This is a genomic window from Acidovorax cavernicola (assembly GCF_003581445.1).
In genome coordinates this window covers 57,672-107,225 of record NZ_QXMN01000023.1, presented here as the reverse complement: position 1 = coordinate 107,225, position 49,554 = coordinate 57,672, and the positions used below count along the sequence as shown (strand labels likewise).

The following is a 49,554-nucleotide window of genomic DNA, read 5'->3' as shown; positions in this document are numbered from 1 at the left end:
CCATGCCCATGAGGCCCACGTCGCCCAGCTTGTTGTGGCGCGCGGCGGCCGTCACGCCCACGAGCAGGGCGATGACGACGGTCAGGGCCATGGCCAGCACGGCCAGCGGCACCGTGAGGGCCAGGCGTTCCAGGATGAGGTCGATGACGGGAGAGCTGTAGGCGTAGGAGTCGCCCAGGTTGCCGGTGAGAAGGCCGGCGATCCAGTGCCAGTAGCGCGTCCAGGCGGGCTGGTCCAGGCCCAGCTTGGTGGCCAGGGCGGCCACGGCGTCGGGTGAGGCGTCCGGGCCCATGAGCATCTGCGCGGCGTTGCCGGGCAGGATCTCCAGGACCAGGAACACGATGACCGAGGCGCCGATCAGGGTGGCGATCAGCGTCGCGATGCGCTTGAATAGAAACAGACTCATGGGGCGGGCCGCAGCATAACTGACTGGTGCAACAACCGTGCCTCAACTGTGAACTTTGTCGCTCTTCACCGGACCGCCCTGACGCCGGCGGGGACTCCGGAGGGCCTGCGGCGGGGCGTTCGTCTGGTCCGCCGATAATCGGGGGATGGCCCTCATGATCACCGACGAATGCATCAACTGCGATGTCTGCGAGCCCGAGTGCCCGAACGATGCCATCTACATGGGCGCCGAGTTCTACGAGATCGATCCGCACAAGTGCACCGAATGCGTCGGCCACTTCGATGAGCCGCAGTGCGTGCAGATCTGCCCGGTGGCCTGCATCCCGGTGAATCCGGAGCATGTCGAAACCCGCGAGACGCTGCTGCAGAAGTACGTGCGTCTCACGGCGGACAAGGCGGCCCCGCCTTCGTCGGATGCCGCCTCGCCGTCGTCAGCCGGCGCTGTCTGAGCTGGTCTTCTACTTTTTCTTCTTGCCTGTTTCCTTGGGGGCCTCATCGTCTGTCGAGGGACTGCTGAAGCGCGTGCTCGTCGGGCGGGGCTCGGCCATCTGCTTGCGACGGCGGGCCTGGGCGGCCTGTTCGGCGGGCGTGAGCGGCTGCGCGTTGCTGGCGAAGCGCCCCGCATCCAGCGTCGTGGGGCCGGCTTGCCGGAGCGCCTCCCGCTCCAGCGACTGGCGGCTGCGTGCCAATCGGCTGGCGCTGCTTTCGTTGCGGCGCGTGGCGTCTTCCGATGCCTTGCGGTCCGCATTGCTGCGCGGATCGTCCACCTTCACGGTCCGGCCGCCCTCGCACGGCTGATCGGAATAGGTGTTGCCGCATCGCCAGGTCTGGGCTGAAGCGCCCATGGAGGCTGTGGTTAGTGCTATTGAAAATATAGCTATTGCCCGGACTCCCGCTGTCTTCTCTTTCTTCGTCGTTCTTCTTCTCATTTCTTGTTTTCTCTCCCTCCCTGCACTCCCGTGGCCGGCTAGGTGGCGGCAGGCGTCGTGCCTCCGTCGCCGGGCTCCCGCCTCGGCGGCTTGGGCCGCGGCGGTTTGCTCGTGTGAATCATCAGCGTGGCTTTTTCCATCTCGCCGGCCACCAGGGCGGGCGCGGCATGCAAGGTGCGCACGATGGCGTCTTCGATCGCTTCGCGCTGCTCCTTGAGCGGCTTCTTGAGCACCCAGTTGACGACCTCCGACTTCACGCCGGGATGGCCGATGCCCAGCCGCAGGCGCCAGTAGTCGCCGGTGCCGAGCTGGGCGTGGATGTCGCGCAGGCCGTTGTGGCCCGCATGGCTGCCGCCGAACTTGAGCTTGGCCTGGCCGGGTACCACGTCGAGCTCGTCATGCACCACGAGGATTTCCTCGGGCGCGATCTTGAAGAAGCGGGCCAGCGCGGCCACCGACTTGCCCGACAGGTTCATGAAGGTCTGCGGCTCCAGCAGCCAGATGCTCTGGCCGCCGATGTTCGCGCGCGCCGCGAGGCCGTGGTAGCCGCGCTCGGGGACGAGGTTGAGCTTCCAGTCGCGCGCCAGGGCGTCGATCCACCAGAAGCCCGCGTTGTGGCGCGTGGCTTCGTACTCAGGGCCCGGATTTCCGAGGCCGACAAACAGCTTGATCATGGCGGGAATTATCTCGCCGCCCTCCAAAGCAAAAGGCCCGCACGAGGCGGGCCTTGGGTCGACGGGGCGAGAAAGAAGGAATTACTTCTTCTTGGCCGTCTTGGCGGCGGGCTTGGCAGCGGCAGCGCCTTCGGCAGCAGCGCCTTCAGCGGCCGGTGCCGGCTCTTCCGAGACCAGCGGCGGAACGGCCGACACGATGACCGGGTTGGTCTTGCCGTGGCTCACGAACTTCACGCCCTTGGGCAGCTTGATGTCGTTGACGTGCAGCGTGGCGTTCTTCTTCAGGCCCGAGAGGTCGATCTCGATGAATTCAGGCAGATCGCTCGGCAGGCAGTTGATTTCCAGTTCGGTCATCACGTGGTTCACGAGGTTGTGATCCAGCTTGACGGCTTCGGACTCTTCTTCACCCTTGAAGTGCAGCGGCACCTTCATGTTCATGCGGGTCTTGGCATCGACGCGTTGGAAGTCGATGTGTTGCACCAGCTGGCGGAACGGGTGGTATTGCACGTCGCGCAGCAGCACCTTGGTGACGGCGCCGGCGATTTCCATTTCGAGGATCGACGAGTGGAAGGCTTCCTTCTTGAGGGCGTGCCACAGCGCGTTGTGATCGATTTCGATCAGTTGCGGCTGGGTGTCGCCACCGTAGACGATGCCCGGGGTCTTGCCCGTGATGCGGAGACGGCGGCTCGCACCCGTGCCCTGCTTTGCGCGCTCAAAAGCGACGAATTTCATAACTAGCTCCTGTAAGAGTCCACCGCGACCAGTGCGACTCCGATTCAAAAAGGCCTCCGAAGGAGGCCCGCTTTTTCGCTCTCAGCTCAGAACAGGTTGTCCTGGTCCGAGAACAAACTCATCACCGACTCGCCCTTGGCAATGCGCTGGATCGTTTCGGCGATCAGCGGTGCCACGGAGAGCTGGCGGATCTTTCCGCAGGCGACGGCCGCATCGGAAAGAGGGATGGTGTTGGTGACGACCACTTCGTCCAGGGCCGCGCCCTTGGACAGGCGCTCGATGGCCGGACCCGAGAAGATCGGGTGCGTGCAGTAGGCGTACACGCTCTTGGCGCCGCGCTCCTTGAGCACCTCGGCCGCTTTGACCAGCGTGCCGGCCGTGTCGATCATGTCGTCCATGATCACGCAGTTGCGGCCGTCGATCTCGCCGATCACGTTCATGACTTCGCTGACATTGGCCTTCGGGCGGCGCTTGTCGATGATGGCGAGGTCGCAGTTCAGTTGCTTGGCCAGCGCGCGGGCGCGCACCACGCCGCCCACGTCGGGCGAGACCACGATCAGGTCTTCGTAGTTCTTCTGGCGCAGGTCGCCCAGCAGCACGGGCGAGGCGTAGATGTTGTCGACCGGAATGTCGAAGAAGCCCTGGATCTGGTCGGCGTGCAGGTCCATGGTGAGCACGCGCTCGACACCCACGGTTTCCAGCAGGTTGGCGACCACCTTGGCCGAGATCGGCACGCGGCTCGAACGCGGGCGGCGGTCCTGGCGGGCGTAGCCGAAGTAGGGAATCACCGCGCTGATCCGCTCGGCCGAGGCGCGCTTGAGCGCGTCGACCATGATCAGCAGTTCCATCAGGTTTTCGTTGGTCGGCGCGCAGGTCGACTGCACCACGAACACGTCGCGGGCACGGACGTTCTGGTTGATCTCGACAGTGACTTCACCGTCGGAGAAGCGACCGACGCGTGCGGCGCCCAGCGAGGTGCCGAGGTTTTGCGCAATTTCTGCGGCAAGGCCGGGATTGGCGTTGCCGGTGAAAACCATGAAATCAGGGTGATTGGCCTGCATGAGCGCGTCCGGGCAGTGCAAATGGGCTTGGGGGAAGCCGCCAGAGTTTTCGAGTCGTGGCAGCCTGTGTGGGGCCGCCGATTATTGCAGTCAGGCGACTGCAAAAGAAAGACTGCGGCCATCAGGCCGCAATTTGAGAGATTTGGCAGGGGAGAAAGGATTCGAACCTTTGCATGCTGGAATCAAAATCCAGTGCCTTAACCAGCTTGGCGACTCCCCTACACAGGTTGATGGTTTGCACCACCCACCGATATATGTCGCATCGAACCGCAGAGCGTTCCGATTATCTCTTCAGGTTGCCCATCCCCAGAGTGGATGAACCGCCAGATTGTCGCATTGTCGAACCTGCCATCCCCGGGGGGCTTCGAGCAGCTTCGTTTCCTGCGGCGATTGCGGCATTTTTGCGAACACCGAACTTCCGGAGCCGGTCATCCGGGCCTTCAATCCTTGCAGTCCGAGCCATTCGATGGCGTCGGTGACTGCGGGGCAAAGCCGCTGGGCAACCGGCTGCAGGTCGTTATGACCGAAGTCACCGAAGTCGTAAACCCCGTTGCCGAGGTTTGTGGCTTCTAGCTGTTCGCTATCTGCAGCAAAGCCTGAGATTATAGCAACAGGAGTTGCCCGTTCCAGATCATCTGCAGAAAAAATTAATCGGGTGTCGAGTCCCTCGGGCGGTTTGGCCACGGCGAAGCGTGCCGGCGGCAGGTTCACGGGGGTGATTTTTTCGCCGATGCCCTCGACCCAGGCGTTGCGCCCCCCGAGGAAGAAAGGGACGTCCGCACCCAACTTGAGCCCGATCTGTGCCAGCCGCGACAGCGGCAGGTTCAGGTTCCAGAGGCGGTTGAGCGCGAGCAGGCAGGTGGCCGCGTCCGATGACCCGCCTCCCATGCCGGCCTGCGCGGGCACGTGCTTGGCAATGCCGATGTGGGCGCCCTGGCCCGGCGCGGCGTGCGCCTGCAGCGCGCGGGCGGCCCGCAGCACGAGGTCATCGGCTGGCAGCGGCGTGGTGAGGTCTTCGCGGCTCAGCTGACCGTCGTGCCGCAGCTCGACGTGGAGCGTGTCGCACCAGTCGATCAGCATGAAGACCGACTGCAACAGGTGGTAGCCGTCGTCGCGCCGCCCGGTGATGTGCAGGAACAGGTTCAGCTTGGCCGGCGCGGGAAGGTCGTAGATCGCCTTCATGAGCGTTCGAACACGATGCGCAGGTCTGCCCGTGGGGAAGGGGATTCGCGCGTGGCTTGCAGACGGCCGTTCGACAGCTGGCCCAGGTCGGCGCGCCAGCCGGGCACGGGGTCGGCGCGGCCGTCGAGCCAGCCGAACAGCGCACCGACCGGAATCGCGGCGCCCGTGGCGGCCTCGATCAGCGCATCGACCGAGTCGTAGCGGCGCGTGTCGCTGCCGTTCTTCAGCAGGGCCTCACCCGGCGCCCAGTGCAGTTGGGCGAGCGTGCTGCCGATGGGCGTAGTCAGCGTCAGGTCGCCGGTTTCGGCCGAGCCGCGCAATTCGAACAGCGCGGCAAAGGTCTGGACCGGTTCGCTGTCGATGCGCAGCGACATGCGGCCGCTCCAGCTGGCCGAACCACCGCGGACAGTGGAGCCGCCCGAGAGCTGGGCGCAGCCCGTGAGCCACAGCAGCAGCGCACCGCCGCCCACGCCGAGCACCGCGCGGCGAGTGGATTCATCGTCTCCCCGTGCGGGAGCTGTTGACGTGATCGATGCCATTCAGGGTTTGACGCGCAGGCGCTTGAGGGTTTCCTGCAGCGTCTCGTTCTCCGGCTCCGTCAGCAGCGCTTCTTTCCAGATCGCGATGGCGCGGTCCTTCTGGCCCACCGACCACAGGACTTCGCCGAAGTGCGCGCCGATTTCGGCGTCCGCGCGCGACTTGTAGGCCGCTTCGAAGATGCGGATCGCCTCGGCCGTGTTGCCGAGCCGGAACTCGACCCAGCCCAGGCTGTCGGCGATGAACGGGTCTTCGGGCGCGAGCTGCACCGCCTTCTGGATGAGCGTGCGGGCTTCGTCGAGCCGGATCTTGCGATCGGCAAACGAGTAGCCCAGCGCGTTGTAGGCGTTCTGGCTCTCGGGCTTGAGCACCATCAGGCGACGCAGCAGCCGCTCCATGTCGTCGAGGCGGTTGAGCTTCTCGGCCATCATGGCCTGGTCGTAGATGAGGTCGCCGTCTTCCGGCGCGGCTGCCGAGGCCTGGGCCAGAAGGTCGTAGGCGGCCTGATATTGCTTGGCTTCGCGCAGCAGTTGGGCCTCGGCGAGCAGCTTCTGCTTGCGCTCGTCCGCCGTGCGATCGGGCAGTGCGCGCAGGAGTTCGCGGGCCTGGGGCAACTTGCCTTGCCGCGCGAGCAGGCTGGCGCGGCGGCCCTGGATGGCGCTCTGGTTGTCGGCGCTGTCGATGCGCGAGATCCAGCGATCGGCCGCCTGGAAGTCCTTGCGCCGCTCCGCCAGTTGCGACAGCACGAGGTAGGCCTGCGTCAGCCCGCGCTTGCGGTCGGCGACATCGCCCGCGTCCTGGCTCAGGCCCGGCGCGGTCATCAGGTCGACATAGCGCTTGAGCGAGGTCTCGGCCGCCGCTTCCTGGCGGGCCTGCATCTGCAGGCTGCCGAGCAGCAGCCAGGGCTCCGCCAGTTCGGGGCGTGTCGTGGTCAGCGTTTGCAGCTGTGTGGCGGCGTCGCTGTAGCGGCGGTCCTCGACCAGCGCGCGCGCATAGGCGATGCGCAGGTCGGGCGAGGCCTTGGGGTTGTTCGCGAGGTAGCGTGTGACGATCGGCTCGGCCAGCGGCTGGCCCGGATCGATGAGTTCGAGCGCCAGCGCCGAGGGTGCTTCGGACGCCGGGTCGATGGCCTGCCCCTTGCGCGCGGCGTCCAGTGCTCCCGAGGGATCGCCGGCGTTCAGGCGCAGCCGGCCCACGGTGGCCCAGGCCAAGCCACCGGTCGTCGGGCTCTTGAGCTCGTCGACCAGGGCTTGCTCGACCACCGAGGCGGCCAGCTTCTTGTCGGCGGCGCGGCCGTAGGTGCGTGCGATCACCGCCATCAGCAGGGGACGCTCGATCTGCGAGGTGGCCGCCACTTCGGCGCGCAGGGGTTCGACGGTTTCGCTGATGCGGTTCAGCGCGATCAGGATCTGCAGCTCGATGCGCCGGGCATCGCGCGAATTGGGCAGCGCCTCCTGCCAGGCGCGCGCCGCGGAAATTGCAGCGTCGCCGGAGCGAGACTGCAGCGCGATCTCCACCGCGCGCTGGAACAGCTTGCCGTCGCGCAGGCGACGGGCGGCATCGAGCACCAGCGAATAGCCGGAGCCGGGGTCGCCGGAGCGGGCGGTGATCTCGCCCATGAGGATCTCGTAGAACAGGTCGGCCGTCAGCGCCGAGGGTTGCGCGACTTCTGCGGCCGGCTTGGCGGCCGTGGTCGTGGTCCGGGAACGCGCCGGCGGCTTCGGCGGTGCCGTGCGCTCGATGGCGGGAGACGGATTGCCGGCGGCGACGGGTTCAGGAGACTGGGCGTGGGTTGCGCAAGCAAACAGCACGAGAGACGCGGCCGCCGCAAGGCGGTGACGGCGGGGCGATGGGTTCATCTGACCATAATAATCCAGCCATTTGAACGAGCGCCGCATGGGGCTTCGTCGCTGCCGGAGTTTTACTTTTCATGCCTGAACTACCCGAAGTCGAAGTCACCCGGCGCGGCTTTGCCGACCGTATCGCCGGTGCGCGCATCGAGTCCGTGCGCATCGGCAAACCGCTGCGCTGGGCGCTGATGGTGGTGCCGCAGGCGCTGGTCGGACGCCGCGTGCGCGAGGTGCGCCGCCGCGGCAAGTACCTGCTCATCGACCTGGACCGCGGGCTGCTGTTGCTGCACCTGGGCATGTCGGGCAGCCTGCGTTTCGACATCCACCTGCCGGAGCCCGGCGTACATGACCACTTCGACCTCGTCACCGACCTCGGGACCTTGCGCCTGAACGACCCGCGCCGTTTCGGCGCCGTGGTCTACGTGGACGACGAAGAGGCGCCCTGGGCCCTCAAGCTGCTCGGCGGGCTGGGCATGGAGCCGCTGGGCGATGCCTTCGATCTCGACGCCTTCCACGCGGGGCTGAAGAAACGCCGGACCGCCATCAAGCAGGTGCTGCTGGCCGGCGATGTGGTGGTAGGCGTCGGCAACATCTACGCGTCGGAAGCGCTGTTCATGGCCGGCATCCGGCCGACCCTGTCGGCGACGCGCATCAGCAAGCCGCGCGCCGCGAAGCTGCATGCGGCGGTGCGCGAGATCCTGGCCCGGGCGGTGGAGAAGGGCGGCAGCACCTTGCGCGATTTCTCGAATGTGGACGGGCAGAACGGTTACTTCCAGCTGGAGGCGACCGTCTATGGTCGGGCGGGCGAGCCGTGCCGGGTGTGCGGCACGCCGATCCGGCAGCTGAAACAAGGGCAGCGCTCTACCTATTACTGCCCTCATTGCCAGAAATCCTGAAGAGGGGCTGGCCCGGCGCCGGCCGCTTCGGGGCACACTGCTGTCGATACCCCACTCGCCATTTGGCGATGTTATATTTGTAAATTCTCACTTACATCTTCCCCTTGAGCCGCTCATTCAACCAACAGCTCGATCAGCACGGCGCCTGGCGGAGCAACTTCGCCCGCCGACTCCAGTGGCTGTCCCGTTGGCTGACCGACAACGAGCTGCTCGACCAGGCCGTGGCCGAAAGGCTGCGCGCGCTCGAAGACCAGATCCGCACCAGCAAGGTCATGGTGGCCTTCGTGGCCGAGTTCTCCCGCGGCAAGTCGGAGCTGATCAACGCGATCTTCTTTGCCGGCTACGGGCGGCGGATCATGCCGGCGAGCGCCGGGCGCACCACGATGTGCCCGACCGAACTGGGCTACGACGCCGCATTGGCGCCCAAGCTGCGCCTGCTGCCGATCGAAACCCGGCTGGAGCCGCACTCGCTCGCCCACTGGCGCGAGCGGCCGACGCGCTGGACCGAGCTGCCCATCGAGGTGGGCGACGCTGAACAGCTCGCGCAGGCCATGGGCAAGGTGGCCGAAGTCCGCTGGGTGAGCAAGGACGAGGCCCGCGCGCTCGGGTTCTGGAACCCCGAGACGCCCGACGACAACCCGGTCCAGGACGCCGAAGGCCGCGTCGAGATTCCGCGCTGGCGCCATGCGGTGCTTAACATGCCGCACCCGCTGCTGGAACAGGGGCTGGTGATCCTCGACACGCCAGGTCTCAACGCGATCGGTGCCGAGCCCGAACTCACCGTGAGCCTGATTCCGCAGGCGCATGCGGTCGTCTTCATCCTGGGCGCAGAGACCGGCGTGACCCGCTCCGACCTGTCGATCTGGCGCGAGCATCTGATCACCGGCGACGAGAGCCACGACACGCGCTTCGTGGTGCTCAACAAGATCGACACGCTGTGGGACACGCTGAGCACGCCGGTGCAGATCGCGCAGCAGATCGAGCGCCAGCGCGAAGGTGCGGCCCGGCTGCTCGACGTGCCGCTGGCGCAGGTGCTGCCGGTGTCCGCCCAGAAGGGCTTGCAGGCCAAGATCGGGCACGACGTGGCCCTGCTCGAGGCCAGCCGGCTGCCGGCGCTCGAGGCACTGCTCGGCGAAGGCGTGCTCGGCAAGCGCGAGACCATGCTGCGGCTGGCGGTCGACGCGGGCATGACCGCGCTGCGCACCGAGGCCGAGCGCCTGCTGAAGGTGCGGCAGCGCGACCTGTCCGAGCAGGCACTGGAACTGCAGGGCCTGCGTGGCAAGAACGTGTCGGTGATCCGCCACATGCGCGCGCGCATCGACCAGGAACACGCCGAATTCGAAGGCAGCAACACCCGCATCCTGGCGCTGCGCTCGGTGCAGGGCAAGCTGCTGCGCGAGGTGTACGCGGTGCTGGGGCGCACGGCGCTCAAGGCCGACATGGTGAAGCTGGCCGCGGCGCTCAAGCGCCCCGGCGTGAAGCTCAGCGTGCGCAAGGTGTACGCCGAAACCTTCGACGCGCTGCGCAACAACCTGCGCGAAGTGCAGGCGACCACGGCCGAAATCCAGTCGATGCTGCACGCCACCTTCCGCCAGCTCAATGCCGAGCAGGGTTTCACGCTGCAGGCGCCGGCCGAACCCGACCTGTCGGGCTTCGAGCAGGAGCTGGGCCAGATCGAGCGCAGCCACATCCACTACCTGGGCGTGGGCAACATGATCAAGCTCGCGCAGGCCGACTTCTGCGACAAGTTGGTGCGTGCGCTGGCCAGCCGGTTGCGGCTCGTCAACGAAGCCGCCATGACCGAGGTCGAGCGCTGGAGCAAGGGCGCGAGCGCGCAGATCGATGCGCAGCTCAAGGAGCGTCGTCGCAATTTCAGCAAGCGAATCGAGGCGATCGAACGCATCCAGAACGCGGCAGGCAGCCTCGACGACCGGCTGTCCGAGATTGCGGCGCAGGAAGGCCACTTGGCCGCGCTGCAGGAGCGACTGCACGAGTTCACCTCGCTGATCGCGCAGCACGGCAGTCAGCCGCCTGCCGCGGCCGCCGCCCTCGCGAGCGAGCAACTGCGTGCGGCCTGAGCGCGCCGCCGCGCGGGCGGCCGTCTCCCCATCCCTGTCGCTGCCTCCCGATTTCGCGGCGCAGATCGTGCGCTGGCAGCGCAGCCACGGGCGCAGCGAACTGCCGTGGCAGAACACGCGCGATCCGTACCGCGTCTGGCTGTCGGAGGTGATGCTCCAGCAGACGCAAGTCACGACCGTGCTCGGCTACTTCGCGCGCTTTCTCGACCGCTTTCCGGATGTGGCAGCGCTGGCCGCCGGCACCGAGGACGAGGTGTTCGGGCTCTGGAGCGGGCTGGGCTACTACAGCCGCGCGCGCAATATGCACCGCTGCGCGCAGGAGGTGGTCGCGCGTTTCGGCGGCGCCTTTCCGCACACCGCCGCCGAACTCGTGACCTTGCCCGGCATCGGGCGTTCCACGGCGGCCGCGATTGCGGCCTTCTGTTTCGGTGAGCGCGTGGCCATCCTCGACGGCAACGTGAAGCGCGTGCTGACGCGCGTGCTCGGTTTCGACGGCGACATGTCATCGTCGGCGCAGGAGCGTGCGCTGTGGGACCTCGCCACGCAGCTGCTGCCGCCCGACGGCCAGCGCGAGGCGGTGGCGCACTACACGCAGGGCCTGATGGACCTGGGCGCGACGGTCTGCCTGCCGCGCAAGCCCAGCTGCATGATCTGCCCAGTGAACGCGAGCTGCGTGGGCCTGCGCCAGGGCACGCCGGAGCGCTATCCGGTGAAGACGCGCAAGCTCAAGCGCAGCGCCCAGTCGCTCTGGGTGCTGCTGGCGCGCGATGCCCAAGGGCGTGTGTGGCTGGAGAAGCGGCCGGCCAAGGGCATCTGGGCAGGGCTGCATTGCCTGCCGGTGTTCGACAGCCGTGACGACCTGCTCGCGGCTCTGCCATCAGGTGTCGCGCATGGCGCGCAAGACCTGCCACCCTTCGTGCACGTGCTGACCCACAAGGACCTGCACATGCATCCGGTGCTGCTGCAGGGCGTGCAACCGCAAGGCGAGGGCGCGCGCTGGGTCGAGGCGCAGGAGTGGGGCCGCCTGGGGCTGCCCGCCCCGATGCGCAAATTGCTGGAAGCCGGCGAGGCCTGAGCGGCCTACGCGGTCAGGCGTCGAGTTCGCGGTGGCGCTTGAGCGCGCCCCAGCGGGCGCCGAAGGCGCGCGCCAGTTGCTCGACCAGGAACACCGACCGGTGCTGCCCGCCCGTGCAGCCGATGGCCACCGTCACGTAGCTGCGGTGGTCGCGCGCCAGTGCGTCGAGCCAGTGCGTCAGGAACTGCTCGATGTTGTCGAACATGCGCGCCACCTCGTCGTGCTCGCGCAGCCATTCGATCACCGGCTCGTCGCGGCCCGTCAGTGCGCGCAGCGCCGGCACGTAGTGCGGGTTGGGCAGCATGCGCACGTCGAACACGTAGTCGGCATCGAGCGGCACGCCGCGCTTGAAGGCGAACGATTCGAACACCAGCGTCAGCGCGTTCTGCGGCGCGGAGATCAGCCCCTTGATGTAGCTCTGCAGCTGGGCGGGGCGGATGAGGCTGGTGTCGATCACGTCGGCGCCGTCGCGCAGGTCGGCCAGCAGCTCGCGTTCGAGTTCGATGGCCTGCACGAGCACGCGGTGCTGCTCGGGCACGTCGGTGCGGCTTTCCTGGCGCGAGAGCGGGTGGCGGCGGCGGGTTTCCGAGTAGCGGCGCAGGAGCGCGTCGGTGGTCGCGTCGAGGAACAGCGAGCGCAGCGAGACGCCGTCGGCGCGCAGTGCTTCGAGCTGTTGCGGCACGATCGGCAGCGACACCCCGCTGCGCACGTCCATGGCGATCGCCACACGCGTGGCCTGCTGCTCGTGCTGCAGCGCGATGAAGGCGGTGAGCAGTTCGGGCGGCAGGTTGTCGACGCAGTAGTACCCGGCGTCTTCCAGCGCGTGCAGCGCCACCGACTTGCCGGAGCCCGACATGCCGGTGATGAGGACGAGGTCGAGATTCATGTTCATGGAGCGGTCGCCGGCGTCTTGTGGCCCAGCATTTCGCGTGCATGGGCCAGCGAGGTGGCCGACACCTTTTCGCCGCCGAGCATGCGGGCGATTTCACGGGCCCGGTCGTCGGCGGCCAGGCGGGACACGCCGCTTTCTGTGCGCGGGCCGTCCGTGCCGGCCGTCGTCGTCTGGCGCTTGGCGACCACGAGGTGGTGGTCGGCGCAGGCCGCCACCTGCGGCAGATGGGTCACGGCGAGCACCTGGCGATCGCGGCCCAGCTGCTTCATGAGGCGGCCCACGGTCTCGGCGACCGCGCCACCGACGCCTGCATCGACCTCGTCGAAGATCAGCGTCTGCGCGGCGCCCAGTTCGCTGGTCGTCACGGCGATGGCCAGTGCGATGCGCGAGAGTTCGCCGCCCGAAGCCACCTTGCCGATGGCGCGCGGCGTGCTGCCGGCGTGGCCGGCCACCAGGAACGCGACTTCTTCGAGACCGGCGCGCCCGGGCTGCGCCAGCGGCTGCAGTTCGACGTCGAAGCGCCCCCCCTGCATGCCCAGGCCCTGCATCGCCTGCGTGACGGCCTGTGCGAGGCGCGGCGCAGCTTGCTTGCGGATCTTGCCGAGGGCCTTGGCTTCCTTCATGTAGGCCTGCTGGGTGCTCTGCTCAGTGCGCTCCAGGCCTTCGAGGTCGCTTTGCGCGTCGAGCGCCTGCAGTTCCGCCTGCCAACCGGCCAGCAGAGCGGGCAGCTCGGCTGGCGTGCGCTTGTAGCGGCGCGCGAGCGACATCCACAGGCCCATGCGCTCGTCGAGTTCGGCGAGGGTCTTCGGATCGGTGTCGGTGTCGCGCAGGTAGCCGTGCAGCGAGTGGGCGGCGTCCGAGGCCTGCGCCACGCAGGAGGCCAGCACCTCGCCCAGCGAACGGAATTCGGGTTCGATGTGTTCGCAGTTCTGCAGCAGCGTCGCGGCGCGTGTGAGGGCGGCGAGGGCGCCGTTGTCGTCGTCCTCGAGCGCCTGGCTCGCGCCTTGGGCCGCGTCGATGAGTGCTTGCGCATTCGAGATGCGCGAATGGTGGGCCGAGAGCTCTTCCCATTCGTCGACGCCCGGCGCGAGTTTCGCGACTTCGGAAATCTGCCATTGCAGCCGCTCGCGCTCGCGTTGCAGCGAGTCTTGCGCGGAGCGTGCGTGCTCGAGCGCCGAGAGCGCCTGCCGCCAGCTCTGCCACGCGGCGTCGAGCGCGTCGGTGCGCGCGCCCGCGTAGGCGTCGAGCAGGCCGCGCACGGCCTCGGGGCGGGTCAGGCTCTGCCAGGCGTGCTGGCCGTGGATGTCGAGCAGGCGGTCGCCCAGTTCGCGCAGCTGCGTGGCGGTGGCGGGACTGCCGTTGATCCAGCCCCGGCTGCGCCCTTGCAGGTCGACCGTGCGGCGCAGCAGCAGGCCGTCGCCCACCTCGAAGCCGCCTTCGTCGAGCCAGCCGGAAAGGGCCGGGTCGGCGTCGAATTCGGCGCTCACGTCGAGCCGCTCGGCGCCTTCGCGCACGGCTCCGGCGTCGGCGCGGTTGCCCAGCGCCAGCTGCAGCGCATCGATCAGGATGGACTTGCCGGCGCCGGTTTCCCCGGTCAGCACCGTGAAGCCGGCCGACAGGTCGAGTTCAAGGGATCGCACGATCACGAAGTCGCGCAGTGCGATGCGTCTCAAAGCCATCTCAGTTCGTCCTCAAGCTGGGGGCGTGGTCCTGCATTCAGGAGCCTCCCTCGTTCCAATGGAGTTTCTTGCGCAGCGTGTCGAAATAGCTCCAGCCGCGCGGATGCAGGAAGCGCACCCGGAAGTCGGAGCGGCGCACCACCACGCGGTCGCCGATGGCGAGCGAGGCGAGCGACTGCATGTCGAAATTGGCGCTGGCGTCGCGACCGCTCACCAACTCGATCACGATCTCGTCGGCGTCGGGCAGCAGCACGGGGCGGTTCGAGAGCGTGTGCGGCGCGATCGGCACCATCACCCAGCCCGGCACCGCCGGATGCAGCAGCGGCCCCCCGGCCGAGAGCGCATAGGCGGTCGAACCCGTGGGCGACGCGATGATCAGCCCGTCGGCGCGCTGGTTGGCCACGAAATGCCGGCCCACCGACACGCGCATCTCGACCATGCCCGAGGTGGCGCCGCGGTTGACCACCACGTCGTTCATCGCGAGCGCGTCGAACACGAGAGCCTCGTCGCGGATCACCTGCGCGTGCATCAGGCTGCGGTGGTCTTCTTCGTACTCGCCGGCCAGCATCGGGATCAGCGTGGCCTGGTAGTTGTCGAGCGGGATGTCGGTGATGAAGCCCAGCCGGCCGCGGTTGATGCCGATCAGCGGGATGCCGTAGCTCGCGAGCTGCCGGCCGATGCCCAGCATGGTGCCGTCACCGCCCACCACGAGCCCGAGGTCGCAGCGCTGGCCGATTTCCTCGACCGACAGTGCCTGGTAGCGCGGATGGGGCGGCGCGTCGGTGTCTTCGCAGGACGAGCGTTCCACGAACACCGTGCAACCCTGCGATTCGAGGAAGGCACCGATGCCCTCCATCACGCCATCGCGCGCATCGGCCTGCGCCCGGGCGCCGGAAGCCTGGTATTTGCCGATCAGGGCGACGTGACGAAAGCGAGAGGTCATAGCTCACAAATTACAACACTAAAATCTTGCAATGCTGGACGACCGCGCCAAGTTGCTGTTGAAGACGCTCGTCGAGCGTTACATCGCCGATGGGCAACCCGTCGGATCGCGCACGCTGTCGCGTTCGTCGGGGCTGGACCTCTCGCCCGCGACCATCCGCAACGTCATGTCCGACCTCGAGGCGCTGGGGCTCATCGCCAGCCCCCACACCTCGGCTGGGCGCGTGCCGACCACGCGCGGTTACCGGTTGTTCGTCGACACCATGCTGACCGCGCAGCGCGAGCAGATGAGCGCGCCCAGCCTGGCGGCCGACCAGCCGCAGAAGGTGATCGCCAACGCGGCCCACCTGCTGTCGAACCTGTCGCAATTCGTGGGTGTCGTCATGGCGCCACGGCGCGCTTCGGTGTTCAAGCAGATCGAATTCCTGCGCCTGTCGGAGCGGCGGCTGCTGGTGATCATCGTGTCGCCCGACGGCGATGTGCAGAACCGCGTGATCTTCCCCGAGACCGACTATTCGCAGTCGCAACTGGTCGAGGCCTCGAACTACATCAACGCGCATTTCGCGGGCCTGACGATCGAGCAGGTGCGCGACCGGCTGCAGTCCGAGGTCGAGAAGCTGCGCGGTGAAATCGCTGCGCTGATGCAGGCCGCGGTGCAGGTCAGCTCCGAAGTGCTCACCGAGGCCCAGGCCGATGACGTCGTGATTTCCGGCGAGCGCAACCTGCTGTCGGTGACCGATTTCTCCAGCGACATGGGGCAGCTGCGGCGTGCCTTCGAGCTCTTCGAGGAGAAAGCCCAGCTGATGCGGCTGCTCGATGTGTCGAGCAAGGCCGAGGGCGTGCGCATCTTCATCGGCGGCGAAAGCCAGGTCGTGCCCTTCGAGGAACTGTCCATCGTCAGCGCCAACTACGAGGTCGACGGCCAGGTGGTCGGCACGCTGGGCGTGATCGGGCCGACCCGCATGCCGTACGACCGCATGATCCAGATCGTCGACATCACGTCGCGGCTGGTGGGCAATGCGCTGAGCTACCGGAAGTAGCCCGCGCGCGGCGCATAGAATCGGGCCCGCGTGGGCCGTTAGCTCAGTTGGTTAGAGCAGCGGACTCATAATCCGTTGGTCGATGGTTCAAGCCCATCACGGCCTACCACTCACAAGTGTTGTTTCAGTAGAAGAGCTTGCTATCCAATGGATAGCAAGCTCTTTTGCTTTTGGGGGCGAAATGCATTCGATGCAAGGGCCTGGAGGCCCGTCCAACGTGCCGCGCCGCGGACCCGCTACATTGCGTGACCCATGGACCGCCTCGAAAACATAGAGACCTTCGTGCGCGTCGCGCAGACCCAGAGCTTTGCCGAGGCCGCGCGCCAGATGCGGGTGTCGAAGTCCGTGGTGACCAGCCGCGTGAAGCAGCTCGAAGACCATGTCGGCGCGCCGCTGTTCCACCGCAGCACGCGCGTGGTGCGGCTCAGCGACGTGGGGCAGGCCTTCCTGCGCGATTGCGTCGATCTGGTCGGGCGGGCCAACAACATCATGGACCAGATGCGCGACGCGAAGGACGGGCCCACCGGCACGCTGCGCGTGCATGCGCTCACAGGCTTCGTGCTGGGGCATTTCGCCACGCTGCTGCGCGCCTTCCAGGTGAGCTTTCCCGACATCCACCTCGAGCTCATCGTGAGCGATGCGGTGGTCGATCCGGTGAAGGCGGGTGTCGATTGCGCGCTGCAGATCTTTCCGGCGGCGTCGACCGAGCTGGTGTCGCGCCCGCTGTTCCCGGTGCGGCGGGTGTTCTGCGCCACGCCCGAGTACCTGGGCGCGCACGGGCGGCCCGCGAGCCCGCGCGATCTGCACAAGCACACGCTCGGCCTGTACTCGGGCTACCCCACGCGCGACCGATGGACCTTCCACCACGCCGGCGAGCAAGTCACGCTGTACATGAGCGCGGCGCTGCTCACCAACAGCGTGCACCTGCTGCGCGAGTACGCCATGGAGCATGCCGGCATCGTCTGCCTGCCGACGCTGGTGGCCGGCGAGGCGATCCTGCGCGGCGAGCTGGAGGTGGTGCTGCCGGCGCACCAGCTGTCGTCGTTCTCGCTCAGCGCGGTGTACGCGGGCACCTCGCGCAATGCATTCAAGCTGCGGCTGTTCATCGAACACCTGACCCAGGCCTTCTCCAAGGTGCCGCCGTGGGACGCGGCCATGATCGAACGCGGCCTGCTGCCGCCGGGCCTGATCTGGGACGCCTGAGGCGGTTGCCGGGCACGGCCCGTTCCGGGGTAAACCCTGTGCATTGAACGGATTTGCCGAACAATGCGGCCCGCGTTTCGGGCCTACCGCTGTCGCCCTCCGTTTCCTAAAGTGCAGGCATCGCAGCAGCCACGCTGCATCGTCCGGCACCTCAGGAGACACCCATGACCGTTGCATACCAGACCCGCTTCGGGTCCCTCAAGCACTTCGAGAAAGGCCACGTCGAGCCGATCGACGACGACGTGCGCCACTACGCGTTCTCCAACTGCTTCGAGATCGCCAGCCTCAGCAAGCCCTACGAGAAGGTCGTGTTCGGCCAGAACCAGATCTACGTGCTGGAGACGCTGCGCGCCGAAGGCACCTCGCCCTGGTACACGAGTGCGCACGACGAGTTCGCGCTGGTGATGGACGGCGATGTCGAAGTGCACCTCGTGCAGCTCGATGCCAGCCAGACCGTGGCGGACACCGAGAAGAACGGTGCCGTGCTCGTGCAAGGCGAGCCCAAGGGCAAGAAGATGGGCTGGATGAAGCTCTCGCGCGGCCACCAGGGCCTGCTGCCGAAGAACACGGCCTACCAGTTCCGCGTGGCCGGCGAGCCCGGTGTGATCGTGCTGCAGACCTGCAAGGGCGATCTGTCGGTCGAGAAGTGGGCCGACATCTGCCAGACGCACTGACTGCACCGAACGCACCCGAACCCAGGAGCCACACCATGAACGCACCCGCAGAACTCGCCAAGGTCATCGCATCGCAGCCCGACGCCACCCTCGGCTACAAGGATTTCTCGCTCGGCAGCTTCGGCTTTCGCCGCGACGAGTACTTCGTCCACATCAACTGGAAGACGCGCGACGGCCGTCCCATGAGCCACACGATGGACGCCGGCAACTACCTGCGCGCGCTGATGCGCGACGTGGCCTGGGGCTTCTTCTACGGCTGGGTCAACTTCGACGACGTGTTCGGCACGGTCAACCACTACGAGTCGGTCGACCTGTACGCCGGCAGCTTCAACGGCACGATGAAGGACGCGGGCATCGACCTGCTGGAGAACTTCCCCACGGCGCAGATCCGCGCCACCTTCGAGGCCATGCTCGACGACTGGACCAACGAGAGCTTCGACCCTTTCGCCGCGCCGCAGGAAACCGGCTCGCCCTACGGCCGCAAGAACGGCAACAACACCGCCAAGATCACCCGGGCGCGCGAGCTGGCCAAGCGTTGCGTGGGCCTGAAGGGCGACCTCGACCTGCGCAGCGACGAGCGCGGCGCGCCCATCAACCGCGCCTTCGCCGACGTGCCGCAGGGCCAGCCCGAGCTGCACCCCGAGCCCGGCTTCGAGAACGAGGTGCATGCCTTCAATCTCTTCGGCTTCCTGAGCCGTTCGCAGGTCACCTGGAACCCGAGCTTCACCTCGGTGGTGAAGCACAGCTTCATGTGCCCGACGACCGAAGAGCACATCCTGCCGATCATCCACGGCAACGACCGCGTCGAGTGGTTCTTCCAGATGACCGACGAGATCCACTGGGACTGCGGCGACAAGAACACCGGCAAGCCCATGGCCCGCGTGATCATGAAGGCCGGCGACATGGCCGCCATGCCCGCCTACTGCCGCCACCAGGGCTTCAGCCCCAAGCGCTCGATGCTGCTGGTGTGGGAGAACGGCTCGCCGAGCCTGGTCTACGAGATCCAGAAGGGCGAGAGCCCGGAGATCCCGGTCAGCTTCTGACCGCCGGCCCGCCCGCCTTTTTCTTCTTTTCCGATCCCCATCCAGCCCTCCCCGCGCGGGGAGGGCGAGGAGAACCCATGCCCGCTCTTTCCATCCGCCACCAGCTTTTCATCGACGGCCGCTTCGTCGACGCCGAATCCGGCGAGACGCTCGCCACGCTGAACCCGCACGACAACACGCCCATCGCCCAGGTCGCGCTGGCCGGCAAGGCCGACGTCGACAAGGCCGTGGCCGCCGCGAAGCGCGCCTTTCCGAAATGGAGCCGCATGGCCGCCGCCGATCGCGGCCGCATCCTGCTGAAGCTCGCCGACCTCATCGAAGCCAACGGGGAGGAGCTCGCGCGGCTCGAATCGCTGGACACCGGCCATCCGATCCGCGACTCGCGCCGGCTCGACGTGCCGCGCACGGCTGGGTGCTTCCGCTACTTCGGCGGCATGGCGGACAAGTTCCAGGGCGAGACCATTCCTGTGGAAGAGGGCTTTCTCAACTACACGCTGCGCGAGCCGGTCGGCATCGTCGGGCAGGTGGTGCCGTGGAACTTCCCGCTCATGTTCACGAGCTGGAAGATGGCGCCCGCGCTCGCGGCCGGCAACTGCATCGTGATGAAGCCGGCCGAGATCACGCCGCTCACCTCGCTGCGCATCGCCGAGCTGATGACCGAGGCGGGCGTGCCGCCCGGCGTGGTCAACATGCTGCCGGGCCTGGGCAGCGTGGCGGGCCAGTACATCGCCGAGCACCCGGAGATCGCCAAGATCGCCTTCACCGGCAGCACCGCCACCGGCCGGCGCATCGTGCAGGCCAGTGCGGGCAACCTGAAGAAGGTGCAGCTCGAACTCGGCGGCAAGGGCCCGAACATCGTGTTCGAGGACGCGAACCTGCAAGCGGCCGTGAACGGCAGCGCCTGGGCCATCTTCCACAACCAGGGGCAGGCCTGCATCGCGGGCTCGCGGCTGATGCTGCACGAGAAGATCGCCGACGCCTTCCTCGAGCAGTTCATTCCGCTCGCGAAATCCATCCGCCTCGGGAATCCGCTCGACGAGAACACCGAGATGGGCCCGCTCACCAGTGCCCAGCACCGCGACCGCGTGCTGAGCTATGTCGAGGTGGCGCAGGGGCAGGGCGGCGAAGTGCTGGCCGGCGGCCGCTCGCCGGGTGGCGACCTGGCACAGGGCTGCTACGTCGAGCCGACCGTGGTGCGCGCGAAGTCGTACCTCGATCGTGTCGCACAGGAAGAAGTGTTCGGCCCCTTCGTCACCGTGCTCACCTTCAAAAGTGACGAAGAGGCGATGCAGATCGCCAACGGCACCGACTACGGCCTAGGCTCCGGCCTGTGGACGAACAACCTGCAGCGCGCCCACAAGGTGGCGCGCGACCTGCACGCCGGCATGGTCTGGATCAACAGCTACAAGCGCGTGAACCCCGGCTCGCCCTTCGGCGGCGTGGGCCAGAGCGGCTACGGCCGCGAGATGGGCTTCGACGCGATGCGCGAGTACACGCAGGTCAAGAGCGTGTGGGTCAACGTCGACGCGCAGATCCCGCCGCACTTCGTGCGCTGAACGCTTCCATGTCCACCCGACGGGCGCACACGATGTCCTTCTCCCTCCTGTCCCGGGCCCTGGTCGCCTGCACCTTGCTGTGGGGCGTGGCCGCCCAGGCCCAGGCACCGGCCTGGCCCGCCAAGCCGGTGCGGCTGGTCGTCGGCTTCCCGCCGGGCGGCATCGTCGACACCGTCGCGCGCCAGTTGCAGCCGCGCCTGCAGGCCGCGCTGGGCCAGACCGTGATCGTCGACAACCGCGGCGGCGCCGGCGGCACGCTGGCGGCGGCCGAGGTGGCGCGCGCGGCGCCCGACGGCCACACGCTGCTGATGGTGTTCGACAGCTACGCGACCTATCCGCTGGTCTATCCGAAGCTGAGCTTCGACATCGCGAAGGACCTGCAGCCCGTGACCCAGGTCGCGAGCAACCCGCTGGTGCTGGTGGTCGGACCGAAGGTCCAGGCCCAGGACTTCACGCGTTTCGTCGGCCTGCTCAAGGCGCAGCCGGGGCGCATGAACTACGCCAGTGTCGGCCCGGGCTCCAGCAACCACCTCACGGCCGAGTACTTCAAGGCCGTGAGCGGCACCTTCGTCACGCACATCCCCTACCGCGGCGGCGGCCCGGCCCAGCAGGACCTGCTGGGCGGACAGGTCGAGATGATGTTCCTCTCGGCCGTGCTGGCCCAGCCGCACGTCAACGCGGGTCGGCTGCGCGCCCTGGCCCAGACCGGCGCGCAGCGCGTGCCGGCCTATGCCGACGTGCCGACCGTGGCCGAGAGCGGTTACGCCGGCTTCGAGGTGAACTCCTGGGTCGGCCTGCTCGCCCCGGCGGGAACGCCGCGCGCGGTGGTCGACCGGCTGCAGGCCGAGGTGCGCAAGGTCGTGACCGAGCCTGCCTTCCAGCAGCGGCTGCGCGAGCAGGGCCTGACGGGCATCGCCAACACGCCCGAGCAGTTCGCCGCCGTGCTGCGCACCGAGCAGGACAAGTGGGCCCGGCTGGTGCGCGAGCGCCGCCTGAGCCTCGAATAGGCAAAGAGAAAGAAAGAGAAGCGCGCCATGCACGACTTCATCCACACCACCCACCCGCAGCGCGTGGTGTTCGGCGCGGGCTCGCTGCGCCACCTGGCGCGCGAGATCGATGCGCTGGGCGCGAAGCGGGCGCTGGTGCTGTGCACGCCCGAGCAGCGCCCGCAGGCCGAACGCGTGGCGGCTTCGCTCGGTGCGCAGGCGGCCGGTCTGTTCGATCGGGCCGTGATGCACGTGCCCGTCGAGACCGCGCGCGAAGCCCGCGACCTGGCGCGCCAGCTCGGTGCCGATTGCGCCGTGGCGCTGGGCGGCGGTTCCACCACGGGGCTGGGCAAGGCCATTGCGCTGGAGTCCGGGCTGCCGATCGTCGCCATTCCCACGACCTACGCGGGCAGCGAGATGACGCCGATCTACGGCCTCACCGAGAACGGCCTGAAGAAGACCGGCAAGGACCCGCGCGTGCTGCCACGCACGGTGATCTACGACCCCGAGCTGTCGCGCACGCTGCCCGTGGGCCTGAGCGTGACCAGCGGCATCAACGCCATCGCGCATGCGGCCGAAGGCCTGTACGCGCAGGATAGCAATCCGGTGATGGACCTGATGGCCGAGGAGGGCATCGCCGCGCTCGCACGCGCGCTGCCCGCCATCCGCACGCAGCCCGACGACCTGGCGGCGCGCTCCGATGCGCTGTATGGCGCGTGGCTGTGCGGCGGTGTGCTCGGTGCGGTGGGCATGGCCCTGCACCACAAGCTGTGCCACACGCTGGGCGGCAGCTTCAATTTGCCGCATGCCGAAGTGCACACGGTGGTGCTGCCGCATGCGCTCGCGTTCAACGCCGACGCCGCGCCGCGTGCCATGGAACGCATCGCGCGCGCGCTTGGCGGGGTGTCGGCGCCAGCGGCGGTCTATGCACTGGCACGCGACAACGGCGCGCCGGTGGCACTGAAGGACATCGGCATGCGCGCCGCCGACCTCGACCGCGCGGCGGACATCGCCGTCGCCAACCCGTACTGGAACCCGCGGCCCTTCGGCCCGGCCGAGCGCGATGCGATCCGCGCGCTCCTGCAGCGCGCCTTCGACGGCGAGCCGCCGGCCTGACCTGCGGCGCGGACAGGCACAGAGACACACGAACAACGAAGGAGACAACCATGACATTCAACCGCAGACAGTTCACGCAAGCCGCCGCCGCGCTCGCCGCCACAGGCGCTGCGCCGCTGGTGTTCGCCGCCGACACGCTGAAGATCGGCTACGTGTCGCCGCAGACCGGCCCGCTCGCGCCCTTCGGCGAGGCCGACAAGTGGGTGATCGAGCAGATGAAGACCGCCTTCAAGGACGGCGTCAGCGTGGGCGGAAAAAAGTACGCTGTGCAGATCGTGCTGAAGGACAGCCAGTCGAACCCCAACCGCGCGGGCGAAGTGGCCAACGACCTGATCCTGAAGGACAAGGTCGCGCTCGTGCTCACGGCCGGCACGCCCGAGACCGCCAACCCGGTCAGCGATGCCTGCGAGCTCAACGAGGTGCCGTGCATCTCCAGCGTGGTGCCGTGGCAGCCCTGGTTCTTCGGCCGCAAGGGCGATCCGGCCAAGGGCTTCAACTGGACGTACCACCTGTTCTGGGGCCTCGAGGACGTCATCGCCACCTTCACCAACGGCTGGAAGACGGTGGCCACCAACAAGAAGGTCGGCGGCCTGTTCCCCAACGACGGCGACGGCAACGCCTGGGGCGACAAGGAGCTGGGCTTTCCCAAGCCGCTCGCGCAGATGGGCTTCACGCTCACCGACCCCGGCCGCTTCCAGAACGGCACGCAGGACTTCAGCGCGCAGATCGCGGCCTTCAAGCGCGACAACGTCGAGATCGTCACCGGCGTGGTGATCCCGCCCGATGCGAAGACCTTCCTCACGCAGGCGCGGCAGCAGGGCTTCAAGCCCAAGGTGATCACGCTCGGCAAGGCGCTGCTGTTCCCGGGCGCCATCGAGGCGTTGGGCGACCTGGGCGATGGCCTCTCGACCGAGGTGTGGTGGAGCCCGTCGCACCCGTTCACGTCGAGCCTCACGCAGCAGAGCGCCAAGGCGCTGGCCGAAGCCTACGAGGCCGGCACGAAGAAGCAGTGGACGCAGCCCATCGGCTTCGCGCATGCGCTGTTCGAGGTGGCGGCGAACGCGCTGTCGCGCTCGAAGTCGCTCAAGGCGGGCGACGTGCGCGACGCCGTGGCCGCGACCTCGATCAACTCCGTGGTCGGCCCGGTGAAGTGGGGCGGCCAGGGCCCGTTCAAGAACGTCAGCAAGACGCCGCTGGTGCTCGGCCAGTGGGGCAAGGGCAAGCAGCGCAAGTTCGAGCTGACCCTGGTGAACAACGAGGCCGCGAAGGCCATTCCCACCGGCGGCGCGCTGCGCCTGCTCTGAGTGACCGCTGCGATGACGCTGCTGGCATTGCATGGCGTGAGCAAGTCCTTCGGGGCGCTCAAGGTCACCGACGGCATCACGCTGGCGGTGACCGAGGGCGAGACGCTGGGCATCCTCGGGCCCAACGGCGCGGGCAAGACCACGCTGTTCAACCTGATCTCGGGCGACGCGCGCGTCGACGCCGGCCGCGTGGAATACGCGGGCCGCGACGTGACGCGGCTGCGCCCGCACCAGCGCTGCCGCGCCGGCATCGGCCGCAGCTACCAGGTGCCGCAACCCTTCGGCCACATGAGCGTGTTCGAGAACCTCGTCACCGCCGCCTGCTTCGGCGGCCAGCAGGCCGAGCGCGAGGCCTGGGAGACGGCGCACGAGGTGCTGGGCCAGACCGGCCTGACGCCGCACGCCAACAAGCCGGCCGGCGGACTCACGCTGCTCGACCGCAAGCGGCTGGAGCTGGCACGTGCGCTCGCGACGAAGCCGCGCCTGCTGCTGCTCGACGAGATCGCCGGCGGGCTCACCGAGCCCGAGGCTGCCGTGCTGGTGGCGGAGCTCAAGCGCATCAAGGCACGCGGCGTGACCATGATCTGGATCGAGCATGTGGTGCACGCGCTGCTGTCGCTGGCCGACCGGTTGTTCGTCATCAACTTCGGGCAGCAGCTGGCGGAAGGCGCACCGCGCGCCGTGATGAACGACCCGGAGGTGCGGCGGGTGTACATGGGGATCGAGGCATGACCGCGCTGCTCCACACCCACGACCTGCAAGCCTTCTACGGCGATGCGCAGGCCCTGTTCGGCATCGACTTCACGCTGTCGGCGGGCGAGCTGGTGGCGATCATCGGCGCCAACGGCGCGGGCAAGTCGACCTTCCTCAAGAGCCTCACCGGATTGCTGCGCGCGCCGTCCGAGGCGATCCGCTTCAAGGGCGAGGCCGTCGGCGGCCTGCCGCCCGGCGAGATCGTGCGGCGCGGCCTGGCGATGGTGCCGGAAGGCCGGCGCCTGTTCCCGAGCCTGAGCGTGGAAGAGAACCTGCTGATGGGCGCCACGCCGCGTCGCGCGGGGCCGTGGAACCTGCAGCGCCTGTACGGCCTGTTCCCCATCCTGGCCGAGAAGCGGCGCCAGCCCGCCACCTCGCTGTCGGGCGGGCAGCAGCAGATGGTGGCACTGGGCCGCGCGCTCATGAGCAACCCCGAGGTGCTGCTGTGCGACGAACTCTCGCTCGGCCTCGCGCCGATCGTCATCCGCGAGATCTATGCGGCCATGCCGGCCATCACCGGAGAGGGCATGACGGTCGTGATCGTGGAGCAGGACGTGCGCATGGCGCGGGAGGTGTCGCAGCGCGTGTACTGCTTCCAGGACGGGCGCGTGTCGCTCACGGGGCGTTCGGACGACCTCACGCCCGAACAGATCTCGCAGGCCTACTTCGGCATCGTCGGCATCGAGGAGCACGCCCATGCTTGAAACCCTGCTCCAGGGCGTGCTGCTCGGCGGCCTCTACACGCTGTTCGCGCTCGGCCAGTCGCTGATGTTCGGCGTCATGCGGCTGACCAACACCGCGCAGGGCGACTTCATCGTGCTGGGCGCCTTCGCGGTGATCGCCGGCGTCTCGATGACCGGCGCCGCCGTGCCGTGGCTGGTGGTGCTCGCGGTGCTGCCGCTGGCCTTCGGCTTCGGCTACCTGCTGCAGCGCCATGTGCTCAACGGTACGCTGGGCAAGGACCCGCTGCCCTCGCTGGTCGTGACCTTCGGCCTGTCGATCGTGATCCAGAACCTGCTGCTGGAACTGTTCTCGGCCGACCCGCGCGCGATCGAGGTCGGTGCGCTGGCCACGGCCTCGGTGCCGCTGGGCGATGCGCTGGCGCTGGGTGCGCTGCCGCTGGTGATCCTGGCGGTGGCGGTGGCCGCCACGGCGGCGATGCAGTGGATGTTCACGCGCACGCCGCTGGGCCGCACCTTCCGCGCGGTGTCCGATGACCGCGAGATCGCCGAGCTGATGGGGCTGAAGGCGAAGCAGGTCTACGCACTGGCCACGGGCATCGCCTTCGTGCTGATCGCCATCGCCGGTGCGCTGCAGGGCATGCGCACCACGGTGTCGCCGTCGGACGGCCCGCTGCTGCTGCTGTTCGCCTTCGAGGCCGTGATCATCGGCGGCATGGGCTCCTTCTGGGGCACGCTGGCCGGCGCCATGATCCTGGGCCTCGCGCAGCAGATCGGTTTTCGCATCGACCCGGGCTGGGGCATCTGGTTCGGCCATCTCGTGTTCCTCGCGGTGCTGGTGCTGCGGCCGCAGGGACTGTTCCCCAAGACACGCTGACGACTGACTCCCCACATGAACGACAAGACCACTCCCGCGCCGCTCAAACATGTGCTGTTCATCATGTGCGACCAGCTGCGCGCCGACCACCTCTCGTGCTACGGCCATCCGCGCCTACAGACCCCGCACATCGACGCGCTGGCCGCGCGCGGCGTGCGCTTCAGCCACGCCTATGCGCAGGGCGCGGTGTGCGGTGCCTCGCGCATGTCGACCTACACCGGCCGCTACGTCAGCAGCCACGGGACGATGTGGAACTTCGTGCCGCTGTCGGTGGGGCAGAAGACGCTGGGGGACCACCTGCGCCCGCACGGCGTGCGCTGTGCGCTGGTCGGCAAGACGCACGTCGAGGCCGACACCGAGGGCGCACACCGGCTGGGCCTGGACCCGACGCAGGGCGTGGGCCGGCTCGCGATGGAAGGCGGCTTCGAGCCCTATGCGCGCGACGACGGCATCTGGCCGCCGGGCTTCAAGGTGCAGGGCAATGCGTACTGCGACTGGCTGCGCGCCAAGGGCTACACCGGCGACAACCCCTGGCACGACTTCGCCAACTCGGGCCGGGGCGACAACGGCGAGATCCTCAGCGGCTGGCAGATGCGCTGGGCCGACCGGCCCGCGCACATCGCCGGCGCGCACAGCGAGACGCCCTACACGACCGACCGCGCGATCGACTTCATGCGCGAGGCCGGCGACGCACCGTGGGTGTTGCACCTGTCGTACATCAAGCCGCACTGGCCCTACGTGGCGCCCGCGCCGTACCACGCGATGTACGGGCCCGACGACATGTTGCCGGTGGTGCGCAGCGAGGCCGAGCGTGTCGATGCGCACCCGGTGGTCGAGGGCTTCCGGCGCGAGACCGTGAGCCGCAACTTCAGCCGCGACGAGGTGCGCAACACCGTGGTGCCGACCTACATGGGGCTCGTGAAGCAGGTCGACGACGAGCTCGGCCGGCTCTTCGCCTTCATGGCCGAACAGGGGCTGGACCGCGACACGCTGATCGTCTTCACCAGCGACCACGGCGACTACCTGGGCGATCACTGGCTGGGCGAGAAGGAGCTGTTTCACGACCCGATCGTGAAGGTGCCGCTGATCGTGGTCGACCCGCGCACCGAGGCCGATGCGCGCCGCGGCACCGTGAGCGATGCGCTGGTGGAGTGCATCGACCTTGTGCCCACGATGCTCGATGCGCTGGGCCTGCCGCAGCCGTCCGAATGGCTCGAAGGCCAGTCGCTGCGCCCGCTGTTGCATGGGCATGCCGGTGCCGCTGGCAAGGACCTGGTGGTGTGCGAGAACAGCTTCGCCTTCCGCGACGAGGTGCGGCTGCCGCTGAACCAGCCCGTCGAGCGCTGCCACATGACGATGCTGCGCACGCGCCGCTGGAAGTTCGTGCACTTCGAAGACCTCCCGCCGCAGCTGTTCGACATGCAGGCCGACCCCGACGAGCTGGTCGACCTGGGCCGCGACCCGGCCTTCGCCACGGTGCGCGAGCAGATGCTGGGCCTGCTGTTCGACTGGCTGCGCCAGCGGCGCCGCTTTCCCACGGTCGCGCCCGACGACATCGCGCGCTGGAACCAGCGTGAGCTGGCGGCCGGCATCCTGATCGGCGCCTGGTAGGCGACGCGGCAGCACACACGCACCCCATTTCAAGAAAAGGAGACATCCCCATGAACGCTTTCCGTCGATCCCTCACGGCCAGCCTGGCGGCGGCCGCCGTGCTCGCCACCGTCGCCGCACCGGGCCACGCCACCGACACCTGGCCCAGCAAGCCCGTGCGGCTGGTGGTGGCCTTTCCGGCCGGCGCGCCGGGCGACATCGTTTCGCGGCTGATGCAGCCGGCCCTGCAGAAGGCGCTGGGCCAGCCCGTGGTGGTCGACAACAAGCCGGGGGCGGGCGGCAACATCGGCATGCAGGAGGTGGCGCGCGCCACCGACGGTCACACCGTGCTGGTCGGGCCCGACACCATGCTGACCATCAACCCGCACCTGTACCGCAAGCTCGCCTTCCGGCCGATGGAAGACCTGGTGCCCGTGACGCAGCTCGCGTCGTTCAGCCAGGAGCTGGTGTGCTTTCCCGGCGCCGGCATCAAGACCCTGCCCGAGCTGCTGGCGGCGGCCAAGGCCAAGCCGATGAGCTATGCCTCGGGCGGCCCCGGCGTGCCCGGCCACATGGCGATGGAGATGCTGCTGGCCGATGCCGGCGTGCAGATGCAGCACGTGCCCTACCGCGGCCCGAGCCCGGCCATGCAGGACGTGATGGGCGGCATGGTGCCCTGCGGCTTCCTGGCATCGCCGACGGTCGGCCCGATCATCCGCGACGGCAAGCTGGTGCCGATCGCCGTGTCGGGCAGCAAGCGCCTGAGCAGCCAGCCGGCAGTGCCCACCGTGGCGCAGGCCGGCATCAAGGGCTACGACGCCAGCTTCGCCGAGATGATGGCGATGCCGCGCAGCACGCCGCCGGCCGTGGTGGCGCGGCTGCAGGTCGAGGTGGCGAAGGCATTGGCCGCACCCGAGCTGCGCGAGCGGCTGGCCACGATGGACCTCGAGGTCGTCGCCAACACGCCTGAAGAAGCAGCGCGCCGCCTGCGCGCCGAGCACCAGCGCTGGGGCCAGGTGGCCGCGCGTGTGCAGCTGCAGCTGGACTGAACGCGATGGCCTCCTTCCGCGTCGTCATCGACACCGGCAGCAGCCGCCGCGCGGGCTGGACCGCGGCCGTGCTGGTGGCGGTGGCCGCCACGCTGCCCTTCTGGGGCGAGCCGAGCTGGATGCGCGAGTTCGTCGAGATCGCCTGCTACTTCATCTTCGCGATGATGTGGAACCTGCTGGCCGGCTACGGCGGCATGGTCAGCATCGGGCAGCAGGCCTTCTTCGGTTTCGGCGGCTACGTGATGCTGATGCTCGGCAACTTCGCGGGCGTCAATCCGTTCGTGGCGATTCCGCTTGGCGCGCTGGCGGCAGCGCTGATTGCCGTGCCGGTGTCCTTCGTCGCCTTCCGGCTGTCGGGCGGCTACTTCGCCATCGGCACCTGGGTGATCGCCGAGGTGTTCCGGCTCAGCTTCGCCAACGTGTCGGCGGTGGGCGGCGGCTCGGGCACCACGCTCACGGCGCTGCGCGGCATCGAGCGCGCCACGCGCGAGAGCGTCACCTACTGGATGGCGCTGGGCTGCGTGGTGGCGGCGGTGTCGCTGGTCTACCTGTTCCTGCGCAGCCGTTTCGGGCTGGCGCTGCTGGCGATCCGCGACAACGAGATGGCCGCCGAATCGCAGGGCATTCCGGTGGCGCGCATGAAGCTCGCGGTGTACGTGGTGGCGGCCTTCGGTGCCGGGCTGGCGGGTGCGCTGTACTTCGTGGGCAACCTGCGCATCAGCCCCGACGCGGCCTTTGCGCCGAACTGGACGGCCTTTGCGATCTTCATGGTCGTGATCGGCGGCATCGGCCGCATCGAGGGGCCGCTGGTGGGCGCGCTCGTCTTCTGGGCGCTGAACAAGTTCCTGAGCGATTACGGCACCTGGTACCTGCTGGGGCTCGGGCTGCTGGCCATCGTCGCCACGCTCTTCTTCAAGCAGGGCCTGTGGGGCTGGGCGCAGCAGCGCTGGGCCTGGTCCCTGTTCCCGACGCAGCGGCGACTGATGCCGCCGCATGCGCCTGCATCTTCTTCCTCCCTGGAGCTCGACCCCCATGCGCAACATCGATGAACACACCATCACCGCCGCCGTGCTCGAGCGCATGGCCGGGTGCGAGAACGCGCGACTGAAGGAAGTGATGTCGGCGCTCGTGCGCCACCTGCACGACTTCGCGCGCGAGGTGAAGCTGACCGAGGCCGAGTGGGCCGCCGGCATCGAGTTCCTCACCGCCACGGGCCAGAAGTGCGACGCGCAGCGCCAGGAGTTCATCCTGCTGTCGGACACCCTGGGCCTGTCGATGCTCACCGTGGCGATGAACCACGCGAAGAGCCCGCAGGCCACCGAGGCCACCGTGTTCGGTCCCTTCCACGTGGCGAACGCGCCGCAGCTGCAGCTGGGCAGCGACATCTCGGCCGGCGCGGTGGGCGAGCCGCTGTTCGTGGAAGCCACCGTGCGCGGGCGCGACGGCGAGCCGATCGCCGATGCCGTGGTCGATGTGTGGGAGGCCGATGCCGAAGGCTTCTACGACGTGCAGCGGCCCGGCGACCATCTGCAGGGGCGGGCGGTCTTCCGCACGAACGCCGAAGGCCGGCTGTGGTTTCGCGGCGTGGCGCCGGTGGCCTATCCGATTCCCACCGACGGGCCGGTGGGCGCGATGCTGCGCGCGACCGATCGCCACCCGTGGCGGCCCGCGCATGTGCACTTCATGATTCAGGCGCCGGGCTACGAGACGCTCATCACGCACGTCTTCCGCGAAGGCGATCCGTACCTCGACAGCGATGCGGTGTTCGGCGTGCGCAGCTCGTTGATCGGCAAATTCGCGGCGCATGCCGCGGGCCGCGCGCCCGACGGCAGCGTGCAGGACGGGTCGTTCCACACGCTGGACTTCGCGTTCGTGCTCGAGCCTGCGGGGGCGCCGGTCGAGCGGTAAGTCGGATCAGGCTTCCATCGTGGAAGCACGCTGCTTCACGGGGTGACGGAAGGCCCCGCGATCACCAGCAGCACTTGCGCCGGCTTCTTGCTCGTGCAGATCAGCCGGTGCGGCACCGACGCATTGAAGTGCACGCAATCTCCAGCGACGAGGTCTTCGGTCTTGTCGTCGAGCTCCAGGCTGACTTCGCCACTCAGGACGTAGATCAGCTCTTCGCCCTCGTGGTCGCTCTTCAGGTGCTTCGCACCTTTTTCCCGGCCGGGCTGCAGCACGAACGCCACCACGCGCTGGCCGGGGGCCGTGCCCGCGACCAGCCGCGGCGCGCCTTCGTCCTGTTGCTTCGCCTTGGCGTCGGCGGCCCGTGTGATCGTGACCGCGCTGGTCGTCGACACCTGGCCGAACAACTCGTCCACCGGCAGCTTCAAGGCCTTGGCCAGTTTCAGCGCGACGCCGACCGAAGGGTTCGCCAATCCACGCTCCACCTTGGAGACATAGCTGCGCGTGAGTTCTGCCGCTTGCGCCAGTTCTTCAAGCGTCATTCCTGCCTGGGTGCGCAGGAGTTTCAACTTAATCGTCATGGTTTCTTGCAGGACACATGAGTCCTATCGTACATTTGAGTCCTGAGTCGCGACACCGATTTGTCGCCGTACCGCCGGGTTCTTTTGGAGTATGTCATGTCGAATTTGCTGTCTTTTCGCTGGAAAAATCCATATCTCGCTGCGGCGGCCCTGCTCGGCGCGGCGTTGTGCGCGGCCGCTGTGGCGGTGCTTCCGCGGCCCGCTTTTGCGCAGGCTGCCTACCCCGCCAAACCCATCAAGCTGATCGTGCCGTTCGGCGCGGGCGGCATCACCGATGTCGTGGCGCGGCTGGTGGGCCAGAAGCTGGGCGAAGAGCTCAAGCAGTCGGTGATCATCGAAAACCGCGCAGGCGCCGGCGGCAACATCGCGGCGCAGGCGCTCGCCCAGGCCGCCCCCGACGGCTACACGCTGCTGCTGGGCACGGTCGGCACGCAGGTCGTCAACAAGATGATCTACAGCAAGCTCGCCTACGACGCGAGCGCCTTCGCGCCCATCTCGCTGGTGAGCAACTCGCCGTATGTGCTGGCCGTGGGCGATTCATTGCGTGTCGACGACGTGAAGGGCCTGGTGGCCTATGCCAAGGCCAATCCCGGCAAGCTCAACGCCGGCTCGGCCGGCAACGCCAGCGCACCGCACCTGGGGCTGGAGCTCTTCAAGATCGCCACGAACACGTCGATCGTCCACGTGCCGTTCAAGAGCGGCGCCGAAGCCATCAACGCGGCGCTGGGCGGGCAGGTGCAGATCGTGATCGACGCCATCCCCGTCGTGCGCAGTCAGGTGCAGGCCGGGCGCCTGAAGGCCCTGGTCATTGCCGACGATGCACGCAGTGCCGCCATGCCGAACGTGCCGTCGAGCGCCGAAGCCGGTGTGCCCGGTTTCCTGATCGGTTCGTGGAACGCCTTGCTCGCACCGCCCGGCACGCCGAAGCAGCAGACCACGGTGTTGTCCGAGGCCCTGGCGCGTGCGCTGGCCCGCCCCGAACTCCAGGCCAAGCTGGCTGAAATCGGTGTCGAGCCGCTGCCCACGGGCGAAGCCGCGTACACGAAGCATGTGCGCAGCGAGACCGACAAGTGGACGCGGATCATCAAGGCCGCCGGCACCAAGGTGGACTGATCGCCATGCGCATCATCGACACGCAGCGTTCGGGCAACTGCTGGAAGGTCCGGCTTCTGGCGAGCTTCGTGGGCATCGAACTTCGCAGGACCACGCTGTCGATCGACCGCGGCGACCTGCAGTCGGCCGGCTTCACGGCGATCGCACCCATGAAGCGGGTGCCTGTGCTGGAGCTGGACGACGGCAGCCTGCTGAGCGAGTCGGGCGCGATCCTTTTCTACCTGGCGCAGGGCACGCCGTGGTGGCCGCAGACGCCCATCGCGCAAGCGCAGACGCTCGCATGGATGCACTTCGAGCAGGAGCAGCACATGCGCCCGCTGGCCCCGCTGCGCTTGCATCTGGCGCTGCGAAAAGACATCGCGCCCACAGACCCTCGCGCGCGCAATTGGCTTCAGGAAGGCCACGACGCGCTGGCGATCCTCGAAGCGCACCTGGCGACGGGCCGGCAGTGGGTGTCCACCGACGCCGCACCAAGCATTGCGGACATCGCCTTGTATCCGTACACGCGGATGTCGCCGATGGGCGGGGTCGACCTGGGTCGCTACCCGCAAGTGCAGCAATGGCTGGCCCGCATCGAAGGCCTGCCGGGCTACGAGCCGCTGTTCCCGGGACAACCGCATCTCAACCTTTCCACGCTCGAAACCTCGGGCTGACTTTTTCTCAACACTGATACGGGAGTCATCGCTATGTCAGAAGACACTTTTTCCCTCAACAAGGAAGCCCTGATCGACAAGGCGAATGCCGAGATGGAAACGACCCTGTTGCCATCCGAGTACACGCTGCGCCAGAAACTGGCGCTGACGTGCCGCATCCTCTTCGAGAACGGGCACGACTCCGGCCTGGCGGGCCAGATCACCACGCGCACGGAGATCCACGGCACCTACCTGACGCAGCGCCTGGGACTGGGCTTCGACGAGATTTCGGAAGACAACCTGCTGGTCGTCGACGAGGACCTGAACGTCCAGTCCGGCGCGGGCATGGCCAATCCGGCCAACCGCTTTCACTCATGGGTCTACCGCGCACGACCGGACGTGAACTGCATCATCCACACGCACGCCTTGCACGCAGCGGCCTTGAGCATGCTCGAAGTGCCGCTGCAGGTTTCACACATGGACAACTGCGTGCTGTACGACGACGTGGCCTTCGTGCCGAAGTGGCCCGGCGTGCCGGTCGGCAACGAGGAGGGCGAGCTCATCTCGACGGCACTGGGCAGCAAGCGCACCCTGATGCTCTCGCACCATGGCCTGCTGGTGGCGGCGGAAAGTGTCGAGGCCGCCTGCGTGCTGGCCATCGCGTTCGAGCGCGCGGCCAAGATGCAGCTGCTGGCCGCCTCTGCAGGCGAGATCCAGCCCATCGATCCGGCGCTCGGCCGTGAAGCGCACGACTGGATCCTGCGCCCCAAGCGCAACGAGGCGGCCTTCGCGTACTACGCGCGCCGCACCCTGCGAACCGGTCGCCACGACGACTGCCTCCGTCCGCGCTGAACGGCACGCACCGCATCCCGCCCTGCAACGACTTCCCTCACCGAGAGATTCCAAGGACATCATGAGCGCTCCATTCAAAGGCATCATTTCCTATCCCGTCACGCCGTTCGACAAGGCCACGGGCCGTGTGGACCTTCCGGCGGTGCGCGGTCTCATCGACCGTCTCGTCGAACGCGGATCGCACGGCATCGCGCCCCTGGGCAGCACCGGAGAAAGTGCCTACCTCGACGACACCGAATGGGATGCCGTCGCAGAGGCTTCGATCCAGCAGGTCGGCAAGCGCCTGCCGGTCATCGTGGGCATTTCCGACCTGACGACGCGCAACGCGGTGCGCAAGGCGAAGTTCGCCGAAGCCGCAGGCGCCGATGCCGTGATGGTGCTGCCGGTGTCGTACTGGAAGCTCTCGGACGACGAGATCTTTCGCCACTACGCCACGATCTCGCAGGCCGTGGGCGTGCCGATCATGGTCTACAACAACCCGGCCACCAGCGGCGTCGACATGAAGCCCGAGCTGATCGTGCGCATCGTCAAGGACATCGAGAACGCGACGATGGTCAAGGAAAGCTCGGGCGACATCCAGCGCATGCACACGCTGAGGCAGCTGTCCGATGGCGGCATTCCGTTCTTCAATGGCAGCAACCCGCTGGCGCTCGAAGCCTTCGCGGCCGGCGCCATCGGCTGGTGCACCGCTGCGCCCAACCTGATTCCCGACTGGCCGCTGGCGCTGTACGACACCTGCACCGCAGGCGACCTGGATCGCGCGCGCGACGTGTTCTATGCCCAGCTGCCGATCCTGCGCTTCATCCTGCAGGGCGGCCTGCCGACGACGATCAAGGCTGGCCTCGGCCTGCGCGGCTTCGAGGCGGGCGTGCCGCGCGCGCCGCTGCTCGGGCTTGGCGCCGAGGGTGTCCAGACACTCCAGGCGCTGCTGAAGGCCATCGACGCGAGGCCGCAGCCCGGCCGGAACTGATCGCCGGCAAGGCCCGCGGTGCTGCTGTGCCGCAGGGCCTCATGCCGCCCGCTCCGCCATGGACCCATGTGGCATGGGGCTGGTGTTCTGCATGGCCCGCTTTTACCTGTGGGAACCAAAGGATTCCTTCAGGTTGCAATGCAACATTGAATGCAAAATGCACCATTTGGGTGCAAATGTAACGAGCAGGGTGCTTCCTCGTGCGCATCGCACCGCGATTCCCGATGGCCATGACCCTCTCTTTCAAGCGCCTGCTTCCGCTGTCCTTGCTCGCGCTCGCCGCATGCGGCGCCAAGCAGCCCCCCGCCACCGATGACGCGCCGCCCGAAGTCGGCGTGGTGGCCCTGCACGCCAGCGACGTGGCCGTGCACACCGAACTCTCGGGCCGCACGGCCGCTTACCGCGTGTCCGAGGTGCGCCCGCAAGTCAACGGCATCGTGCGCAAGCGCTTGTTCGAAGAGGGCGGCATGGTGCGCGCCGGTCAGGTGCTGTACGAGATCGAGCCCGGCCCGTTCGAGGCCGCCCATGAACAGGCACAGGCCGCGCTCGCGACCTCGCAAGCCTCCATCGCCAGCCTGCGTGCCAAGGCCGAGCGCTTCGGCGAACTGGTGAAGGCCAATGCCGTGAGCCGGCAGGAGCACGAAGAGGCGCAGGCCGCGCTGGTGCAGGCGCAAGCCGGCGTGAAGGCCGCGCAGGCGGCGGTGAAGGCGGCGCGCATCAACCTCGATTTCACGCGCATCACCGCGCCCATCGCCGGACGCATCGGCCGCTCCGCCGTGACCGAAGGCGCACTCGTGGCGCCGGGCCAGTCGCTGGCGCTGGCCACGATCCAGCGGCTGGACCCGATCTATGTCGACGTCGTGCAGTCGAGCCTGGAGCTGACGAAGCTCAAGCGCCGCTTCATCTCGGGCGACATGGCGCCGGCCAGCACGCAGGTCAGCCTGCGCATGGAGGACGGCCATCCGTACCCGCACGCCGGCACGCTGAAGTTCTCCGAAGTGGGCGTCGACACGGCCACCGGCTCGGTCACGCTGCGCGCGGAATTTCCGAACCCGCAAGGGCTGCTGCTGCCCGGCATGTACGTGCGCGCGCAGGTCGGCTCGGGCGTCGAACGGCAAGCCATCCTCGCGCCGCAGCGCGGCGTCGCCCGCAACGAGAAGGGCGAGCCGACCGCGCTGGTGGTGGGGGCCGGCGACAAGGTCGAGCTGCGCGCGCTCGAAGTGCGCAGCACCGAGGGCGAGCACTGGGTCGTGACCCAGGGCCTGCGCGATGGCGACCGCCTCGTGGTCGACGGCCTGCAGCGCGCGCAACCCGGCGCGAAGGTCAAGCCGGTGCCGGTGTCCACGGCGAGCGCGTCGTCCGCCGCCGCGCCTTCGCCGGCCGATTGAGAAACGACAACATTCCGTGATCGCCAATTTCTTCATCCAGCGGCCCGTCTTCGCCTGGGTCATCGCCATCCTCATCATGCTGGCCGGCGGCGTGGCCATTCGCACGCTGCCGGTGTCGCAGTACCCAGACATCGCGCCGCCCACCGTGGTCGTGTCCGCCAACTACCCCGGCGCTTCGGCGCAGGCGGTGGAAAACAGCGTCACGCAGGTGCTCGAGCAGCAGCTCAAGGGCATCGACGGCCTGATGTACTTCAAGTCGACCAGCAGCGCCGCCGGCTGGGCCGAGATCAACGTCACCTTCCGCCAGGGCATCAACCCCGACACGGCGCAGGTGCAGGTGCAGAACAAGGTCAGCCAGGCCACCAGCCGCCTGCCGCAGGCGGTGCAGCAGCAGGGCGTGACGGTCGCCAAGTCGCAGAACAACTTCCTGCTGATCGTGGCGCTCTACGACGAGACCGGCCAGCGTACCGACACCGACATCGCCGACTGGATGGCCAGCAACCTGCGCGACCCCATCAGCCGTGTCGACGGCGTGGGTTCGGTGCAGGCCTTCGGTGCGGCGTACGCGATGCGCATCTGGCTCGATCCGCATCGCTTGGCCAGCTACCAGCTGATGCCGTCCGACGTCACCGCCGCGATTGCCGCGCAGAACACGCAGGTGTCGGTGGGCGAGATCGGCGCGCGGCCGTCTCCGCCGACGCAGCACCTCAATGCGACTGTCACCGCGCTCTCGCGGCTGCAGACGCCCGCGCAGTTCCGCGACATCGTGCTCAAGACCCAGGCCGACGGCGCCGTGGTGCGGCTGGGCGATGTGGCGCGCGTGGAGATCGGCAGCGAGTCGTATGCCGAAAGCACGCGCTTGAACGGCCACCCGGCCGCAGGCTCGGCCGTGATGCTGGCACCCGGCGCCAACGCACTGACCACCGCCAACGCGGTGAAGGCGCGCATCGCCGAACTCGAGCGCTCGCTGCCCGCGGGCCTGCGCGTGGCCTACGCGGAAGACACGACACGCTTCGTGAAGATCTCGATCAAGTCGGTCATCAAGACGCTGCTGGAGGCCATCGCGCTGGTGGTGGTCGTGATGTTCCTCTTCCTGCAGAACTGGCGCGCCACGGTGATCCCCGCGATCACCGTGCCGGTGGTGCTGCTGGGCACTTTCGGCGTGCTCGCGGCCTTCGGCTATTCGATCAACGTGCTCACGCTGTTCGGCATGGTGCTGGCCATCGGCCTGCTGGTGGACGACGCCATCGTGGTGGTGGAGAACGTCGAGCGCGTCATGCACGAGGAGGGGCTCGATCCGAAGGCCGCCACCATCAAGTCGATGAAGGAAATCACTGGCGCGCTGGTGGGCATCGCGGTGGTGGTGTCGGCGGTGTTCCTGCCGATGACCTTCTTCGGCGGCTCGGTGGGCGTGATCTACCGGCAGTTCTCGGTGACGATCATCGCGTCGATGGTGCTGTCGGTGGTGGTGGCCATCGTGCTCATTCCGGCGCTGTGCGCGCGCTTCCTGAAGCCCGGCGTGCCGCCGCGCACCCGCGGCTTCCTGGGCGCGTTCAATCGCCGTTTCGACGCTGCGCAAGGCGGCTACGCGAGCGTGCTGGGCCGCATCCTGCGCAAGCCGCTGCGCTTCACGGTGGTGTATGCCGTCATCGTGGCCGGCATGGGCCTGCTGTACGTCAGCCTGCCCGGCGGCTTCCTGCCGGAAGAGGACCAGGGCAGCGTGATGGTGATGCTCACGCTGCCCGCCGGCGCCGCGTCGAGCCGTACCGATGCCGCGAACCGCGTGGTCGAGAAGCACTTCCTCGAAGCCGAGAAAGACACGACCGACACCATCTTCACGCTCACCGGCTGGAGCTACGGCGGCTCGGGGCAGAACATGGGCATGGCGTTCGTCTCGCTGAAAGACTGGTCTGAACGCTCGAGCGCCGACAAGCGCGCGCACGCCATCGTCGAGCGCGCCGGTGCGGCGCTGGGCAAGCAGCAGCGCGATGCCGAGGTCTTCGGCATGGTGCCGCCGCCGATCGAGGGGCTGGGCGAATCCAACGGCTTCGAGTTCTGGCTGCAGGACACCTCGGGCATGGGCGCCGAGCAGCTGGTGCGGGCGCGCGAACGGCTGGTGCGCGAGGCCAACAAGGACAAGCGCCTGCAGTCCGTGCGCGCCAACAGCGTGGCCGGCACGCCGCAGCTGCAGGTCGACATCGACCAGCTGAAGGCCTCGGCCCTGGGGCTGTCGCTGGACGACGTGAACACCACACTGGGCATTGCCTGGGGCGGCAGCTACGTGAACGACTTCATCGACCGCGGCCGCGTGAAGCGCGTGTACGTGCAGGCCGATGCGCCGTACCGCGCGGAACCGGACGACATCAGCCAGTGGTTCGTGCGCGGCAGCGCGGGCACGATGACGCCGTTCTCGGCCTTCGCCACCACGCGCTGGTCGCAGGGCGTGTCGCAGCTGGAGCGCTACAACGGCCTGCCCGCGGTGCAGATCCAGGGCGCGGCCGCGCAGGGCATCAGCTCGGGCACGGCCATGGCGGCCATCGAGACCATCGCGAAGAAGCAGAGCGGCACGGGCCAGGCCTGGAGCGGGCTGTCGTACCAGGAGCGGCTGTCGGGTGGCCAGGCGCCGCTGCTGTATGCGCTGTCGATCCTCGTGGTGTTCCTGTGCCTGGCGGCGCTGTACGAGAGCTGGTCGGTGCCGTTCTCGGTGATGCTGGTCATTCCGCTGGGCGTGCTGGGCGCGGTGATCGCGGCGGCGCTGCGCGGGCTGTCGAACGACATCTACTTCCAGGTCGGCCTGCTCGCGACCATCGGCCTGTCGGCCAAGAACGCGATCCTGATCATCGAGTTCGCGGAAGCGGCGCTGCGCCGTGGCGTGCCGGTGCTCGACGCGGTGGCCGAAGGCGCACGCCTGCGGCTGCGGCCGATCCTGATGACCTCGCTGGCCTTCCTGGCGGGCGTGATCCCGCTGGCGATCGCCACCGGCGCGGGCTCGGGCAGCCAGGTCGCGATCGGCACCGGCGTGTTCGGCGGGGTGCTCGCGGCGACGGCACTGGGCATCTTTTTCGTGCCGTTGTTCTACCTGCTGGTGAAGCGCATGGCCGCAAGGCTGGCGGGGCGCAAGGCGGGCACCGAGCAAGTGGCCTGAGGCCAACGCATCGCAGTGCCGCGAAGCTTTTTTGAAGGTGCCGCCGGAAGAGGGCCTTCGGCGGGGTAGAATTCAAGGCTGCGCGGCTGTAGCTCAGTTGGATAGAGTACTTGGCTACGAACCAAGGGGTCGTGGGTTCAATTCCTGCCAGCCGCACCACACTCTCGAATAGCCTGGAAGGTTCTCCTTCCAGGCTATTTTCGTTTGGGGCCTTCGAAAGGGTTCCGTGGCCTGTATCGCTGCGCGGCGCGCGCCCACAAAAAAGCCGCCCGAAGGCGGCTTTCGATGTCGATACAGACAGACAACTGCCCGGCCAGGCCGGCACAGCCATCGCCGCACCTCACTTCTTCTTGGCGACGGCCTTCTTGGCGGGAGCCTTGGCGACGACGGCCTTCGTGGCAGCAGCCTTCTTGGGAGCGGCGGCCTTCTTGGGAGCCGGTGCAGCAGCGGCCTTGTCAGCCTTGCGCTTGGCGGCCTTGGGGTCGATGGCGGCCTTGAAGGCGGAGCCGGCGACGAACTTCGGCACCTTGGTGGCGGCGATCTTGATCTTGGTGCCGGCCTGGGGGTTGAAGCCCGAGCGTGCAGCGCGCGCGACTTGCTTGAAAGTACCGAAGCCGACCAGTTGCACCGCGTCGCCCTTCTTCACGGCAGCGACGATGCTGCTGGTGATCGTCTCGAGGACGCGTGCGGCCTCGGCCTTGCTCAGGGTGTGGGTGGTGGCGATCTTCTCGACCAGTTCGATGCGGTTCATTCAGGATTTCCTTGGATTGGTATGGCGCCGTGTTGCCTACGGCGGCCCAGGCTTCTTCCGGGCGGGGCGGAGTGTACCGGGTCGGACAGGCCTCTTTGGAACGAGGGGCGCCCGATGCGCTGCAACAGGCCGCATGGCGAGCCGCTTTCGTCCGCATTTTCAGCTTTCGATCACAAAGATGGGGACGGGCCAAAAAACAGGCTATAATCGAAAGCTGTGCGGCTGTAGCTCAGTTGGATAGAGTACTTGGCTACGAACCAAGGGGTCGTGGGTTCAATTCCTGCCAGCCGCACCACTCTTCAAGGGTTAGCTCGTTTTTCGAGCTAACCCTTTTTCTTTGGCCGGTTCTTTTGACCGCTCATTGCGTCTTGCCCGCAGCGTCAAGGCCGCGCGGGTTGTGCGTCCTTCCAGAAGCCGGCGCGTCTGGCCTTCGCTTCCACCTCCGCGAACTCGTACTGCCCGCGCTCCTGGGGCGACAGGCGCTGTGCGTGCGCGGGCTGCCAGCGTGCCAATCCGACGGTCAGCAATGCCAATCCCGCGTCGAGTGTTCTCGGGCCGTTCGGCGCGGAATCCGGTGCCACCATCACGCGGCAGATGAACTCGCTGTCGCGCGATGCAGGGGCGTCGCAATCGACATCCGCGGGCTTCAGGCGAACCATGTCGTGCATCTTCTGGCGGGCCTGTTCCGCGAAAGGCTGCCCGGGCTTCGGCGCGTCGATGCCCTGCAGGCGCACGCGGCGCCAGGCGCCGGCGTTGGCCGCATCGCCGCAGCGGGCAGTCAGGGTGTCGCCGCTGTGGATGCTCACGACGAAGCAGGTCTGTGACCTGGCGTGGGTGGTGAAGGGAAGAAAGACCAGCACGCTCGCAAGGGCAGCAAGAACGCCAAGACGAAGCTTCGCCGGGATATCGCGGCGGTGTGATGGATGTCGGGTGGCGATCACGAGGGCTCCTGTCTCCTGGGCGCTGCGGTTGCGGCAAACTCACCGGCTTGTACGGCGCGAAGAGCCGTCAGTATTTCCGATTTGAAGGACTCTGCATTGAACAAGGCATTCACCAAGGAGTCGGACGCCGATGCGGACGACGATGATGGCTCGGGCGGCACCGCGCCCGCGTTGCCGGCGGGCAGCAAGAACTACATCACGCCCGAGGGCTACGCGCGCCTGCGCGACGAACTGCTCCATCTGATGGACGAGGAGCGCCCCAAGGTGGTCGAGGCTGTGCATTGGGCTGCGAAGAATGGCGACCGCTCCGAGAACGGCGACTACCTCTACGGCAAGAAGCGCCTGCGCGAGATCGACCGGCGCATCCGCTTCCTCGGCAAGCGGCTCGAGATCGCGGAGATCACCGATCCTTCCGTGCACCATGGGCGCGACCAGGTCTTCTTCGGTGCCACGGTCCGCTATGCCGACGAGGCTGGGGACGAGCGCAGCGTCACGATTCTCGGAATCGACGAAGCCGAGAGCGCCAAGTCGCAGGTCAGCTGGATTTCCCCGATCGCACGCGCCTTGCTCAAGGCGCGCGAAGGCGACGTGGTGAAGCTCGTCACGCCCGGCGGGGCGCACGAGGTGGAGATTCTTTCGGTGAGCTACCCGGCGCCGCGCACAGCGGCGAGCTGACAGCCGAACTGAAACCTCAGGGCGCGGGAATCGTCCGCGCCGCGGTCAGCACCGACGCGGTCCTGCGTGCGGCGCGCAGCACGGCATCGAGGTGCGCACGGTCGCGCACCGCGATCACGAAGCGCAGGTCGGTCGAGTCCTGCGGGGTCTCGTCGGCCATTTCCACGTGCGTGATGTCGGCTTCGGCATCGGCCAGGGTGGCCGCCACGCGGGCCAGCACGCCCTTGTCGTTGCGCACGGTGATGACCACGCCGGTTTCGAAGGCACGCGTGGGCTCGTCGGCCCACTCGACCGCGAAGAAGCGTTCGCTGTCCTTGTTGCGCAGGCGCTGGCCGACGCCGCAGTCTTCGGTGTGCACCACCAGCCCCTCGCCATGCCCGAGGTAACCGACGATCTGGTCGCCGGGGATGGGCCGGCAGCACTGTGCGAAGCGCACGGAAGAGTTCTCGCTGCCGTCGAGCGTCACGGCGCCTTGCGACACGGCCTCGTGCGAGGTGAAGCGCTCGCGGCTCAGGAGGAGGGCGTCGGGGCGCTCGCCGATCTCGGCCAGCAACGCCATGAGCCGCTTGGCGACGATGCTCGCAATGCGCTTGCCCAGGCCGATGTCGGTCAGCAGCTCGGCGCGGGTGCGGTTGCCGGTGAAGCGCAGCAGCTTTTCCCACAGCGCTTGGTGTTCTTCGTCTTCCTCGGGCAGTTTGCCGAGGCCCTCGGCGCGCAGCGCCTGCGCCAGCAGCTTCTCGCCCAGTCCTTCGGACTCGGCATGTGCCAGGGTCTTCAGGTAGTGGCGGATCTTGGAGCGCGCACGGCCGGTGCGCACGAAGCCCAGCCAGGCAGGGTTGGGCGTGGACACGGGAGCGGTGATCACCTCGACCACGTCGCCGTTCTTCAGCTCGGTGCGCAGCGGCACCTGGTCGCCGTTGATGCGCGCGGCAGAGGTGTGGTCGCCGATGTTGCTGTGGATCGCGTACGCGAAGTCGACCACCGTGGCGCCGCGCGGCAGCGCCATGATCTGGCTCTTGGGCGTGAAGACGTAGACGGCGTCGGGGAACAGGTCGACCTTGACGTGGTCCCAGAACTCGGCGGCGTCGCGCGTCTCGTCCTGGATGTCGAGCAGCGACTGCAGCCATTTGGTGCCCAGCCGGTCGTTGTTCGCGGCGTTGGGCTCGGCGGCCTTGTAGAGCCAGTGCGCCGCAACGCCGGACTCGGCCACGACGTGCATGGCCTCCGTGCGCAGCTGGAATTCCACGCTCACACCGGCCGGGCCCACCAGCGTGGTGTGCAGCGACTGGTAGCCGTTGAGCTTGGCGATCGCGATGTGGTCCTTGAACTTGCCGGGCAGCGGCTTGTACATCTGGTGCAGGATGCCCAGGCCGGTGTAGCAGGCGATCACGTTCGGCACGATGAGCCGGAAGCCGTAGATGTCGGTGACCTGCGCGAAGCTCAGGTGCTTTTCTTCCATCTTGCGGTAGATGGAGTAGAGCGTTTTCTCGCGACCCGCGATGCGCAGCGTCATGCCAGCAGCGGAGAAGGCCGTCTCGACCTCTTTCTGCACCTTCTGGATCAGGTCTCGTCGTCGTCCGCGCGCCTTGGCGACGGCCTTGGCCAGCGTGGCGTAGCGCCAGGGCTTGAGGTGCCGGAACGACAGGTCCTGCAGCTCGCGGTAGGTCTGGTTCAGGCCCAGGCGGTGCGCGATGGGGGCGTAGATTTCCAGCGTTTCGCGCGAGATGCGGGCCCACTTTTCGCGCGGCGCATCGGCCAGCGTGCGCATGTTGTGCGTGCGGTCGGCCAGCTTGACCAGGATGACGCGCACGTCGCGCGCCATGGCCAGCAGCATCTTGCGGAACGATTCGGCCTGGTTTTCTTCCCGGGTGTTGAACTGCAGCTTGTCGAGCTTGGTGAGCCCGTCGACCAGCTCGGCGACCGGAGCGCCGAAGCGCTCGATGAGTTCCGGCTTGGTGACCCCGCAATCCTCAATGGCGTCGTGCAGCAGCGCCGCCATGAGCGCCTGGGCATCGAGCTTCCATTCGGCGCACTGCGCCGCCACGGCGATGGGGTGGGTGATGTATGGCTCGCCGCTGTTGCGCAGCTGCCCGAGATGGGCCTCGTCGGCGAAGCGGTAGGCCCGGCGAACCAGTTCGGTGTCTTCGGGGCCCAGGTAGTCGAGGCGGGCTGTCAGGGCGGCGAAACTCGCGGCGGCCGCGTTCAGCGCCGCCGGACTCGGTTTCGGCGTAGGGGACGGAGGTTTGGCGACCGCGCTCATGGCTACCACTTTAGCGTGACGGCCCTGTGGACGCGTCCAGACGTAAAAAAAGCACCGCAATGCGGTGCCTTTTCGTTGCGGGGCTGCGTCAGAAGATCAGCCCGGCACTTTCTTGAGCATCTCGATGCCGATCTTGCCTTCGGCGATTTCGCGCAGGGCGGTCACGGCCGGCTTGTTCTTGCTTTCGATCTTCGGGGCGTGGCCCTGGCTCAGCATGCGCGCGCGGTACGTGGCTGCCAGCACGAGCTGGAAACGGTTCGGGATCTGGGTCAGGCAGTCTTCGACGGTGATGCGGGCCATGATGAAACTCTTTCGGTCGGTGAGCGGGTATTCAGGGGATGTTCAGTGCGGCGAAAGTGTCGGCACGTGCTCGGCGCTGTGCGGAATACCGTAGCCGCTGCGCGTGGACGATCGCCTTGAGATCGAAAAGCGCGCGCTCAAATAACTCGTTGATTATAACGAAATCGAATTTCTCGGCCTGCGCCATCTCTTCGGCCGCGTTTTTCAGGCGCAGTTCGATCACCGCCGCGCTGTCCTCGCCGCGCCGCTCCAAGCGGGAGCGCAGTTCTTCCCAGCTGGGCGGGAGGATGAAGATCATGACCGCGTTGGCGAAGGTCTTGCGGATCTGCAGTGCGCCCTGGAAGTCGATTTCCAGGATCACATCGGTGCCCAGGGCAACCCGTTCCTCGACCGCCTTCTTCGACGTGCCGTAGCGGTGGCCGTGCACATGGGCCCATTCCACGAAGCCGTCGGCCGCGATCAGGGCGTCGAATTCGCTCGGGGAGGCGAAAAAGTACTCCCGCCCGTGCTTTTCCTGCCCGCGCGGGGGGCGCGTGGTGTGGGACACCGAGGGTTGAACGGCCGAGTCGAGCTCCATGAGCGCCTTGACCAGGCTCGATTTGCCGGCGCCGCTGGGTGCGGCGACCACGAAGATATTGCCGGGGTAGTCCATGCTGAGGCTCGTCGTCATTCGATGTTCTGCACCTGCTCGCGCATCTGCTCGATGAGGACCTTCATGTCCACGCCGATGCGCGTGAGCTCCAGGGCGGCCGATTTGGATCCCAGGGTGTTGGCTTCGCGGTGCAGTTCCTGGATCAGGAAATCCAGGCGCTTGCCGATTTCGCCGCCCTTCTTGAGCAGCCGCTCGATCTCGTCGAGGTGCGAATTCAGCCGCGTGAGCTCTTCCGCCACGTCGATGCGGATCGCGAAGGCGGTGGCCTCGGTCAGGGCGCGGTCCTGGGCGGCTTCGGGCAGCGTGCCGCCCGTGCCGGCGGTCAGGCCCATGGCCTCCTGCCAGCGCTCCAGGAAGCGGGTGCGCTGCTGTTCGACCAGCTGCGGCACCAGCGGGCCGGCCTGCTGTACCAGCGTGCGCAGTTGCGCCAGGTGCGCCTCGAGCATCTTGGCCAGTCGGGTGCCTTCGCGCTGGCGGGCGGAGATCAGGGCCTCCAGGGCCTTGCCTGCCACGTCGAGCAGGTCGGGGCCCCAGTCGCCGCGGGTGGCGCCGTCGCTGCCGGCCAGTCGCAGCACGTCGGCCACGCTGAGTTCGCGTGCGCCGGGCAGCCAGGCGCGGATGCCGTCCTGCACGCCGTTGAGCCGCTGCAGCAGCTTGACGGAGGGCTCGACCACGCCCGACTGGGACGTGCTCTCGATGGCCGCACGCACCTCGACCTTGCCGCGCTTGAGCTTGGCCGTGAGCAGTTCGCGCAGCGCGGTTTCATGCTGGCGCAGCTCTTCGGGGAGCTTGAAGGTGAGGTCGAGAAAGCGGCTGTTGACCGAGCGGATTTCGACCCCGAGCCGGCCCGCGGCGGAGGGCCGTGCATCGGCTTCGGGGTGGCTGCCTGCGGGGCCGTTCTGGCCGCTGGCGTAGCCGGTCATGCTGTAAACTGGCATTGCGCCTCACTGTGGTTTTGCTTGCAAGCACCGAGGCGTCGGTACAGCGTTCGCTTGCCGCACCATCGCCTTCGGGCGAAACTCCCGGATTATGTCAAAGGTCAAGCCTACGCCCCTGTTGCCCGATACGGTCATTGGCGGTTATCGCGTCGTTCGCCGGCTTTCCGCAGGCGGTTTCGGTGTGGTCTACCTCGCCATCGACCCGAACGGCCAGCAGGTGGCCGTCAAGGAATACCTGCCTTCGTCGCTCGCGACGCGGGGCCCGGGCGAACTGGCGCCGCAGGTGCCGCCCGAGAAGCTGTCGCTCTACCGGCTGGGGCTCAAGAGCTTCTTCGAAGAGGGCCGCTCGCTCGCGCAGATCTCGCATGCGTCGGTGGTCAGCGTGCTCAATTTCTTCCGCGAGAACGAGACCGTCTACATGGTCATGAACTACCTGGAGGGTGCGACCCTGCAGGACTTCGTGGTCACGGCGCGCGACCTGAAGCGCCAGAAGGTGTTCCGCGAGTCGACCATCCGTTCGCTGTTCGACGAAATCCTGCGCGGCCTTCGCATCGTCCACCAGTACAAGATGCTGCATCTGGACATCAAGCCCGCCAATATCTTCGTCACCGACGACGACCGCGCCGTGCTGATCGACTTCGGCGCCGCGCGCGAAGTGCTCAGCAAAGAGGGCATCTTCATCCGCCCGATGTACACCCCCGGCTTCGCCGCCCCCGAGATGTACCGGCGCGATTCGTCGATGGGCCCCTGGACCGACATCTACGCCATCGGCGCCTGCATCTACGCCTGCATGCAGGGCTATCCGCCCAATGACGCGCCCCGGCGCATCGAGAAGGACCGCCTGAGCCTGTCGCTCTCGCGCCTGCGCGGCGTGTATTCCGACAACCTCATCGAGGTCGTCGAGTGGTGCATGTCGCTCGACCCGCTTTCGCGCCCGCAGTCGGTGTTCGCGCTGCAGAAAGAACTCAGCCGCGAAGGCGAACGCCGCTACACCAAGCTCACGGTCGGCGAGAAGGTGCGCCTGTCGATCGACAACATCCGCTCCTTCGACAAGAAGAGCCTGCCCCGCGCCGCCGCGCCCACCACCCGTCCGGCCTGACCGACATGAAGTTCTCCGTGTTCCAGGTCAGCCGCAAGGGCGGCCGTCTCAAGAACGAAGACCGCATGGGCTACTGCTACACGCGGGAGTCGGGCCTGTTCGTGCTTGCCGACGGCATGGGCGGCCATCCGGAAGGCGAAGTGGCGGCCCAGCTGGCGCTGCAGACCATCGCTGCGCTGTACCAGCGCGAGGCCCGCCCTACCGTGAAGGACGTGAAGTCCTTCCTGGCCGAATCGGCCATGGCGGCGCACCAGCAGATCATGCGTTACGCCAGCCACAAGGCGATGCTCGACACGCCCCGCACCACCGTGGTCGCAGCCGTGCTGCAGAACGCCACCGCCACCTGGATGCACTGCGGCGACTCGCGCCTGTACGTCGTGCGCGACGGCCGCCTGCTGACCCGCACCCGCGACCATTCGCACGCCGAGCGCCCCAAGCCGCATGGCGCCTCCGATGCGCCGGTCAACCGCAACCTGCTGCTGACCTGCCTGGGTTCGCCCACCACGCCGCTGTTCGACGTGTCGACGCCGCTGCAGCTGCAGCGGGGCGACCGCCTCATGCTGTGTTCCGACGGCGTCTGGGGCGTGCTCGACGATGCGGTGATCGTGCACACCCTCTCGTCCGGCAAGCCCGTGTCCGATGCCGCGCCGGACCTCGCCGAGATGGCGCTGCGCAAGGGCGGCGCGCACAGCGACAACGTGACGCTGATCGCGCTCGAGTGGGAAATGCCCGAGACGCCCGGCGACGACCGTGGCGTGTCTACCGAGACCATCGACGACGGCGTGTTCGCCTCGACCATCCAGGCCGGCATGCCGTCCGACAGCGAGATCGACGACCTCGACGAAGACGCCATCGAGCGTTCCATCGCCGAGATCAACGAAGCCATTCGACGCTCCGCCGCTCGCAAAAGCTAGATGACCCCCAGTCTTCGCGCACTTCGTGTCGCTGCGCCAACCCCCTTCCAGGGGGCAACACCTGCGGCCCGGCAAAGCCGGTTCCGCGGTGTTCCCCAAACTTGCCGCTGAAGAGCGGCTGATTTTTTCTTTCTTGGGTTTTCACATGACTGCTTTCACACGAAGCGGCGGCCGCGCCGCCGACCAGTTGCGCCCCGTGCGCATCACCCGCGGCTTCACCATCCACGCCGAGGGCTCCGTGCTCATCGAGTTCGGCCAGACCCGCGTGCTGTGCACCGCCTCGGTTGAAGAAAAAGTGCCGCCGCACAAGAAGGGCAGCGGCGAAGGCTGGGTGACGGCCGAATACGGCATGCTGCCGCGCGCCACCCACACCCGCAGCAGCCGTGAGGCCGCCAAGGGCAAGCAGACCGGCCGCACGCAGGAAATCCAGCGCCTCATCGGCCGTTCGATGCGTGCCGTGTTCGATCTCGCCGCGCTCGGCGAACGCACCATCCACCTCGACTGCGACGTGCTGCAGGCCGACGGCGGCACGCGCACCGCGGCCATCACCGGCGCCTTCGTGGCGGCGCAGGATGCCGTCGACAAGCTGCTGGCCTCCGGCGCGCTCAAGGCCTCGCCCATCAAGGGGCACGTGGCCGCCATCTCGGTGGGCATCGTCGACGGCACGCCGCTGCTCGACCTCGAATACACCGAAGACTCGGCGTGCGACACCGACATGAATGTCGTCATGACCGGCGCCGGCCACTTCGTCGAAGTGCAGGGCACCGCCGAAGGCGTGGCCTTCACGCGCGATGAAATGAACATCCTGCTCGGCCTGGCCGAGAAGGGCATCGGCGAACTCGTGAGCCTGCAGCAGCAGGCCCTGCTTTCGAACTGACCGAACGACGACCGCAACCACAGCCACTGGCGCCCGTGCATCGGGCACCACAGCCATCTTTTGACTTTCCATGAAACTGGTTCTGGCTTCCAACAACGCGGGCAAGCTCGCCGAACTCCAGCAGCTGTTTGCCGAGCTGTCCGTCACCCTGGTGCCGCAGTCGGGGCTGGGCGTGGGCGAGGCTGAAGAACCCTTCCGCACCTTCGTCGAGAACGCGCTGACCAAGGCGCGCCACGCGAGCGCCGCCACCGGCCTGCCGGCCATCGCCGACGACGCCGGCCTGTGTGTCGACGCCTTCGGCGGCCTGCCGGGGGTCGACACCGCCTACTACGCCACGCAGTTCGGCTACGCCAAGGGCGATGCCAATAACGTGAAGGCGCTGCTCGAACAGCTCGACGGCGTGGTCAACCGCCGCGCCGCGCTGGTCAGCACGCTGGTCGCGCTGCGCCGCCATGACGATCCCGAGCCGCTCATCGCCGTCGGCCGCGTGGTCGGCGAGATCGCGCCCGCACCCATCGGCGACAACGGCTTCGGCTTCGATCCCGTCATGTACCTGCCGAGCTTCGGCAAGACCTTTGCCCAGCTGCCGCCCGACGTGAAGAACGCCAACAGCCACCGCGGGCGCGCCGCGCAGGCCATGCTCGCCCTGATGCGCGAGCGCTGGTTCTGACCGATGGCCACCGTCTTTCCGATCCAGTCCGCCCAACCCGGCGGTGCTCCCCAGGCCAATGACGTGCTGCACTGGATGCGTCCCGGCC

General features: G+C 67.7%; 49 protein-coding genes and 4 tRNA genes (1 of these 53 cut by a window edge). 34 read left to right on the top strand and 19 right to left on the bottom strand.

Translation table 11 applies throughout. The annotated features are described in order from the left end of the window. Window positions 1-406, bottom strand: a 406-nt coding sequence (locus tag D3H34_RS18620; RefSeq protein WP_147400462.1) for an ABC transporter permease, incomplete at its 3' end; no start/stop codon positions are given. Window positions 407-551: 145 nt separating this feature from the next. Here D3H34_RS18620 and D3H34_RS18615 point away from each other — a divergent pair. Then, complete coding sequence (locus D3H34_RS18615) at window positions 552-854, top strand: YfhL family 4Fe-4S dicluster ferredoxin (RefSeq protein WP_119555622.1); 303 nt, start codon at window positions 552-554, stop codon at window positions 852-854. Between the two features lie 9 nt (window positions 855-863). On the opposite strand, the gene D3H34_RS18610 is transcribed toward D3H34_RS18615, so the two are convergent. The 8 genes from D3H34_RS18610 to D3H34_RS18575 form a co-directional block, all read right to left on the bottom strand. Then, window positions 864-1,250 (bottom strand): hypothetical protein, encoded by a 387-nt coding sequence (locus D3H34_RS18610; protein WP_286185894.1) that lies wholly within the window; start codon window positions 1,248-1,250, stop codon window positions 864-866. Between the two features lie 122 nt (window positions 1,251-1,372). Continuing rightward, entirely contained in the window at window positions 1,373-2,008 is a 636-nt protein-coding gene (pth, locus tag D3H34_RS18605; protein ID WP_056573407.1) for an aminoacyl-tRNA hydrolase, read from the bottom strand. Window positions 2,009-2,089: 81 nt separating this feature from the next. Next, window positions 2,090-2,740, bottom strand: a complete 651-nt coding sequence (locus D3H34_RS18600) for a 50S ribosomal protein L25/general stress protein Ctc (protein ID WP_119555618.1) — start codon at window positions 2,738-2,740, stop codon at window positions 2,090-2,092. 86 nt (window positions 2,741-2,826) lie between these two features. Continuing rightward, window positions 2,827-3,801: a ribose-phosphate pyrophosphokinase gene (locus D3H34_RS18595; RefSeq protein WP_119555616.1), complete on the bottom strand. Its 975-nt coding sequence runs from the start codon at window positions 3,799-3,801 to the stop codon at window positions 2,827-2,829. 143 nt (window positions 3,802-3,944) lie between these two features. Beyond that, window positions 3,945-4,021: transfer RNA gene (locus tag D3H34_RS18590), tRNA-Gln, on the bottom strand. Between the two features lie 71 nt (window positions 4,022-4,092). Further along, a complete protein-coding gene (gene ispE, locus D3H34_RS18585) occupies window positions 4,093-4,983 on the bottom strand; it encodes a 4-(cytidine 5'-diphospho)-2-C-methyl-D-erythritol kinase (protein ID WP_119555614.1) in 891 nt (296 codons plus the stop codon). After that, window positions 4,980-5,522 (bottom strand): lipoprotein insertase outer membrane protein LolB, encoded by a 543-nt coding sequence (locus D3H34_RS18580; protein WP_119555612.1) that lies wholly within the window; start codon window positions 5,520-5,522, stop codon window positions 4,980-4,982. The genes ispE and D3H34_RS18580 overlap by 4 nt, the downstream gene beginning before the upstream one ends. After that, window positions 5,523-7,379 carry a tetratricopeptide repeat protein gene (locus D3H34_RS18575; protein ID WP_119555642.1) on the bottom strand — a complete coding sequence of 619 codons (1,857 nt, stop codon included), beginning with the start codon at window positions 7,377-7,379 and terminating at the stop codon, window positions 5,523-5,525. A gap of 71 nt (window positions 7,380-7,450) precedes the next feature. Here D3H34_RS18575 and mutM point away from each other — a divergent pair, with 71 nt between their 5' ends. The 3 genes from mutM (at window position 7,451) to mutY (ending at window position 11,419) form a co-directional block, all read left to right on the top strand. Next, window positions 7,451-8,266 (top strand): bifunctional DNA-formamidopyrimidine glycosylase/DNA-(apurinic or apyrimidinic site) lyase, encoded by an 816-nt coding sequence (mutM, locus tag D3H34_RS18570; protein ID WP_119555610.1) that lies wholly within the window; start codon window positions 7,451-7,453, stop codon window positions 8,264-8,266. A gap of 104 nt (window positions 8,267-8,370) precedes the next feature. Next, window positions 8,371-10,344, top strand: a complete 1,974-nt coding sequence (locus D3H34_RS18565) for a dynamin family protein (RefSeq protein ID WP_119555608.1) — start codon at window positions 8,371-8,373, stop codon at window positions 10,342-10,344. Between the two features lie 40 nt (window positions 10,345-10,384). Then, window positions 10,385-11,419: an A/G-specific adenine glycosylase gene (gene mutY / locus D3H34_RS18560; protein WP_205736754.1), complete on the top strand. Its 1,035-nt coding sequence runs from the start codon at window positions 10,385-10,387 to the stop codon at window positions 11,417-11,419. A 13-nt stretch (window positions 11,420-11,432) separates the two neighbouring features. Here the strand turns inward: mutY and rapZ are convergent, their stop codons facing one another. From rapZ to D3H34_RS18545, 3 genes are read right to left on the bottom strand one after another with little or no spacing between them, the layout of a single operon-like run. Further along, complete coding sequence (rapZ, locus tag D3H34_RS18555; RefSeq protein WP_119555606.1) at window positions 11,433-12,305, bottom strand: RNase adapter RapZ; 873 nt, start codon at window positions 12,303-12,305, stop codon at window positions 11,433-11,435. 2 nt (window positions 12,306-12,307) lie between these two features. Beyond that, a complete protein-coding gene (recN, locus tag D3H34_RS18550; protein WP_119555604.1) occupies window positions 12,308-13,990 on the bottom strand; it encodes a DNA repair protein RecN in 1,683 nt (560 codons plus the stop codon). A 37-nt stretch (window positions 13,991-14,027) separates the two neighbouring features. Continuing rightward, the gene (locus D3H34_RS18545) at window positions 14,028-14,933 is read right to left on the bottom strand and encodes an NAD kinase (protein WP_119555602.1); all 906 of its coding nucleotides are present in this window, start codon (window positions 14,931-14,933) and stop codon (window positions 14,028-14,030) included. A 31-nt stretch (window positions 14,934-14,964) separates the two neighbouring features. On the opposite strand from D3H34_RS18545, the gene hrcA reads away from it, so the two are divergent. The 16 genes from hrcA (at window position 14,965) to D3H34_RS18465 (ending at window position 30,711) form a co-directional block, all read left to right on the top strand. After that, complete coding sequence (gene hrcA / locus D3H34_RS18540; RefSeq protein WP_119555600.1) at window positions 14,965-15,972, top strand: heat-inducible transcriptional repressor HrcA; 1,008 nt, start codon at window positions 14,965-14,967, stop codon at window positions 15,970-15,972. A gap of 32 nt (window positions 15,973-16,004) precedes the next feature. Next, a tRNA-Ile gene (locus D3H34_RS18535) sits at window positions 16,005-16,081 on the top strand. 143 nt (window positions 16,082-16,224) lie between these two features. Continuing rightward, window positions 16,225-17,175 carry a LysR family transcriptional regulator gene (locus tag D3H34_RS18530; RefSeq protein ID WP_119555598.1) on the top strand — a complete coding sequence of 317 codons (951 nt, stop codon included), beginning with the start codon at window positions 16,225-16,227 and terminating at the stop codon, window positions 17,173-17,175. Between the two features lie 164 nt (window positions 17,176-17,339). Next, window positions 17,340-17,849 carry a cupin domain-containing protein gene (locus D3H34_RS18525; protein ID WP_119555596.1) on the top strand — a complete coding sequence of 170 codons (510 nt, stop codon included), beginning with the start codon at window positions 17,340-17,342 and terminating at the stop codon, window positions 17,847-17,849. A 35-nt stretch (window positions 17,850-17,884) separates the two neighbouring features. Then, on the top strand, window positions 17,885-18,892 hold the full coding sequence (locus D3H34_RS18520) for a hydroxyquinol 1,2-dioxygenase (protein ID WP_119555594.1): 1,008 nt from the start codon (window positions 17,885-17,887) through the stop codon (window positions 18,890-18,892). 92 nt (window positions 18,893-18,984) lie between these two features. Then, window positions 18,985-20,448, top strand: coding sequence for an aldehyde dehydrogenase family protein (locus D3H34_RS18515; RefSeq protein ID WP_119555638.1), 1,464 nt, complete (start codon window positions 18,985-18,987; stop codon window positions 20,446-20,448). A gap of 32 nt (window positions 20,449-20,480) precedes the next feature. Continuing rightward, window positions 20,481-21,455 carry a tripartite tricarboxylate transporter substrate binding protein gene (locus D3H34_RS18510; protein WP_119555592.1) on the top strand — a complete coding sequence of 325 codons (975 nt, stop codon included), beginning with the start codon at window positions 20,481-20,483 and terminating at the stop codon, window positions 21,453-21,455. A 27-nt stretch (window positions 21,456-21,482) separates the two neighbouring features. Continuing rightward, window positions 21,483-22,550, top strand: coding sequence for a maleylacetate reductase (locus tag D3H34_RS18505; protein ID WP_119555590.1), 1,068 nt, complete (start codon window positions 21,483-21,485; stop codon window positions 22,548-22,550). 50 nt (window positions 22,551-22,600) lie between these two features. Then, the gene (locus D3H34_RS18500; RefSeq protein WP_119555588.1) at window positions 22,601-23,854 is read left to right on the top strand and encodes an ABC transporter substrate-binding protein; all 1,254 of its coding nucleotides are present in this window, start codon (window positions 22,601-22,603) and stop codon (window positions 23,852-23,854) included. 12 nt (window positions 23,855-23,866) lie between these two features. After that, window positions 23,867-24,586, top strand: coding sequence for an ABC transporter ATP-binding protein (locus D3H34_RS18495; protein ID WP_119555586.1), 720 nt, complete (start codon window positions 23,867-23,869; stop codon window positions 24,584-24,586). Further along, on the top strand, window positions 24,583-25,311 hold the full coding sequence (locus D3H34_RS18490; protein WP_119555584.1) for an ABC transporter ATP-binding protein: 729 nt from the start codon (window positions 24,583-24,585) through the stop codon (window positions 25,309-25,311). Before D3H34_RS18495 ends, D3H34_RS18490 begins: the two co-directional genes overlap by 4 nt. Further along, the gene (locus D3H34_RS18485; protein ID WP_119555582.1) at window positions 25,304-26,164 is read left to right on the top strand and encodes a branched-chain amino acid ABC transporter permease; all 861 of its coding nucleotides are present in this window, start codon (window positions 25,304-25,306) and stop codon (window positions 26,162-26,164) included. Before D3H34_RS18490 ends, D3H34_RS18485 begins: the two co-directional genes overlap by 8 nt. A 15-nt stretch (window positions 26,165-26,179) precedes the next feature. Then, window positions 26,180-27,775, top strand: a complete 1,596-nt coding sequence (locus D3H34_RS18480; protein WP_119555580.1) for an alkaline phosphatase family protein — start codon at window positions 26,180-26,182, stop codon at window positions 27,773-27,775. 50 nt (window positions 27,776-27,825) lie between these two features. Then, entirely contained in the window at window positions 27,826-28,803 is a 978-nt protein-coding gene (locus tag D3H34_RS18475; RefSeq protein ID WP_119555578.1) for a Bug family tripartite tricarboxylate transporter substrate binding protein, read from the top strand. 5 nt (window positions 28,804-28,808) lie between these two features. Continuing rightward, window positions 28,809-29,852: a branched-chain amino acid ABC transporter permease gene (locus D3H34_RS18470; protein ID WP_119555577.1), complete on the top strand. Its 1,044-nt coding sequence runs from the start codon at window positions 28,809-28,811 to the stop codon at window positions 29,850-29,852. Beyond that, window positions 29,836-30,711, top strand: a complete 876-nt coding sequence (locus D3H34_RS18465) for an intradiol ring-cleavage dioxygenase (RefSeq protein WP_119555575.1) — start codon at window positions 29,836-29,838, stop codon at window positions 30,709-30,711. Before D3H34_RS18470 ends, D3H34_RS18465 begins: the two co-directional genes overlap by 17 nt. Window positions 30,712-30,746: 35 nt before the next feature. Here D3H34_RS18465 and D3H34_RS18460 read toward each other — a convergent pair whose 3' ends face one another. Next, window positions 30,747-31,289 carry a cupin domain-containing protein gene (locus tag D3H34_RS18460; RefSeq protein ID WP_119555573.1) on the bottom strand — a complete coding sequence of 181 codons (543 nt, stop codon included), beginning with the start codon at window positions 31,287-31,289 and terminating at the stop codon, window positions 30,747-30,749. 96 nt (window positions 31,290-31,385) lie between these two features. Between D3H34_RS18460 and D3H34_RS18455 the strand changes: the two genes are divergently transcribed. The 7 genes from D3H34_RS18455 to D3H34_RS18425 all read left to right on the top strand — a co-directional run bounded on the left by D3H34_RS18455 (window position 31,386) and on the right by D3H34_RS18425 (window position 39,548). After that, window positions 31,386-32,402, top strand: a complete 1,017-nt coding sequence (locus tag D3H34_RS18455; protein ID WP_119555571.1) for a Bug family tripartite tricarboxylate transporter substrate binding protein — start codon at window positions 31,386-31,388, stop codon at window positions 32,400-32,402. 5 nt (window positions 32,403-32,407) lie between these two features. Continuing rightward, the gene (locus D3H34_RS18450) at window positions 32,408-33,055 is read left to right on the top strand and encodes a glutathione S-transferase family protein (protein ID WP_119555570.1); all 648 of its coding nucleotides are present in this window, start codon (window positions 32,408-32,410) and stop codon (window positions 33,053-33,055) included. Between the two features lie 33 nt (window positions 33,056-33,088). Further along, complete coding sequence (locus tag D3H34_RS18445; protein ID WP_119555568.1) at window positions 33,089-33,886, top strand: aldolase; 798 nt, start codon at window positions 33,089-33,091, stop codon at window positions 33,884-33,886. 61 nt (window positions 33,887-33,947) lie between these two features. Continuing rightward, on the top strand, window positions 33,948-34,856 hold the full coding sequence (locus tag D3H34_RS18440; RefSeq protein ID WP_119555566.1) for a dihydrodipicolinate synthase family protein: 909 nt from the start codon (window positions 33,948-33,950) through the stop codon (window positions 34,854-34,856). Between the two features lie 230 nt (window positions 34,857-35,086). Next, a complete protein-coding gene (locus tag D3H34_RS18435; RefSeq protein WP_119555636.1) occupies window positions 35,087-36,244 on the top strand; it encodes an efflux RND transporter periplasmic adaptor subunit in 1,158 nt (385 codons plus the stop codon). Window positions 36,245-36,260: 16 nt separating this feature from the next. After that, window positions 36,261-39,389, top strand: a complete 3,129-nt coding sequence (locus D3H34_RS18430; protein WP_119555564.1) for an efflux RND transporter permease subunit — start codon at window positions 36,261-36,263, stop codon at window positions 39,387-39,389. Between the two features lie 82 nt (window positions 39,390-39,471). Next, a tRNA-Arg gene (locus tag D3H34_RS18425) sits at window positions 39,472-39,548 on the top strand. 181 nt (window positions 39,549-39,729) lie between these two features. On the opposite strand, the gene D3H34_RS18420 is transcribed toward D3H34_RS18425, so the two are convergent. Continuing rightward, window positions 39,730-40,140, bottom strand: coding sequence for an HU family DNA-binding protein (locus D3H34_RS18420; RefSeq protein ID WP_119555562.1), 411 nt, complete (start codon window positions 40,138-40,140; stop codon window positions 39,730-39,732). Window positions 40,141-40,358: 218 nt separating this feature from the next. On the opposite strand from D3H34_RS18420, the gene D3H34_RS18415 reads away from it, so the two are divergent. Beyond that, window positions 40,359-40,435 (top strand) — tRNA-Arg (locus D3H34_RS18415). Between the two features lie 85 nt (window positions 40,436-40,520). Here the strand turns inward: D3H34_RS18415 and D3H34_RS18410 are convergent. Next, window positions 40,521-41,081 (bottom strand): thermonuclease family protein, encoded by a 561-nt coding sequence (locus D3H34_RS18410; RefSeq protein WP_286185891.1) that lies wholly within the window; start codon window positions 41,079-41,081, stop codon window positions 40,521-40,523. A gap of 96 nt (window positions 41,082-41,177) precedes the next feature. Here D3H34_RS18410 and greB point away from each other — a divergent pair, with 96 nt between their 5' ends. Beyond that, the gene (greB, locus tag D3H34_RS18405) at window positions 41,178-41,756 is read left to right on the top strand and encodes a transcription elongation factor GreB (protein WP_119555560.1); all 579 of its coding nucleotides are present in this window, start codon (window positions 41,178-41,180) and stop codon (window positions 41,754-41,756) included. Between the two features lie 16 nt (window positions 41,757-41,772). Here greB and D3H34_RS18400 read toward each other — a convergent pair whose 3' ends face one another. The 4 genes from D3H34_RS18400 to D3H34_RS18385 all read right to left on the bottom strand — a co-directional run bounded on the left by D3H34_RS18400 (window position 41,773) and on the right by D3H34_RS18385 (window position 45,906). Next, window positions 41,773-44,016, bottom strand: a complete 2,244-nt coding sequence (locus tag D3H34_RS18400) for a RelA/SpoT family protein (protein WP_119555558.1) — start codon at window positions 44,014-44,016, stop codon at window positions 41,773-41,775. A 96-nt stretch (window positions 44,017-44,112) separates the two neighbouring features. Then, window positions 44,113-44,316: a DNA-directed RNA polymerase subunit omega gene (gene rpoZ / locus D3H34_RS18395; RefSeq protein WP_119555556.1), complete on the bottom strand. Its 204-nt coding sequence runs from the start codon at window positions 44,314-44,316 to the stop codon at window positions 44,113-44,115. A 31-nt stretch (window positions 44,317-44,347) separates the two neighbouring features. Then, window positions 44,348-44,968: a guanylate kinase gene (gene gmk, locus D3H34_RS18390; protein ID WP_119555632.1), complete on the bottom strand. Its 621-nt coding sequence runs from the start codon at window positions 44,966-44,968 to the stop codon at window positions 44,348-44,350. Between the two features lie 14 nt (window positions 44,969-44,982). Next, window positions 44,983-45,906, bottom strand: coding sequence for a YicC/YloC family endoribonuclease (locus tag D3H34_RS18385; RefSeq protein ID WP_119555552.1), 924 nt, complete (start codon window positions 45,904-45,906; stop codon window positions 44,983-44,985). 91 nt (window positions 45,907-45,997) lie between these two features. On the opposite strand from D3H34_RS18385, the gene D3H34_RS18380 reads away from it, so the two are divergent. From D3H34_RS18380 to hemW, 5 genes are all read left to right on the top strand, one after another. Next, window positions 45,998-47,005 carry a serine/threonine protein kinase gene (locus D3H34_RS18380; protein ID WP_056573330.1) on the top strand — a complete coding sequence of 336 codons (1,008 nt, stop codon included), beginning with the start codon at window positions 45,998-46,000 and terminating at the stop codon, window positions 47,003-47,005. Window positions 47,006-47,010: 5 nt separating this feature from the next. Beyond that, window positions 47,011-47,919, top strand: coding sequence for a PP2C family protein-serine/threonine phosphatase (locus tag D3H34_RS18375; protein WP_119555550.1), 909 nt, complete (start codon window positions 47,011-47,013; stop codon window positions 47,917-47,919). A gap of 145 nt (window positions 47,920-48,064) precedes the next feature. Beyond that, a complete protein-coding gene (rph, locus tag D3H34_RS18370; protein ID WP_119555548.1) occupies window positions 48,065-48,796 on the top strand; it encodes a ribonuclease PH in 732 nt (243 codons plus the stop codon). 70 nt (window positions 48,797-48,866) lie between these two features. Continuing rightward, the gene (locus tag D3H34_RS18365; protein ID WP_119555546.1) at window positions 48,867-49,466 is read left to right on the top strand and encodes a non-canonical purine NTP pyrophosphatase; all 600 of its coding nucleotides are present in this window, start codon (window positions 48,867-48,869) and stop codon (window positions 49,464-49,466) included. Window positions 49,467-49,469: 3 nt separating this feature from the next. Beyond that, window positions 49,470-49,554: the 5' portion of a radical SAM family heme chaperone HemW gene (gene hemW, locus D3H34_RS18360; protein WP_119555544.1), read on the top strand. 1,178 nt of this gene lie beyond the right edge of the window; only the first 85 of its 1,263 coding nucleotides appear in the window; it begins with the start codon at window positions 49,470-49,472; the stop codon falls past the right edge of the window.

What these genes read in the sequence shown, in the direction of transcription:
- D3H34_RS18575 (WP_119555642.1), bottom strand. Translation starts at nt 7,379, where the DNA reads ATGAACCCATCGCCCCGCCGTCACCGCCTTGCGGCGGCCGCGTCTCTC.
- D3H34_RS18380 (WP_056573330.1), top strand. Translation starts at nt 45,998, where the DNA reads ATGTCAAAGGTCAAGCCTACGCCCCTGTTGCCCGATACGGTCATTGGC.
- D3H34_RS18450 (WP_119555570.1), top strand. Translation starts at nt 32,408, where the DNA reads ATGCGCATCATCGACACGCAGCGTTCGGGCAACTGCTGGAAGGTCCGG.
- D3H34_RS18500 (WP_119555588.1), top strand. Translation starts at nt 22,601, where the DNA reads ATGACATTCAACCGCAGACAGTTCACGCAAGCCGCCGCCGCGCTCGCC.
- rapZ (WP_119555606.1), bottom strand. Translation starts at nt 12,305, where the DNA reads ATGAATCTCGACCTCGTCCTCATCACCGGCATGTCGGGCTCCGGCAAG.
- D3H34_RS18470 (WP_119555577.1), top strand. Translation starts at nt 28,809, where the DNA reads ATGGCCTCCTTCCGCGTCGTCATCGACACCGGCAGCAGCCGCCGCGCG.
- ispE (WP_119555614.1), bottom strand. Translation starts at nt 4,983, where the DNA reads ATGAAGGCGATCTACGACCTTCCCGCGCCGGCCAAGCTGAACCTGTTC.
- D3H34_RS18615 (WP_119555622.1), top strand. Translation starts at nt 552, where the DNA reads ATGGCCCTCATGATCACCGACGAATGCATCAACTGCGATGTCTGCGAG.
- D3H34_RS18455 (WP_119555571.1), top strand. Translation starts at nt 31,386, where the DNA reads ATGTCGAATTTGCTGTCTTTTCGCTGGAAAAATCCATATCTCGCTGCG.
- D3H34_RS18610 (WP_286185894.1), bottom strand. Translation starts at nt 1,250, where the DNA reads ATGGGCGCTTCAGCCCAGACCTGGCGATGCGGCAACACCTATTCCGAT.
- D3H34_RS18525 (WP_119555596.1), top strand. Translation starts at nt 17,340, where the DNA reads ATGACCGTTGCATACCAGACCCGCTTCGGGTCCCTCAAGCACTTCGAG.
- D3H34_RS18510 (WP_119555592.1), top strand. Translation starts at nt 20,481, where the DNA reads ATGTCCTTCTCCCTCCTGTCCCGGGCCCTGGTCGCCTGCACCTTGCTG.
- D3H34_RS18440 (WP_119555566.1), top strand. Translation starts at nt 33,948, where the DNA reads ATGAGCGCTCCATTCAAAGGCATCATTTCCTATCCCGTCACGCCGTTC.
- recN (WP_119555604.1), bottom strand. Translation starts at nt 13,990, where the DNA reads ATGGCTTTGAGACGCATCGCACTGCGCGACTTCGTGATCGTGCGATCC.
- D3H34_RS18385 (WP_119555552.1), bottom strand. Translation starts at nt 45,906, where the DNA reads ATGCCAGTTTACAGCATGACCGGCTACGCCAGCGGCCAGAACGGCCCC.
- D3H34_RS18545 (WP_119555602.1), bottom strand. Translation starts at nt 14,933, where the DNA reads ATGACCTCTCGCTTTCGTCACGTCGCCCTGATCGGCAAATACCAGGCT.
- hrcA (WP_119555600.1), top strand. Translation starts at nt 14,965, where the DNA reads ATGCTGGACGACCGCGCCAAGTTGCTGTTGAAGACGCTCGTCGAGCGT.
- rph (WP_119555548.1), top strand. Translation starts at nt 48,065, where the DNA reads ATGACTGCTTTCACACGAAGCGGCGGCCGCGCCGCCGACCAGTTGCGC.
- D3H34_RS18365 (WP_119555546.1), top strand. Translation starts at nt 48,867, where the DNA reads ATGAAACTGGTTCTGGCTTCCAACAACGCGGGCAAGCTCGCCGAACTC.
- D3H34_RS18480 (WP_119555580.1), top strand. Translation starts at nt 26,180, where the DNA reads ATGAACGACAAGACCACTCCCGCGCCGCTCAAACATGTGCTGTTCATC.
- D3H34_RS18485 (WP_119555582.1), top strand. Translation starts at nt 25,304, where the DNA reads ATGCTTGAAACCCTGCTCCAGGGCGTGCTGCTCGGCGGCCTCTACACG.
- D3H34_RS18490 (WP_119555584.1), top strand. Translation starts at nt 24,583, where the DNA reads ATGACCGCGCTGCTCCACACCCACGACCTGCAAGCCTTCTACGGCGAT.
- D3H34_RS18600 (WP_119555618.1), bottom strand. Translation starts at nt 2,740, where the DNA reads ATGAAATTCGTCGCTTTTGAGCGCGCAAAGCAGGGCACGGGTGCGAGC.
- D3H34_RS18465 (WP_119555575.1), top strand. Translation starts at nt 29,836, where the DNA reads ATGCGCAACATCGATGAACACACCATCACCGCCGCCGTGCTCGAGCGC.
- D3H34_RS18435 (WP_119555636.1), top strand. Translation starts at nt 35,087, where the DNA reads ATGACCCTCTCTTTCAAGCGCCTGCTTCCGCTGTCCTTGCTCGCGCTC.
- pth (WP_056573407.1), bottom strand. Translation starts at nt 2,008, where the DNA reads ATGATCAAGCTGTTTGTCGGCCTCGGAAATCCGGGCCCTGAGTACGAA.
- gmk (WP_119555632.1), bottom strand. Translation starts at nt 44,968, where the DNA reads ATGGACTACCCCGGCAATATCTTCGTGGTCGCCGCACCCAGCGGCGCC.
- D3H34_RS18475 (WP_119555578.1), top strand. Translation starts at nt 27,826, where the DNA reads ATGAACGCTTTCCGTCGATCCCTCACGGCCAGCCTGGCGGCGGCCGCC.
- D3H34_RS18375 (WP_119555550.1), top strand. Translation starts at nt 47,011, where the DNA reads ATGAAGTTCTCCGTGTTCCAGGTCAGCCGCAAGGGCGGCCGTCTCAAG.
- D3H34_RS18520 (WP_119555594.1), top strand. Translation starts at nt 17,885, where the DNA reads ATGAACGCACCCGCAGAACTCGCCAAGGTCATCGCATCGCAGCCCGAC.
- mutM (WP_119555610.1), top strand. Translation starts at nt 7,451, where the DNA reads ATGCCTGAACTACCCGAAGTCGAAGTCACCCGGCGCGGCTTTGCCGAC.
- D3H34_RS18580 (WP_119555612.1), bottom strand. Translation starts at nt 5,522, where the DNA reads ATGGCATCGATCACGTCAACAGCTCCCGCACGGGGAGACGATGAATCC.
- D3H34_RS18460 (WP_119555573.1), bottom strand. Translation starts at nt 31,289, where the DNA reads ATGACGATTAAGTTGAAACTCCTGCGCACCCAGGCAGGAATGACGCTT.
- D3H34_RS18495 (WP_119555586.1), top strand. Translation starts at nt 23,867, where the DNA reads ATGACGCTGCTGGCATTGCATGGCGTGAGCAAGTCCTTCGGGGCGCTC.
- D3H34_RS18530 (WP_119555598.1), top strand. Translation starts at nt 16,225, where the DNA reads ATGGACCGCCTCGAAAACATAGAGACCTTCGTGCGCGTCGCGCAGACC.
- D3H34_RS18595 (WP_119555616.1), bottom strand. Translation starts at nt 3,801, where the DNA reads ATGCAGGCCAATCACCCTGATTTCATGGTTTTCACCGGCAACGCCAAT.
- D3H34_RS18445 (WP_119555568.1), top strand. Translation starts at nt 33,089, where the DNA reads ATGTCAGAAGACACTTTTTCCCTCAACAAGGAAGCCCTGATCGACAAG.
- D3H34_RS18505 (WP_119555590.1), top strand. Translation starts at nt 21,483, where the DNA reads ATGCACGACTTCATCCACACCACCCACCCGCAGCGCGTGGTGTTCGGC.
- rpoZ (WP_119555556.1), bottom strand. Translation starts at nt 44,316, where the DNA reads ATGGCCCGCATCACCGTCGAAGACTGCCTGACCCAGATCCCGAACCGT.
- D3H34_RS18400 (WP_119555558.1), bottom strand. Translation starts at nt 44,016, where the DNA reads ATGAGCGCGGTCGCCAAACCTCCGTCCCCTACGCCGAAACCGAGTCCG.
- D3H34_RS18420 (WP_119555562.1), bottom strand. Translation starts at nt 40,140, where the DNA reads ATGAACCGCATCGAACTGGTCGAGAAGATCGCCACCACCCACACCCTG.